Genomic DNA, 57,470 nt, shown 5'->3' on the forward strand with positions numbered 1-57,470 from the left:
CAGATAGTCCGTGATGATGAAGAACACTTCGCCATAGACCACGAAGACTCCGATGATCCCCCACTCCATGCAGCCGTTGGGGGTGCCCAGCAGATCGGTCCCCACGTAGCCAGCCGTAATCAGCTGCTGCAGCGCAGAGCCGCCTTTGGCCTCGGCATATTCGCCCGGGAGCGCGGTCAGAGCGGACGCGGCCAGTCCGGCCGTGAGTAGTTGGCGCCGGGATAGCGCTGCCTGAAGGATGTCGCCTGGGATTTTGTCCATAGCCCCATAGACGTGCGGGATGGCCATCGGGTGCGTGAGTGATCTGGCGGGAGCATGCGGCGTCTATGTAGGGTGAAGGTCCCGTATCCCACGCGACAGAGGTCATCAATGAATGCACCGAACACGGTGAGTGCACAACGGCAAGCCCGGGATCGCCGCACCGCTCTACTGCTGGAGGCCTGGCCGATGTTTCGGCCGCGTAAACCCGTCGGCGAGATGTCCGACGACGAGGTTGCAGCCTATCTGTCGGGCAATTGGCGCTTCCTGGGGTGGGCGCTTCTTGTCGCCGGCCTGCTTATTGTGTGGTCGTTCATCAAACCGGACTCAATGCGGGCTCCAGCGCCGGTCCTGGCGGAGCGCTCGGCTGGCACTGTCGAGTCCGTCGAAGTTCATCACACAGCATTCGATGTCAGCTCGACCGTCAGAACGACTGACGGCACATACCAGGTCTCTGGGGCGGTATCGGCGGCGCCGGGCGACTCCGCAGTCTTTCGGGAGTGGTCGAACCCAGCCGGTAGCGACTACCCTCGCCTGTGCGTCGCGTCGCGGATTAAATCTGTCTGCTACCGGCTCGAGTAGCCGCCCCATGCCGCCCCGCTCCCCTGCTGCGCGCGAGGTTTGCCTCAGTCGCCTGCCGCCTGAGTACAAGCGACACGCCTGGGACTGGATGAAACGGAACAACCCAGACCTCGCGGAACTCCTCGGGCAGGACCCGACGTTCGCTTTCCTGTGCGAGCAGTTCGACCAGCCGACTATCTGGGTGCGCGCGGAGGACAGCGGCTTGAGCACGGAACAGCTCGCAGCGCTGCCTGCTGGACTCACGCGATAGCGATTTCGCCACCTGTGCAGAATGCCCAGCCAATAAAAACAACACCTTGCGGCACCAATAGCCCTCCGGAGAGGCTGGCTCCTCGTCCTCGCATGGGCGCCGCCTATGGTTTGTGGCATTTCCCCCGTTATTACTATGTTCCACGCGGAACATGAAATGTTTCCATGCCCTGAGCGGCTGACTCCATGCGTGAGCTCGGCAGCAAGCGTTTGGCGAGCCCAGCGCCGACATATTCGCGATAGCGCCACCCTATTGGTCGCCCTTTGTGGCTCGCCTCCGCCTATGGCCCACGTGGAACAATGTCCGCCTCCCCCTCACTCTGCGCGGATGTCCGATCACAGTTTCCGGGTACGGACAGCCCATGGCAAAGGAGCCCCGCCCATCGATCACAGTTTCCGGGTCGGAATCCATGCCTAGTCCCCAGCCTCGCTGATCCATGTGTTCGCAACGCCTTGATTTGGAGCTGGCTCACACGGCGAGTCTGGGGCTGACACGGTTCGCGTTTCAGCGGATGCCGTTGGCACAACGGCTTTCGCCGCTGTCCTTCGGTGGGTGTCACCCTCCACGCGCATCAGTTCGGCCCCTCCTGGGCCTACGCCGATTTCTGCGAAACAACGCAGTCCCTCGGCCAGGATGTTGTTCGCGGCGTTGACGTCGCGATCGTGAGTCGTGCTGCAACTGCTGCAGGTCCAGCTGCGATCTTTCAGCTGCAAGGCATCATTCACAGCGCCGCAGGCGCTGCAGGTCTTGCTGCTGGGAAACCACTGGCTGATCCGGCTGACGCTGCGGCCGGACCAATCGGCCTTGTAGATGATCTGCCGGTGCAACTCGGAAACGCCGGCATCGCTGATCGCGCGAGCCAGCCGGTGATTCTTCACCATGCCCTTCACGTTCAGCGTCTCGATGCAGATGATCTGAGCCGCATCAACGATGCGCCGTGAAGCCTGATGCTGCGCATCACGCCGGCAGTCGGCGATCTTCGCCTGCAGCCTCCCGACCCGACGGCGGTGGGCGCGGTAGCGCCCACTGCCTTTGGTCTTGCGGCTCAGGCCGCGTTGCAGTCGTTTCAGATAGCGCGTCTTCCGCCGAAGGTGCGCCGGGTTTTCGATCTTCTCGCCGTTGCTGAGAATTGCGAGGTCCTTGACGCCGACATCGACGCCGACGGCACCGGCTGAGGCCGGTGCTGCAGTCGGGAGTGTTTCGCTGACGGCCATGCTGACGTGAAAGCGTCCGGCGCTGTCGATCGACACCGTAACCAGCTTGGGCATCACGCTCGGGCGTCGGGACCAGACGACCTTGATCGGTCCCAGCAGCGGCAGCACCAGGGTTCCGGCGTCCCACGCTTTGACCTTGCCGGCGTGGCGATGATCGAAGACGAAACGCACGGCGGCGGAGCCGCCGCGCTTCCGTCGCTTCGGGTACTTCGCTCTCCCCGCGAAGAAGTTCCGGAACGCCGCATCCTGATCGCGCAGCACCTGGGTGATGACACCGCTGTCGATTTCGGACAGCCAACTGAACTCCGGGTCGCGCTTCACTTCGGTCAGCCAGCGTGACAACTCGATGCTGCCGATGCTCAGGCCGCGCCCGAACATCTCGGTCAGTTCTGGATCGTGGTAAGCGTCGCTACGGGCACGCAGGCACCTGTTCCAGACGAAGCGGGCCGCACCAAAGTGCCGGGCCAGCAGCTGGCGCTGGCTTCGCTTCGGGTAGCACCGCTGCCGACATGCGCGTTGCACCACGCCCCCTTTCGGTGGCGCGGCATCCGGGCATGGCACAAGGCAGGAACCGTCCGGCATGGATCTCTTGAAAATCTCCGCTGCGTCGCTCTGCTGCCAGCCTACAGATTCACAGGCTCAAAACCTGAGCCCGTGAAGTTCCGGCTACGCATCCGCTCCGGCAGGCCCGAAACGTCCGCGTTCCAGCGAGTTTTCGGCAACGCGAACCGCGTCCCTCCCTTCCTCACCGTGCCGCGAGGATCGGCCAGCAGTTCCCTCCGATTCTGGACGCGCTTTGCGGACTGGGGTCGGGCGCGCCCGCGGGCAGGTGTGAGACGCCGAGCACCCGCCTTCGGTCTCGCAAGGACGTGAGCCCTCTCCGCTCACACAGCAGGACCATGACATTCCCTGCCGGTTCTCTCACGGCGTAGGCACGCCAGACCCCGTGGGCAACTCTTGGGACGGCAGCTATTCGATCACGGTTTCCGGGGCCACGGCGGCGGGCGATCCGCTCGTGTGATCCACGCATTCTGATCCCGCGCGGCGTCGCCGCTGGTTCGTGGTCGCCTCCGGTGCCCGCCCCGCCTCCCCCGTAATGGGCCCGGAATTTGTGATCGTTACAAACGTCCTGCGCAGTCGCGCGGGCAAAGGCGGGGGGGACCGCTCCGGAAAAGAGAAGGGGGTATTTTCGACCCCGAAAATACCCCCTGCCCTGCACCCAACTACTTGTTTTTGCGTGATTCTCTGATTCGAGTCCCCGCGGGGACTACTTGGTTTGCAGCTCCTTTTCCAGCTCCTTCAGCATCGCCTTGAACGCTTCCGTCACGGCCTTTGGATCGTCCCAGTTCACGTCCGCGGGCTCTCGCCCTAACACCTTGGTCATGACATAGCGCGCCACGGATTGGCTGCGAACGCTGCCGAGGGCGATCGACTTCGGCCGCCCCCGCTGTGCCTTCTTGGGCGGTGCCGCCGCCTCCATGATCTTGCGGCGCGCCGTCAGATCTTCTACTGACCCTTCGCTTTGGCGTGCCTGCTCCACGAACGCTGCCCGTTCTTCCGGGTCCGCGATTTTCACCGCCGCCTCGGCGGCTCGCAGGCCAATGTGCCCTGCTTCCAGTGCCGCGGAGACATCGGACGGGCCAGTGAGCACCGACCACCAGCGGAAGGCCGCCGTGCGTGACAAGCCGACCCGCTGGCCAAGGGGGATCGCCCCGGTGATGGGAGCCTCATTGGCGGCGGCTTCCTCGACCACTGCGCGCAGGCCATGGAACAGCTCCGGGGTTGTCAGGTCCTCGCGCTGGACGTTTTCGACGAGCTGCTTCAGTCGCAGTTCTGTGGGCCGGTCCGGCAGGATTTTGGCGGCGATGCGTTCCAGCCCGGCCACCTGGGCGGCCCACCATCGACGCTCCCCGGACAGCAATCGGTACACGCCCCCGTCCCGATACACCTCGATCGGATTGCGCTGGTCCGCCGATTTCATGGTGTCGGCCAGTTGAATGATCGACTCGACTTTTGCTCGCAGCGCCGGATCGGTCACAGATTCCGGGTCGCGCAACATCTCCAGCGTGACTCCGAGTCGGCGGCTCTGATCGTGATCGGGCCGAACCGAGTCCACCGGGATATGGGCGATGTCGGCGAATTCGTTTCGGCGCACCGGCGTTGCGACCTGCTGACCGATCAAGTCCGTGTGTTGCTGGGCCGCTGCAATGCGTGCGGCTTTGCCGCCCAACTTCAGCTTCATGCCGCTCATACCTGCACTCCCGTGTCTACCGCATCCGCCGTCGGCGCTTCCACGCCCACCGACGACTCATCGGCGCTTGCTTCCCGCCCGGCCTTGCGCTCACGGTTTGCCAGCAGGTAGGCGTCATCCGGCTCAAGGGTCTTCAGGCGCTCGGCTTCCTCTGGGAAAAGCACCGAACAAATCTTTGCGCACAGCTCAAGCGACCGCGCTCGAATGTCCATCGATCGCGGCAGATCGAATGTCACGGCGGCCGGCGTGCCCTTGGTGTCCCGGTCAGTAACCGCCGCGCGCCGCGGAAGGATCGTGTCGATCAGCAGTGGCGAAATGCGCTCGTCCGAGTTCAGCTGGGACAAGTAGGCGTTGTGCGTGGAATAACGGGCGTCGAAGTGGTTGATGACCAGGCCCACCATGTCCAGCGGGCGATTCTGGGGGCGCGCAGACAACTCGAGTCGCCACAATCCCAGCATCTCGGACAGACCATCAATGCACTGTGCCTCCATGGTCAGCGGAATCACCATGTGCGTTGCGGCACGAATGGCGGCTCGGACCAGGGGGGAGTCTTTAGGGCCGGTGTCGATGATCACGAGGTCAAAGTTGTCACAGACGTCTTCATCGGACAGGAAGGCGTGGAGGCGGTTGATCACCATCTCACGCAGCTTCGTGCGATCCTGCTCCTCAACGCGCTGCAAGCCCGCTTTGTGCGCAGGCAGAATCTGGAGATTCTCGATCGGGTACGGCAGCTCGACCGGGTAGGGCACCGCGAACCCGTCGAAGAAAATGTCGGCGCTTGAACTGCGCCCATTCCATTCGACGTCCTCTTCGGGATCGTATTCGGGATGGATCGGGGGCTCGGCGCCGTAGTCGTCGACTTTCATGCCGTTGAGCGAGAGCTTTGAAAGGGACGCCTGGTAGTCGAAGTCGATCAGCAGGACGCGCTTTCCGAGGAGATCCTCTCGGGAAGCATAAACAGCGAGAAGACGCGCGAGCGTTGTTTTGCCGACGCCCCCTTTCTGCTGAGCCACGGTAAGGACAACAGGGTAGCGTGCGCTTTGAGGTTCCATGCTTTACTCCTGGGTACGGGCTTGCAGCTTTTTCACTTCAAGATTAAAAGCATTACAAGCTTGGAATTCTTTACGATAACAATTAGTTACGGGGCCGTCGGTCACAACTTCCGGGTTTGCGATCACAGATTCCGGGCTATTTCTCACATTTGCCGGGCTCTGCGGTCACGAATCACGGTTTCCGGGTCTACCCAATCACAACTTCCGGGCGCCCCGCTGCAATCACATAATCCGGGTTGCAAGTTCGCCGGTATTCCATCACTCTACGATCACAATCACAAGACCTGATGTGACTGTGATAGATGGGAACACGTCGCGCAATTAGAGTCAAAACGTCTGGGCTGGCGGAGGATGCTTCACCGCCGGTGATTGAGCGCGCGCCGGAAACAGTCCGGAGACCGCATGGGCTTGTCGAGCGGCTGCCCAGTGATGACGAACTCATCACGGCGCTTGCATCTGGGGTCCCTGACATTGCCGCAACCATTCGCACATCCAACGACCTGGTTCGCGCGCACTACAACCTGTCGATCAACGCGATGCGCGTCATGGCGTTCTACGTTTCACAACTCGACACCAAGACGACTCGGGATAGTGGCCAGTTTCCGCTGATGCGGATCGCGCTGTCGCACATCGCCGAGACATTCCCGGCGCTGGCCTCGTCAAAGAACATCTACAAGGAAATCGAGCTCGCGGCCGACGAGCTCTTCGACGCCCAAGTCGTGTTGCCAATCAACAACGGGCGAGGGGAGCGGTTGCGACTGCGCTGGGCGCCAACCTGCGGCAAGGTCGGCGGTCATCTGTTGATGCGCCTGAATGGCGACCTGATGCCGTACCTGCTTGACCTCAAGGAGCGCTACACCTCCAAACAGCTGATGTACGTTATTGAGCTGCGCTCGCCATATCACTGGCGACTCTATGAGATTTTCCGCAGCTACCTGTTCCGCGGTCGCTGCAGCCTGACGGTCGACGAGATGAAGGCCATGCTCGATATCGATTCGGGCCTCTACAAGAAGGTCGGGCACTTTGTATCCCGTATCCTCACGCCGGCGCTGACCGCCATTGAACAGATCACCGATATACAGGTGACGATTGAACGGCCGCGGCGAGACGGCAAACGCATTTTGGGGTGGGATTTCCTGATCCGGCGTCAAGCGCAGCGCAAACTGATTCTGTCGCCGAAGGCCGCGCCGCTGATCGAGAAGATGATGCGGCTTGGAATCCCCGTGAAGACGGCCACCAGTTTTGCCGAGAACTATGAGCCCGACTATCTGGCACAGCAGCTGGAGTTCATGACGGGCAAGGGATCGTCAGGTTATGTGATTGAAGATCCGCCGGGATTTTTGCGCGCCGCACTGGAAGGGAATTTTGCGGCCGAGCGCGCAGAAGGAGCGTTGCTCGAGGCGGCCAAGCAGTCCGAGGTGGCCCGCGTTGCGCTGCACCACGCCGCCGAAGCCCGACTCCGAGAGGCCAAGTCCACGGCCGAGCAGTTGGCGCCGGCGGACTTCCGGCGTGACAAGGCGATGGCGATGTTTGATGCGTTGCCAGAACGCAAGCGACGTGAGGTGCGACAGGTCTTCGCGGACGGCCTGCCTACGGGAGCGTTCGGCCAACAGGTGGCCACCGCATTCAATGCGGGCGGGTTCGAAAATCCACGCGTCGCGGCGATGTTTCGCAACTTCCTTGTGGACCACTTTGCAATTCCGGCGCCGACGCGTACGGAACTGCAGGAATACATCGCCTCGCACTGGGATGCCTACGCTCCCGCTTCGTAATGGAGCGGGGGAGGCGGGGCGTGGATATGGTGAGTTATCACTTACCGAGATTCCGGATGAAAACTCCAGTGCCCAGCGCTACCGACCAACTGCAGTCCCTCATTGCCGCCAACGGTCCCGTGATCAATGTGTGCGGGCGGTCGCTTACGGTAGATGGGATCTCCGGGACCGGAGACAGGCAGCTTGGGACTTTTCGCTCCGACCGAGCGGCGTATACCGGCGTGCGCTGTGCCCGCGCCAGCGTTCCCTCCCGCCCCGGGGCCGAAGTGTGGGCGGTGGTGTCTGGCGCCAGGACCGTTTGCACATTCGCGGTCCACGCGGGGCGTTTGATAGCCCTGGGTCGATAGCCGGTTCATTTGCCATCCGGGTGGATGCGTTGGCAGCGCGGTGACACATCGACGCGTCTATAGGCTGACACACCACCTACGGGATGCCCGCATGCTGTCGATAGTCGTCGCCGCTCAGCTCATGACTGCAATACCGAATGCCGCATTTACGGCCGAGGTGCTTGAATGCTCGGACCGTGCCCGAGTCCTGATCGCCATTGCGCCGAATTACTTCCTGGCCAAGGACAGCATCTCCGTTCGTCAGGGCGGCGAGGCATTGACGATGCGCATGCCCCGGGCGGAGCACGCCGAATTTGCCGGCACCAGCGAGGATGTCTTTCGCAGACAGCTCTACCTCGAAGCGGGGCCGCTGAAACCCGGACCGATTGAGTTGAGCTACCAGGGGTGTGACGAGGTCGCTTTGACCTGCCTTCCCCCCGTGGCCGTCACCTTGACCTGCTAGCCCCCTCAGAGACCTACCACAGCCATGTATCCCGAAATAGACGATCCTTCGATGGCCGGAGAATACGATGACGGGGCCGGATTCTCTGGGCCCGCCGTGTTCGCCTTTGTGAGCGAGGTGGAGCAGTGTGATGAGCCCTTGCCCGAAGACTGTGTTGCCATCCATCTTCAGAACCGCATCCTTCTGTATCGAACGTCTGCGCCCCTCGATTCGGTGCTCTCGGATCTGCTCGCGGACGTGATCGCCGAGCATGGAACGCTGGGGCAGGAGTACGGCATCCGCCTGATCGCAGAGTCTCAGTACGAGGTTCAGCAGATTCACCGCCCCTACGCCGCGCGCTCCGAATACAACATGCTTGGGGAGATCGGGGATTCGCGGTACTACGGCGGGCCGGCCCCCAAGGAATGGCTTGCGGTGGTCTGATGTCCGGGGCCCCAACAAATCCAACGGTCAACCTCGCCATCCTCCTTGGAACACTCGGCACGATCCCTGAGGAGGTACCGCTTCCCGATGGAACGCTGCTGGTGCGGGCACGCTTGGTCACGACCGAGACCTGGACTGACCGAACCACAAACGCGCCGCGATCCCGTGATAGCTGGCACAGGCTGTCGGCATCCGGAGAGATCGGTACGCAGTTGATGGAGGTCCCCAAGGGGGCCTATGTCTATCTTCAGGGGGTCCAGCGCCCCCAGACCTTCAAGGATCGGGCGGGAACAACCCAGGTTGCTGTCGACGTCGATGTTCGGCTGATCCGCGTGCTGCGAGCGCCGTCTGAATCCCCACCGGAGGAGGACACGGCGCCGAAAGCCGAGCAGGCGCAGCCCGCGTCTGATGCCGAGCTGGCAGAGGCGCCGTCTTCGGTCCCGGACGGTTCCGAATCAAGCGCTGAGCTTGCGTCCCCGAATCCTGAGCCAGAGCCTGAGCAAACACCCGCGCCGGGAAGCCACGCGCCCACCCAGGGCGATGCGGAGGAGAGCTCGATCGCTTACGGGCACAGCTTCTAATTCGCCCAGCTCAGGCGGCGAGCTGCCGACGCAGCAGATCGACTGCGCTATGTGCCTGCTCGATGACCTCACTGACGGGAACCTTCAGCGCTCGCGCGATGGTGCTGGGCGCAATCGGGTCCTGCCCATCCAGCTGGAACGCCGCGCGCAGGATCTGATGCTGAAGGGTCGGCAACTCGCCGAGTTGGCGCCGTAGCGAGACGATGTCGCACTCGGCATCGATCTCTGCCCAGTCGAAGCTGTCGGCCAGGCCGAGCGTCTCCTCAAGCGTTAGATCGTCCGTGCCCTCGATGACGTGGCTGAGGGAGATGAACTGCGGTGCAACGTCATCGGACGATGAGCGGCGGCTGATGCCGCGCTGGCGGGTCAGCTCATCCCGGATTCGGTGCTTTGCATAGGTGACCGCGTAGCTGGTCGAGAACTGCATCGTGTCCTCGCTCAGACGGCGATACGCGTCCTGCATGCCGAGCAGTGCTTCCTGCAACAAGTCCTCGTGGGTGTCGGTCACGCAGGTGCCGGCCGCCTTGCGCACCAGGTGCGCAGCCAGTCGGGCGCTTCCGCTCATGAGGGTATTTTCCATGCGCGCGAGGCGCTGGGTCACCGGGCCTACGCCGTCGGGCGTGCTCAGACCTTGTGCCCCGAGCTTGCGGATCAGCGCGAGCAGGGTTTGATGGCGCGGCACCACCAGGCGCGCCGCGGCCGCCAAGCCACGGGCCGACTTCCCGGTCAACGCCCGATCGATTGCGGACAAGGCCGCGGCCCGGTCATCACCGCCGGGGCGCTCCAGCAACGCCGGCATCTGCGCGGGCTGCGTATCCAGAACCATCGTCCGCAGTTCACGCCAGGTGCTGACCTCCGTGGAAAGGAGCATCCACAGGGAAGTGCGGGCCTGAATGATCTGGCGGATGAGCGATTCACGCTCCTCGTTGCTTTGGGCCGGGGGCAGTGCGGTCCAGAGCGAGCTGGACGTGTCGGTCACGGGCACCTTGCGTGCCGGCGCCGTCCGGCGACCGGGGGTGCCTTTCGGCGGGGATTTTGTCGGTGAGTCGTGGCCCGTCATGTCGAGAATTCCTGATTCGTTTTCCCGACCGTATGAATCGAAGGGTGGCTCCGCAAGGCCCCGTCCGGGCCCTATTTCATTCGCCGTCAGGCTCCGACTTTGGTTCTCCCATGGCGGTTGCGGGGCGCCTTCGGATGGGCAGGGTGGGGAGGTCAATCACACCTGTGGAGCCTGTATGAATATGGAATCAACCCAGTGCCACGTTTTCCCGCTCTCTCCGGATGGCGTCGTCGTGATCCCGCTGGAGGTGCCTCACGAGGCGATCTGCATCGGGGTCAATAACTGTCAGCTGGTTTTCGAGCTGGGCGGGTCCGAACGGACCTACGAGTTGCCCATTGGCGATGGCATGCCGGTGCGGATCGAACAGCATGCGGTGTCAGCGGCCGGGGAGATGTCGCGATTCCAGGTGGCGGTGCCGGACCCTGACGGCGGTCATCAGCTCGAGGTCACCGCGGATATCAGTGGCGCCCGCTGGTTTGTTGCGGGGCGCGTTCGTCCGCGTACGTTTTGAACTGTCACATCTCTATTTCCAACAGGAGCACGAACATGAGCACACTGCAAAATGCAGCAAAGATGGACGCATTGCGCGCCGCGATGAATCAGCTGGAGAAGAAGTACGGCCGCGGCACGATCATGACGCTCGGGTCGGCGGCCAGCATTAACGTTGAAGCGATGTCCAGCGGTTCGCTGGCACTGAACCGTGCGCTTGGCATTAACGGCTTGCCGCGCGGTCGCGTCATTGAAATCTATGGCCCCGAGTCCTCGGGCAAGACTTCGCTGGCGCTGCAGGCGCTGGCCCAGGCGCAGCGCGCCGGCGGGGTCGGTGCGTTCATTGATGCCGAGCACGCACTGGATCCCGGTTGGGCGCGCAAGCTGGGGGTGAACGTCGAAGACCTGGTGCTGTCGCAACCCGACAACGGCGAAGCGGCGTTGGAGATCACGGAAATTCTCGTGCGCTCCGGAGCGGTCGACGTCATCGTCGTCGACTCGGTTGCGGCGCTGGTGCCCAGGGCTGAAATCGAAGGTGAGATGGGCGATAGCCATGTTGGGCTCCATGCTAGATTGCTTTCCCAAGCTTTACGCAAGTTGACTGCCGCGATCGCCAACTCGAAGTGCATGGTGATCTTCATCAATCAGATCCGCATGAAGATCGGTGTGATGTACGGCTCGCCCGAAACCACCACCGGTGGCAACGCCCTGAAGTTCTACGCATCCGTCCGCCTGGACGTGCGCCGGGCGGAGGCGATCAAGGAAGGCGACCAGATGATCGGTCATGTGATGAAGGTCAAGGTGGTGAAGAACAAGGTAGCCGCCCCGTTCAAGCAGGCCATGGTTCCGGTGTTCTATGACCGCGGGTTCTGTCCGGCGACCGAGGCGCTTTCGCTCGGCGTCGAAGCCGGCATTTTCGAGAAGTCCGGTTCCTGGTTTTCGCTGGACGGCCAGAAGATCGGGCAGGGCCAGGCCAAGGCCGTTGAATGGCTGCGTGAGCATCCCGAGGTCGTTGATCGGGTGGTGCAGCAGCTGTCCGCTTCGCCGGCAGAAGCGGTGCCGCTGGAGGAACGCGATGCCGGCGATGCCGGCGATGCCGAGGAGCCGGGGGACCTGTCCGTTCACTAAGGCCTGGACATTCCAGCAGGCCCCCGATGTAATCGGGGCCTGCTAGGGTGCGGGGCAAGTGAACCGTTTTTGGCGAGGGGCTTGGAGATCGCAATGGCCGAAACACGGACGTTTCGCGCCCGCCGGAGCGGATGCGTAGCCGGAACTTCACGGGCTCAGGTTTTGAGACAGTGGATCTGTAGGCTGGCAGCAGAGCGACGCAGCGGAGATTTTCAAGAGATCCATGCCGGGCGGTTCCGCCCAGTTGCAGCACGACTCACGATCGCGACGTCAACGCCGCGAACAACATCCTTGCCGAGGGACTGCGTACACTCGCAGAAATCGGCGTAGGCCCAGGAGGGGCCGAACTTATGCGCGTGGAGGGTGACACCCACCGAAGGACAGCGGCGAAAGCCGCGGTACCAACGGCATCCGTCGAAACGCGAACCGTGTCAGCCACAGCCTCACCGTGTGAGCCGCTCCAGTCATAGGCGTTGCGAACACATGGACCCGTGAGGCTGGGGATTAGGCATGGATTCCGACATAGGCTGGTCACCCATTTGTGGGGCAAAGGCCGAATAGCCCGCTCGGGCGCCCAGTGGTAGCCGAAAACAAAAACGCCCCCGGAGTTCGGGGGCGTTCTGGAGTTGGAGTAGCAACTTAGGGGGTGGGGGTTGTCGCCGCAGCTTCGGCGCGACCGTACTTGGCAACCACCTGCTCGATCGTCGCCACCATGGGTTTGCCGTCGACTTCCATGACGAACGCCGGCGTGCCCTGAAGCCCGGCCAGCTGCATCCAGTTGTACTGCTGCTGAAGCAACACGCCGGTCTCGGCCTTGGCTTTGTCGGATACCGGGTGCGCAGCAATGAACTGATCCAGGGTGCCTGCAGACTTGGCCGTCGCCGCGTCGCGCAGCACGCTCGCAGGGTCCTTTGCAGCCCAGACAGCGGCCATGATGTCGGCGCTGTTCGGATCCAGAAACATCACCGGCACCCAGTGGATATTGATTCCCTTGGCGTGGAAGTCGAGGATCGCCATCGCGCAGTACGGGCAGTGCGGCTCATAGACGCCCCAGACATCCACTACCGGGCTGCCCTTCTCGGTGACGGTCTTGGCGTCGTTCTTCAGCTTCTTGAATCCGGCGGCCAGGTCGAACACATGCTCGCTGGTGTGTGTCGCCGTCAGATTCTGACCCTCGTTCCCGAACAGGGTGCCGATCACCGCGTAGTCGTCTCCGACCTGGTAGATCACCCCGCGGCCGCGCGGTGAGTTCACAGTGAATCCGATGATCTGATCGTTGACCTTGAAGGATTTCTCCGCCGTCGCATGATTCAGCTCGAGGGCCTTGCTGACGGCCGCGTTGGGCGCGATCTCCGGGACGGGCGTGACTTCTGCGGCGGTGCCAGCGACAGCGCAAGCCGACATCAGTGAGCAGGCAAGGAGCACTGCGGTGAAATGAATCGGATGTTTCATGGTGTATTTCCTCGTGGGGCAATGCTCAAAAAGGTTGCGACGGATCCCGACGCTCCAGCGCCGGGTGGAGCCACCGCAATGAAACCTGGTCGGCCGCGTCGCCCCCGGACACGCTGAATCGCCCTCGGCGCCACACGGCAATTGCGTCGTCGTGAAGTGCTCGGGGGGTCAGCAGACGCTCAAGTTGCGTGGGGCCAACCTTCAACGTGGTGAAGGGCGAAAGGACGGTTGATGCGACGAAGCCGGCGGGGGGCGGCGCCGGCTCGGTCCGATGCACCTCAGGCTCAGCCGACAGATAGAGCCACAGCTTGAACAGGTGCCTGCAAAAGCCATCGAAACGTTCCCCGCCCAGGGCGTTAGCCGCAGATTGGTTGGCCTGCAGCGTGCGGGTGATGAGCCGGTTGACCGACTCACCGGGATCCTGCAGCACCAGATCAATCGGGACCAGGTTGCAGGCGGGGGAGTCGGCGACGCGGTCCACGACGTGCAGGCGATGCACTTCGCACAGGGTGGGTTCCAGGTTGAACCGCGCCCTTTCGTCGACGGACATGGCGATCGCGTCGACGGCCTTGCTTGCACAGTAGGTGCCGTCGATGCGCTTCATTTGCCCGGTACGGGACTGCGCGATCGACCATCCGACCACGGCCTGGCTCACGCCGAAGCCGTAATAGGCGTTGGCCGCGTCTAAAGGGAAGATGTGGGCCGCGTGTATGGAGTCATCGAGATCGGATTCCTCCAGCAATAGCTCCAATGCGTCGGTGCTGAGAACGACCGTCGCACCAGAATCGTTGCGGAACCGACGCACTGCCTCATGGGCACCAGGCCACATCGGGTGCGGGATATGTCGATAGGCGTGGGCTTCGGCCGTCATGCCCCTTAGACGTAACGATTGCCCGTTTGCAGGACGGAACGCGATAGAGGTGCACGATGACAAGCGGACAGGCAGCGCCGACCACCTTGCAGGGCGAGGTCACAGAAGTCCTTTTCCGGAAGGAGGATTCCGGCTGGGGCATCCTGAAAGTGCGCGAGGCCCTTTCGGGGGAGGACCGCGTTGTGACCGGGGTGATCGGCAACCTGGCGGCTGGGAACTTCCTGGAAGCGCGCGGGCAGTGGGTTCAGGGTCGGCGCGGCAAGGAGTTCAAGGCGTCATTCATCCGGAATAACCTGCCATCCCACCCCGATGGGATCATCAAGTTCCTGGCCAGCGGCGCGTTCATCGGAATCGGGCGAGGGATCGCGGAACGCCTGGTCGGGGCTTTCGGGTCGGAAACACTCAACATCCTGATGGAGTCCCCGGATCGGGTGGCCAAGGTGCATGGCGTCGGGCTCCGGCGTGCGCGGGCACTGCAGGATGCGCTGCTGCCGATGCGCATGGAGGCTCCCGTGCTGTCGGATCTGAACCAGGTGATGGGGCCCGCGATGGCGCAAAAAGCCGTGCAGGTGTTCGGCGGCCAGGCCGCGTCGATGATCAAGGACAACCCCTACGGCTTTACCGGGTCGATTCCCGGGTTCGGTTTCAAGCGCGCCGACAGCGTTGCGCTGGCCAATGGCATGAAGCCAGACAGCCCGGAGCGCCTGTCCGCCGCAGCGCTGTGGGTACTGAGGGACGCGGAGAGCTCTGGCCACTGTGCCTTGCCGCTGGATCTGCTGGAGTCCAAGGTGTCCGAGCTCACGGGGGTCGATCGGCAAGCGGTCGCGCGCGAACGCCTCAATGCGGTTTTGTCCGGAGAGACGACGAGCGTCGAGGCCGAGGACGGACTCTATGTCATGCGCCGGGCCATGGCCGAGATGGAGGAGGCAGTCGCCACGGCCCTGCTGCGGCGGCTGGCCTCCCCGCTGGATGCGTCCGACCTGGGCGCGATCGATCAGCGCATCTCCCGGTTCGCACGGGCGCGCGGAGTGCCGTTGGACTGGCGCCAGCGGACGGGCGTCTCGCTGGCGCTGACGTCCCGCATCTCCGTCATTACCGGATTCCCCGGAACCGGGAAATCTGCGGCCCTGGCGGTGCTTGTGGACCTGATCGGGCATGACCGCGTCACCTTGGCCGCGCCCACGGGTGCTGCGGCGGAGCGTATGCGGCTGGCCACCGGGCTGACGGCTTCAACGCTGCACAGTCTGCTCGGCTACAAGCCGACCGGCGAATTCACCTATGGCGAGGACAATCGCCTCCCGGTGAAGTTTCTGATCCTGGATGAGGGCTCCATGGTCGACCTGCCGTTGCTGCACGCGGTATTGATGGCGCTGCCCGACGACGCGCAGCTGCTGATCGTTGGCGATGTTGATCAGTTGCCGTCGGTCGGCCCCGGGAACGTCCTGGCGGACCTCATCACCTCGGGCGTTCTGCCCGTGACGCGGTTCGAGACGGTCTACCGGCAGGGGGCGGGGTCGGAGATCATTCACAACGCGCTGCTGATCCGGCGGGGCCAGGCTCCGGACTTTTCGGGAATGTCGCGCGAGTACCGGTTCTACGAGGCCCCGACCGCGGAGGACGCTGCTCGCGTGGCGCTTGAGCAGCTGCGCACGGTATTCCCAAAGTCGGGTTACGACCTCCGAACCGATGTTCAGGCCCTGAGCGTCATGAACAAGGGCCTCATCGGCGTGGATGCCATGAACGATGCCGTGCAGGCGTTCGCGCCGGGCATGGGCAAAGCAAAGCTGCAGACGCCTACGCACCTGCTGCAGGTCGGCAGCAAGGTCATCCAGACCAAGAACGACTACATCCTGAATGTCTTCAACGGCGCCATAGGCCATGTCGTGGAGATCGATGAGCGCAAGTCCATTGTGACGGTGCGTTTCGGCGACCGGAGAATCGAGTACACGGCCGATCGGTTACGCAACCTGCGCTTGGGGTGGGCAATCTCGACCCATCGCAGCCAAGGTAGCGAGTACCCGGGCGAGGTCTTCCCGGTTGCGGCCTACAACCGCCACATGCTGGACCGCCAGATTCTGTTTACAGCCCTGACCCGCGCCAAATCCGAGCTCGCGGTGATTGGCCCGAGCAAACTGATTGCGGAAGCGGCGACTCGGCCGCCGAGGGTGCGTCACACCCTGCTGCGATGGCGGTTGCAAACCGGAGCACGACGGGCGTTGGCGGCCCGCTGAGGCCGAAGTTAGTCAGTTAGCGTTTCGCCTGTCGTATACGGGGCATGGATACACATTTCAATCAAGTGACAGCTGGATTCGGTCATGGCGCCCCGCTGGGGCCCAAGGCGGCCTTGGCGCTGCCGTCCGGTGCCCGCCGCGCCCATCAGAAGTGGGAGTCGTGGTTCGTGCGCGCGCTGCATGCGTTCGCCCTGCCTGAGCGCCAGGCGCTGCTGGTGCGCTTCGGTCGCGACACCCACGCTGCGGTGCGCAAGACCTTCAACGGACTCCGGGACCAGGCGGTCACTGCGGTGGGCGCTGCGGACCGGGAACGGACTGCCTCGGTCGCTGCCTGGCTGGCCCAGCAGAACCCGCTGCTGCCCCCGCCGGCAGAAGTGTCCGCGTTTCGGGGTGTTTTGGGCCTGGTTGGGCCCGTGGTCAACCCCGTCGTCTAAGCCGATCAGATCACGCAGGAGAGGGGCATGCGCGGAAGCAGTCTGATGGGTGACGCGGGACTTGATGTGGGGGTGAAGCGCGATGCGACGCAATATGTGCGCACCCTTAACCTTTCTCAGTTGATTCCCGATCCGCAGCAGCCTCGAAGGCACTTTGATCCACAGGCCATCGAGGATCTCGCCCGTAGCATCGAGACGACAGGGTTCCTGCTTCACCCGATGGTGGTTCGACTCGCGGAGGCAGATGAGGGCTCGTCGCGGAGTGCGCGGGAGCCCGAGAAATACTACATCGTCGCCGGCGAACAGCGGTGGATGGCCCTGCGCCTGCTGAAACGCACCCGTGCCGAGTGCTCGGTGATCTCGACCCAGGATCCGTACGAGATTCGTCTGATCCAAACGGCCGAGAACCGGCAGCGGTATGCCCTGGATGTCGAAGAGGAAGCAGCCAATGCGCTGATGACCTTGGAGTTGGGTCGCGCGCGGGGAAAGAACAATCGCCAGGTCGCTGAGGACATGGGTTACCCCCAGGCGTCCTTTTCGCGCCTGCTCGCGATCAACTCCGCGCCGGAGCCCGTTCGCAAGGTGTTACGCGATGGTCGCACCCGCAACCCGGAGTTGGCGGGACTTCTTGCGGCGATGGCGGAGCTGGAGGACCCGGCACTGTTTGTCCGGGCAACTGAAGGGGATCTCATCTCGCTGCACCTCGCCCGCGAGGTCGGCTGGGCACTGAAGAACGGGTTTGGACCCGGGGACATCCTTGCCCGTCTCGATGTGGTGGGTCTGAGCGCGCAATCCCTCGGATTGCGACCGGATCCCAAAGCCATCGAGCCTGCGGCTCCCGAGCAACCCGCTGTGCCCCCAGAGCAGGATGCGGCTGGCCCTGACCATGGCGCCGAGCCTGCCTCCGGTGGCGACACGACGGTTGAGGTGATTGTTGAGACGTTCGATCCCGGACAGCCGACGCCGCCCCCAGTCGAGGAAGCGCCTCAGCCGGCGTCCGCCGGGGCGAATTCCGATCCCGCCCCCTCAACGTCCACCCGCCGGGCCTCCACGATTCCGGAGTCCATGGTGGCACCCGAACGGGGGGAGGGCGTTGCGTATACGCAATTCCCGGCCGCGGCGCCGGGCGGCTTTTCGACGAGCCAGGGGCCGGTTACCGAGTTGGGCGTTCGGATCGGGGAGGAGGTCGTGACGCTCCTTTTGACCGATCCGCGGTCGGTAGGCACCAACGCCGCAGTGGTCTTTGCGGACGGCCGCATCGAAGTGCTCGATCTGTCTGTGACGGGAGCCGTGTTGCTCTCGCTTTCAAGGAACCCATAAATCATGCGTACATTCACTGGATTGGCCCTGTCAGCGGTTCTGCTACTCGGACTGGCTCCGGCGCACGCGGCCGACGCGACCCGAGACGCAGCGACGATCGAACGTCTGGGCGGCGAAACGGATCAGCTTCGCAAACAGCTGGGCCTGGTGCAGTCCCGATTGGCGACAGCCGAAGAGTCCGTTGTCTCACTGACCAGCCGGCTTGCGAAGGTCGATGACGCCTCGCGGACGGAAATGGGGCAGTTTCGGGAAAGCGTCGACGCGCAGCTGGAGGCCGGGCTCAAGCGGAGCGTGACGACGGCCGATCTTGAAGCGCTTGGACAGAAGATTGCGACACTCGCCGATGCCGTCGCAAAGCTACAAACGGCGACTGAGGACAGCCAGCGTGCGACCCAGGCCAATCGCGAGGGCCTTTCGGATATCAATCAGCAGCTCGCGACGGTGGTGACTTCGGTGACAGAGCTGCGGGCGTCGACATCAGACGTGCCCAGTCAGCTGGCGTCGGTGCGCGAGCTGGCGCAGGGGGCTTCCGAAGCTGCGAAGGCGACCACGACGCGCATGGGCGAGATCGAGAGCACCGTCGCCGAAACCAAAACCAGTGTTGCGGCGCTGCCGTCGCAGATCACATCGGTGCGCGAGCTGGCGCAGGGCGCCTCCGAAGCGGCGAAGGCGACCACCAAGAGCCTGGCCCAGGTCGAAGCGTCGGCTGAAGCGATCAAGGCAGACAATGCGGCGATCGCAAAGCGGATCGACGACAACGTAGAGGCGGCAGTGTCGAAAAAGATCGCGGTCGCTGCGCGGCGTGCAATCAATGACATGGTGGCTGCAGGCGACCTGGATATTGCACCGCCATCGGCACCCGTGAAGACGGGCGCGCGCCCCTCAACCCCGGATGCCAGTGTCCTCTCGCGTCTGACGAAAGACGCACCGGTACCGGACGACGCTGCGGTCAACCGTGCACCCTATGACGTTGTACTGGTGTTTGGGGATGAGGCGACCGCCACCCGCATGTCCAAGTTTCTTACCGCCAACGGGCTGTCCCCAACGCCGCAGGTTCTGGCCGATGGGAGTAATGCACTCATGGTCGGGCGATTCTATGAATACACCGGTGCGGTCACATTCCAGAACGACGTGTCCAAACGCTTCGGGCTGAAGCCGTCGATCATGGATCGGGAAGGCACCTTGTTCTGACACGCGTGAAGGGCCGGGGCCCGTGTTGACGCGCCCCGGCCCCGGTGATAAGTTTTTAGCCAAGATTTTTTCACAGCTTGATTGTTCTCCCTAGCGAGGCATCAGGCACATAGGCCCTCAACAGTCCCTAGTGATGTTGATTGCCGCCCTCAAACTTCCGCTTGGAATTTGAGGTAAAAGTTGGAAATTTAGAGAACAGCAAATCAGTCTGCATCGATTTGCCGCGCTCTATTTGGTGTGTTCGATAATCCCTTCTCCTTGAAGGTAGATATTCGAGTCAGTCACACCATCGCAGCTCGCATAACCGTCCGGTTACTCGCGACTGCTAAAACCTTTTTCACCACGCCATGCAGGAACTCTCTTCCTGCACGGATGAGTGTTTGTCTCGCGCATGGTTTTTTCCTTCATGTCGCCGAGACCGACCCTTACCCGGAGCGTGCTATGACTTCGGTGAGTCTTATCACCCGATTTGCCCAGCACCGCACATTGACCACAACCGGTCGATTGAGTGTTGGTCAAAGAAGTCTTTTCATGGACGCTACAAACAGTCTTGTTTGGGGTGTCGATGAGTACGGATGCGATCAGATTGTTTCGCATACCGATCTTGAGCTCGACTGGATGAATCGCGCCATCGACTGGATCAATGTTTCACACGGTCCAGCGTTGGTGCCTCCGGCTGAGTTTGTATACACCTAAAGTTATTTCACCACCATGCGGGGACATCCACTTCCCGCACGGGATAGGTCTGTCTCCGCTCCTTTTTTTGGAGACAGGCATGAAATCCAAAGTAGTTTCTGAACCGCATCTGGCCGAATGGCTCGGTGCGGCTTTCGGTGTAGGCGGAACTTTGCTGGCAGCAGTGTCAGCGCAGTTCCTTTTCTTCACATTTTCGGCGTATGCGGTGAGCAATGTCTCGCTGATCTACGCCGCCCGTGTTCGTCGCGCTCATGGCCTGCTCGCAATGAATGCGGCGTATTTCTCAATCACGTTGTTCGGGCTATACAACCACTTCCCCGGAGGTGGTTTGTGAGCGCCGCGCCGTTCCTCGGTGCCGTCGCGCAGTTAGCGACGGCCAAGGGTGGTGGGGCCGCGCGTCAGTGCTTGGGCTTCTTGCTCAAAGCGCTGACGCGCGCCGAGAACATCAAGCTTGTCTTCGGTGGCATGGCTGCCACCGACGGCAAGACTGTGTTTCTTCCGCATGTACCCTACAAGGCATCTGCGGAATTGGTGGAATCGGTGCTGGGCAATCTGTTTCATGAGATTGCCCACATCCGCCATACGGACTTCGAGGTCTTTCAGACTCAAGTTCGTGCGGCCGCCAACCCGTCGCTCGTGAAGGGGATCTCCAACGCTTTGGAGGATCCCCGGATCGAAAGCGTCGAGAAGAAAGTTCGGCCACATTACGTGGCCCGGATTTTCAACGCGCGTCGGCACGCGGCGGCTTTGGGATTCGTGCGAAAGCCGGACTCCGAAGCCAACGCGCTGTTGTTGTATGTGCTCCTTCGGGGACACATCAACAACGGCATGAGCTTCGCCCAGGCTGACTTCGAGGAGTCCGAAAGGGTTCTTCGTAGCGCCTTGGGCGACGCGGTGGTCGATGACCTGGAAGCAACGCTCCAGGCCGGCTGCCCGCGGTTGCGTTCGACGGCCGACGTCTTCCTGTTGACGGATCAGATCGTATCGATCCTTCAGCAGGCGGCAGAACCGCCAAAGGAAGACGCTGACGCAGACGCTGATGCTGACGCAGACGCAGACGCTGATGCTGACGCAGACGCTGATGCTGACGCTGACGCAGACGCAGACGCTGACGCAGACGCTGACGCTGATGCTGATGCTGATGCTGATGCTGACGCAGACGCAGACGCAGACGCAGACGCAGACGCAGACGCTGATCCGCACGCGGCCGCAGCCCGCCGACTGCTGGGGGAGGAAGTTCAGAACCCCGGAGCAGCGCACACCGATCTCGGTGCGGCGCTGCAACAGATGGCGGGGGCTGAAGCATCCGCGGGCACCGGTCCGACGACGGGCGATGTCACTGACCTCGTCCCCCAAGCTGCTGCAAAGGTTGGGGGCAACTATTCGCGCTTGCGCGAAGACGCCCTTGCTCAGGCTGAAGCGGTGAAACGCGAGTTCATGGTTCTAATGACTCGTGCACGCAGCCGACAACTGCAACCGCGCAGCAGCGGCCGTGTCCGGCCCGGCAAGTTCGTGTTGTCGACCATGGGGGCGAAAGCCTTCGGTCGGCGTACGGAATCGCTGGTGCGGCAGACGGCGGTCGAGTTGCTGGTCGACGTCTCCGGCTCCATGTCGGGGTCGGCATCCGTGCTCGCTGCTCAGGCAGCGGTCGCGGTGGCGGAGGCCTGCGCTGCGGTACAAATCCCTTTCGCTGTATCGGCCTTCGGGTCAAACAGCTATTGGGCTCTAAAGCGCTTCGACCAGGTACTGGTTGACGCGCATGCCAGCTTGGGCGCGTTGCCCTTGTTGGCAGCTGGTGGCACGCCGCTGGGGGAGGCCATGGAGCTGTCAGCCATGAACCTTCTCGGGCGCCCGGAGGCACGCAAGATTCTATTCTGCGTGACCGACGGAGACCCGAACAATCGTTCGCACGCACGTGCAATGGTTGAAGGGCTGAAGGGTCACCTCGAGGTGGTCGGTGTTGGGATTGGAGGACATTCCTGCGAAGGGCTGTTCGACGATTTCATCACCGTTCCGCGAATCGAGGACCTGGGCGGTGAGCTGATCAATTACCTGCGCACGCGGGTGATTGTGTTGCCCAACGCCGCGTAGCACACCACGCCGAATCGAACGCGGCTCAGACGTTCGAAAACCTACCCCGTGGGGCCAATTCGCCCCACAGGGGGAGTGTTGTGCCTCACGGGTTTCCTTTTTTCTTTTGGAGACTCACATGAAGTACGACATTGACTTGGACGCCCCAGAGGCGTCCCGCAATTTTGGGTTCGGGCTGGCCTGTTTGGCGGCCCTTTTGGTGGTGGCCCCCGTGGTGGGGTGGATTGATTCAGGCGCCATTGTGGCGCTCAACCAATCCATCGCCAGCTTCGGTGGTGCTGCAGTGATCGCCATCGCGGCGATCTTGCAGTACCAGAATGCGCAGGATGCCGAAAGGTTCCTGCGCATTTGGGCGGCACGTCCGTCGGTGGTGGCGCATGCGGCTCTTGTCGCGCGCGTCGCCAAGCTGCGCACCCTCATCGGCTATGCACTGCCGCTGGGGTACGTGGCGGGCCTGATGGCCCTGACTGCGCGTCCAAGCGTCACCGCTGCGCTTTTCGGCGTGGCGGTGTTCGCTGCCGTTGTCGTCGCGAGCTCGGTGTATTCCGAGCTGACGGCGCAGCGGACGCGCCTGGTGCGGCTGGTACGGAGGGAATTGTCATGAACCTCCAAAGCCAATTGACTGCTGCGCTGCGTGATGTCTACGCAGTCGAGCAGTCCCGGCGTCATCAGCTTGCGGTGGAGACCCTGGCGCAAGCCAAGTATCTCCGCGAAAGAGGGGATGTGATCAGCGCCTACGCGGTGCTGCATCACGCCCTCGCGTTCCACGGCCTGAGCGCCCTGCAAAAGCAGGTCGATCAGGCCAAGGTGACCCTTGTCGAGCAGTTCGGCGACAAGGCGTTGAGTGTTGCCAATCGTGCGGCCATTGCGGTCACACGTGCGGCACAAGGAGGCGACTGCGCGCAGCTAGCGCGTGAGGTCGCCAATGTTGCGCTGCCGGCCAAGAAGCTGCCGGTGGTGCCTGATATCCAGGTGAGCGAGACGGTAAGTCTGGCTGCCTGATTGACATCTTTTTTGTACCTACCCCCGCGGGGCATCTATCCCCGCATGGGGATAGGTGTGCCTGCGGATTTCTACCTCTTTTGGAGATTCCCAAAATGGCAAATATCAATCTTGTAACTCGCGCCGACGGCGCCGAACCGTGCACCTATGATCTGAATGAGATCTTGCAGCTGGGTCACGAACGTCCCATCCCGTGTTTAGGCTGGGACAAACCAACTGAATCGTCCCAGCTACTGGTTGAACAGACCGGCGGTGTCAGGCCGGATCGGGCCGCTTGCCAGATGGTCGCGATGTCACTCTTCACCGGGCACCCCGTGTGCCTCGTTGGGCCGCAGGGGTGCGGTAAGTCGGCCTTGTTGAAGGTAGTCCTGGGCATCACCAACTGGGACGTCGTGATAACCCAGGCGAGTGGATCGGCGGAACTGCTGGATCTCATGGGCGTCCGCATGCCGGACGGGTCATGGATCGAGCAGGGCCCCTTGTCCGCCTTTCGGGAGGGCAAGGTTTGGATGGTCGAGGAGAGGGATTGCTTCTCTCCCGGTACCTCGACGGATTTGAACACTCTCCTGGACAGGGCCCCGTTGCGGGTTCCGTACCTCGGTCATGATGCGATTCCGTCGCCAAATTTTCGCGTGGTCGGGACCGCTAACACTATCGGGAACGGAGAGGGTATTGAGAGCTTCCTGTCTTCCCAGATTCAGACCCCGGCAGCGAACCGTCGGTGGATCTTTCATAAGATGGGATACGTTCCTGCTAAAGAGGAGGAGAATCTCCTGTTGCACCGTTGCCCCAGCTTGAGGGAGATGCCGCATGTTGCGCGGGTGCTGCTGGACTTTGCGTCCTTGACGCGGGGACAGCGGGATTTCCCCGCCTTCAGCACCGCCGAACTTTGCACGACAGCGGATCTTTTGCAGATCGGTAGTGTTCGGTTGCTCCCGCAGCTATTGGAGTCCACCTATTTTTCCAAGCTGACCTCGACTCAGGAGGCGGCGGCGAAAGAGATGTGGAGCACGAGTGGGGGGCAGGCCATGGCTTCAATATTGGCCACCCCCTGATGTAACCCCCCCCCGGCATCCGTCCGGGAACCCCTTCGGGATCACTCATCCCGACAGGGGGAGTGATCCCTTTTTTTGTTTTTTAGGAGATCACTAATGAGCAATAGCAATAGCAATTCTCTTCTACGCGGAGATCTGGTGGCAGTGCGGTTTGTGTGCCACCAAGTGTCTTCAACTCGGGTTCTGGACCCGTCGGTGCTGGGAGAAATTCTTGGCACCCTGACGTTGCCGCCGGGGGTGGAAGCACTGCTACGCCAGCATGTGTTCGCGGCGGAATCGCTGCGGCCGTTCGGCCGGATCGAGAAGTCGATCCGGGACTGGCTCTTCGTCCGGTCCACCTCTACCGAGTTGGGCTACATCATCAGCCCGGATCGGGTTGGTGAGGTAGCCAAGCGGCTGGATGAGGCTCGCGCTGAGTACGAGCGCGAGGTCCCGGCGTTGTTGGCCCAGTATGACGCCGCCTGCAGGGCGACGGATGACCGCTTGCGGGCGGACTTCGCCGGCGCGTCGTGGTTGCCGGCATTGTTGGCCGCGGTGGCTGAGGCACGGCCGGCGAAGGAATATGTCGCGAAGGCAGTGGGCATGGAGTTCTTCATGTTCCATATCGGCCAGATCGACGATGGCTTCGACGCCGACGCCGAGGGTGCGGTCCAATCCGGAGTTATTTGCCTCCGTAAGGACTTGCCTGGGTTGGCCGTTGCCGAAGTGGCCCGCTACTACAGCGCCTTGAAAAAGGACCTGGACGAGCGCGCGGCTTCGACGCTGCGGCAATCGACGGTGCGGAGAGCCGCTCGTGGGGCCGAGAAGCTCCATGCGATGTCCTTCCTGGACACTCGCATCGGCGTGCTTGCGAGCAAGATGGAGGTGGCCTTCAAGAGCTTTGCTCGTGAGGGCGCCGACGTGCTCGAGTTCCGGTCGCTGGTCGAGCGGCTCGCCTCGCAGCGTCACCTGGCTGCTTGCATGGAACGCGGCATCGATCCCACGGTCGGCGTCGCGGCTCCGAAGCTGCAAGGCACGCTGTCGTTGCCGTCGGTAAACCTGCAACCGGTTACCGCTCCTGTCATGGGGCCGGTGCCAGTGCAGGTTCTCCCGGCAGCACCGCAACGTGTCGCACCCACGCCCATGCAGGGCGTGCCGCCTGTCCTGACAGGTGGGTTGTTCGGGTAACTGACGCCCGACGGCAGCAACACTCGTGTGGGAGGGGCATACGCCCCTCTCGCACGAGGTTGTTCTGTCGATAGCGCACCGGCTGATGCGCTATCGACAGGGCAACGCCTGAACACTTTTTTGTGCTGTACGTCTTTCTCAAGCCCTTGTGCTTGGTTTGACGCTAATGGAAAGCAACGGTCCCTAGTGACGTTGCCTCCGACAGAATTGAGATCTCTCCGGGTCTTTATTCTGACAAGACGATGTTTAAGTAAACGGAACCATGCGTCTGCATGAATTTCGTTTGCTATATCGAGTGTGTGAATGATCCTGCGTGCCAGTAGATCGTTCGGACAACCACACTCACATTCTGCCAATGAACATTCGTTCCTTGGCTCAACTTTGCGGGGACATTCAATCTCCGCAAGGAGCTTGTCTGTTGTCCCGCTTTTTCAGGAGATGCAGACATGAGCAATCTAGAAGATGTTATTCCAACCGTCGACCTCGAATCGGTGGTGTCGTTTACGTGCCGCGGACACAACTGTGCGGTGCGGTACAACGCAAAAAAGCGTGCCTGGGAGTCGTTCTTCGATTTTGATGACGATGGCCCTGAATGGATTGGTCGCTACGAGGACGCAAAGGCTGCAGAGCATGCAGTTCGCACCGCCTTGTGTTGTCCGACCCTGCCGGAGTTCGCACATCTCAAGGGTCAGTTCTCTCTGTACGACGCGGACCCGATCCTCCCTGCTGCATCTCGGCAGCCGACCGTCGATATGGTCGCGGTTGCCCGGATGGCTTGTTTTGGGAGGACTGGCACGTGATCGGTCAAGTTCTCACCCATAAGGGCGTCACTCTTTCAGCTTTGGCTGCGGGTGATCGTGTCAGCTACACCCTGGCGTCTGGCGGTCGCACCTTGGGACAGTTCGTCCGGTTCATTCCGGAGAACATCCAAGCGTTCGAGCTCCAGAAGCTGTCCTGGCTGTACGGTGACTTTTTTGGCGTGTAGGAGGTGTCACGTGGCTACATTAAAGGCGCTCCCGCGCCAAATATTCCGCCGTAAGGCGGTCGATCTACGTGCCAAAGAGGAGGTGTTCGTCAGGCTCGTTCTGGTCGGACTTCTCGGACTAAAGTGCGTAGAGGATGTCTTGCGTCATCGGTCGGTGATCGAGGGATTGGTGGCATTCGCTCCCGAGATCATTACCAAGATGGCGCAGGTGGGGGCGACCCCGCATGTAATGCGTTGCTCTACTCGTGCAACGCCAACTTCGTATGGCCGCCAATCGGCGGAGGCGTACGAAGCGGATCTCCGCGTCATTCTCGATCGATTGGTTCCGATGTATCAGAGCCGATTCGTGAGCGCCGATGATTCGTATGCGGCGGAGCAAATCACCGCAGCGGTGCTGCGTATATCTCCCTGGCTGATGGAACGGACGGTAAATCCGCTCACATTTGTTCGGGAGTGTCTTACTGGGTGTATGCACCCGGAGGAGCTCAACCTTGTGCCGCAATGGCGCTTGAAAGCTGAGTTCCGTGGCTGTAGTGGCGAGGTTCCGCTCGAGGTCTGGCAGCGCCGCGAGGCTCTGTTCAACTTCGAGCTGAAGGCTTCATCAGTGAGTCACTAGCCGCAATTCTCGCCGACCATCCGGTCGGCATACCCACGCGGGGACATCCATCCCCGCAAGGGACATGGCTGTCTCCGCTTTTTCTTTTTGGAGACATGTCATGAACGTTGAACTGAAGGAGGAGCAACTCGACATCTTCGGTGTCGAGCTGTCAGCGCCTGTGAAGGCGTCGAGCGGTCGCAAGGCCGCTGTAGTGTCGGACCGGGTCATCCCCGGCTCGGCGGTCGGTCGCATCGCCCTGAGCCGGCTCCTGATAGAACTTTGGTTCGTTAGGGAAGTGGTATCCGGGCTGTTTTACCGGATGTTTGATTCGGAGGCTCTTGAGCCTTCGGACTGCATCCCGGTGCAGTCCATGCGGGCGGACCTTGCGGTCAGCAATCTCGAGGACAGCGTCAAGGTCCTCGAAGTTGTGGATCGCTACAGCACTGCTTTTGTTGACCGGCTTCTCGCGGTCGATGAGTCGGCGCGGCTTGCGGTTCTGAAGCACTCGAAGGGATTCGGTAAGTCCTTCGGTGATATGGAGCCGGCCGAGTACATCGAGGCAGTTACATACTGCCGAGATGAACTAGCACCGCGGTACTTCGACTTATTCGAGTCGGGGTCGGCGGACGCTGCTGCAAAGAAGGTCGTTCGCGATGCGCTGCTGGCGATCTCCCCGTGGAGACTGCCGGCGCGGCTGAATCCGGTCGAGGCGTTCATCCGCCTGGTGCCGGAAGTCGTTACGGCCGATCTGTTTGAATCGTTCTTTGACTGGCGCCGCAAAGGGGAAACCCTGCGCAACGTCACCAAGAACGAGACGCGCAGACAAAAGCGGGCTGCTGCTGCGGCGGAGCGGGAGGCGGCGAAAGCCGAAGCCGCTGAGCCGAAGCTCCGGAACCGCCCTCCTACTTGGGAGGAGCTCGGGGTTTCCCGAGGAAAGGGAGACTGGAGCATGACGTGGAAAAAGCGTCAGGCGTTCCGCGATCCGTCGTCGGTTTTCAAGCCTCAGCCGTTGCCGATGGTTCGGCCGCGGGTGTGGGTTGAGCCAACGCCTGTGGCCGAGCGTGTCGTCGAAGTGCCCGGGCAGTGCGATTACTTCGTGCTTCGTGAATACGAAGCCCGTGTGTTCGCACTGGAGTATCGGGTGCGCACCGACGCCGGTACCGACGTCCTAGTCGACTCCATGTCGATTGAGGGCGCCGGCGGTGACTGGAATCGCACGCGCGTGACAAGCGTGTTGCGGTCCCAGCTGCGTGACCCGCTGCTGGGCGTGGATGGCTCTGCCTTTCCGGTTGAACTTCTGAAGTTCGATCGGGTGGGCATTGCCGTGTACATCGACGAGGCCGACATGCGTTCCGAGGTGGAACGAGCGTTGGACTCGGCGGTGAACGCCGACAACGGCACCGGCCTGTCGACCACATGGTCGGCGGCATAACTCCCGGCACACGCCGGGTTCCCCTGTCGGGATTACTACTCCCGACAGGGGTGGTGATCCCTCTTTTTTTTCGGAGATCACCATGGAAACAAATGAAACGCTGGCGCCTGCGCCAGCACAGAAGGTCGGCATCACGCCGCGGCAGGTGGGCTTTACTGCCACCGCCGTTGTGCGGTCCGGCGAGCTGGACGCGGGCAAGGGCATCATCCGCGTCCACAACTCGCGGATCGATCGCAAGGGGGCCGGCAAGGACGGCTTCCGCCGCCGCGAACCCGTGATCCTCATCAACTCCCACGACCCCAGCTGTTGGGTTGTGGGGGTGGTGATGGGTGCCGGGCGGAGCATCGAGGGCTTGTCCCGCGATAGCGTCGCCCTCGACTACGACCAGCGTGACGCCCTCGGGCTGCACCGGTCGGAGTCTGAGGCGATCGAGGTCCGCCCGGCGACGCACACCGAGGTGTTCCGGTATTACTGGAACCACCCGGATCCCGGCATGTCGCTGGCGACCCGACTGGGCGCCCTCGGCGTCGCGCTCGGCGTAGTCGGCGCGGTGCTGGGCCTGGTCGGTCTGGTCATCTCGCTGTGAGCGCCGGCGATCGCATCCTGGACAAGATTCGTCTTGCCCAGGCGCAGTCGCCTACGCCGCAGCGCGGGCCTGGCTACCGCTGGTTCTGGACGGACAGCTTCGAGCTGCCTCAGAACCTGCGGGACGCGTGGTGGCCAGCGGCAACGCCGGCCACCGTCGGAGTCACCCTCCTGGGCCTCGTGCCCGAGTCGGTGGTCTTCCGTGATGCACAGGGCCAACCCGCTCCCCCCGCTCAACCGCTTCGCTTCCGTGTGTTTCGACGGGACGACGCGCTGTGCGTGGTGGGGGCTCAAGTTGGTACCCGCTGGGATCAGTGTGTCGTCATTCCCATCGTGGGATGACCCTCTGACCCCGCAGTAAAGGAATTCTTCGCTCCGGTGCAAGCCGGGGCGGGGGGTTCCCCCAGGGGCACTGCGTTCAGTGCCTCCGGGGGAGCCTCCCGCTCCACATCGTCTTGTTACCGGAGAATTGATATGACGAATTGCAGAACTAGCCCGATCGTTGCGCGTCCTTACGCGTTGCGATTTGATCTGACCACGCCCGGTCACGTAATCGAGGCCGCTATCCGTGAGGCCAATGAGTTGCTCACGGCGCAGCTGCCAGGGTTGCTGTTCTTTCCCTTCGAGTGGAAAGAAGAGACCGCGGTGGGGCAGCGGTTTCAAGCTGTGCATTTGCACGCGGACGACGCCGGTTGGGAACGGTTTCGGGCGCGTGGAATCAGCACGGTTCCGCTGCTGGCACGACGGATGGACATTTCGGTGTCGCGTCGTCGTCGCCCGGATAGCCTGGGGCGCGAGCCCCTCGCGATGGCGAGCTGACGGTTGTCCTCGGCTCATGTGTAGAACAGTGGTACCCAGAAAGGGACGTAGCCTCGGCTGCGTCCCTTTTCTTTTTTTTTGAGGGCTTACCCCTGGGGGTGTTTTTCCCAGCTGGAAAAAGCATTCTCAGGCCATACAATGACCCGTAGAACTAAAACAGAAGTACCCGAATGCGAGAACGTGAGAGACGACGTGCATCACCCAGCGCCGCGTGCGTCGGTGCGACTTTGCTTTGTGGCGTTCCGCCGCCACACGCGGATGTTTCGCCTCAGCACACGGCATGGGCTGGATCCAACCTATGCTCCGGCGTGAGTACATCTCAGGCTGCCTCATCAATACCTCCGCAAGCTGCTGTCAGCCTTGATCTAGTGCAAGGCAACCTGCGCCAAGGTGCGGTAAAGTATTTCAACTCGAATAACCCGAACACAGATTCGGTGAGTGGCGCCATCGGACTGGCCGGCACTGCGCTTTCGCCGACCAAACCTGCGTCTAGTGATGTGCATACACAAGGGAATGGGATCTATATGCAAACTGAAAAAGGTTCGAGTGAGCAGCACTCGGCCGCAACCGCCGTTCGGACGCTGACCCAAGAAGTGCGGTCGACGCTGAAATTCCTCAACGGGAGCCGGACGATCGTGGAGCTCGAGGACGAGCGTGGGCATGCCGTGCGTGTCCATGGCGTGATTCGCTTCTTTGGAGAAGCCGGCGACGGCATCCGCGAAGACGGGACCAACACCTTCTTCTCGTTCAGCGAATACGCAGTCTCTCGCTTCGTATGACACAGCCCCTGAACGCCGCGCCGCAGTAGGCCACGCGTCGGGGCCCGGCCCCGATGCCCCTTCGCTTCACCGTGCTGATCCTCGGGTCGGCACGGCTTTGCCTGCCCGGCGCTCTGTGTGGACTGAAAAGCCGACCGATTGCCCCTTGCGGGGCCGGCCTTCTATGGATATGGCATGAGGTAGGCATCCATTTTTGGCGGCGGTGAATTGTGTATACGCAAGACACAGGGCAGGAGTCCGGGCAAAAGGGCGAGTTCGTCCGGGCACACTTTTTCTTTGGCAAAGATGTCCGCGCGATCGTGGCGGACTATCAGCGCCCGCTGGAGAAAGAGGCCGTCAAGCGCTGCGTGCGCGTCGAGCTTGGCCCGAAGAACCGGACGCCGGAGTCGGCGGCGCCGATTCGAATGGAACTGCGCACTGCCGACGCCGCAGCCATCATGTCGGTGCTGCTGGGATATGAACCTTCGGTGCATCTGCACCTGGTCCGCCCCGGGGTGCATAAGACGCTGACCTTGATGCGGGGCTCCGAGTCGCCCGCGAGCTGTGTGCTCCGGATGAGCGCCAAGAACTCCACTGTGAGCCCCAAGGTCCACACCTTACAGTGTGGCATCGACGCCGACGATGCGCTGATGTCTGCAGGCATCGTTGCGGCGTCGCTCGAGGCGGTCAACCCCGGGCTCGATCCGGGGGTCTGGCACTCACAAGTCTTGCGCATTGGACGCATTGTGGCGCGCGCGAGCGCGCAGCAGGAGGGTCGCCATGCAGCCGCTCAATGAACTCAACCTGAGCTTTTCAGACGTTGGGTGTATTCGTCACTGGGTGAAGACCCGCACGAAACTGCGTGAGTCCGCGCGGCTGGACGCGGCCGTGGCGATCATTCGCGAGTTTGGCATCGTTGGCGGGTTTCACCGCGCGCAGGTGATTGAGGCGCTGTCCGGACGTTTCTACTGGAAGTGCCTCGATCGCGCCGTGGATGCGCTGTTGGCCGCGCGCTGCGTCTATGAAGCCGATGGACTGCCGCTGACCCAGGGAGGCGGGCGGACCTTTGAAATTCGTCTGGACGAAATGGTCGATGAAGATTCGTCCGGGGGCTATTCGGTGAGCGGTGAAGGCGCACAGGACAATGACTACAACCAATTCGGATTCGAAAGCCAGGACTGGGGCTTCGCCTAAAGCGGCCGATGCGACCGCGGGTATCGTGCGGGCGGTGCAATGCGAGCCTGCCCACGAGTTGGAACGGGAGGTTGCTGAGCTGGCGACCTTCTATATGAACTCCGCTATCGGCGGGGCGAGTGGCTGGGCGTGGGAGCGCATCCCGGTGCGTGCGTCGTTCTTTGTTGGCGATGCGCAACTCTTTCGCTACGCTCTGGACGACCCCAGGCTCGGGGAAAACAGGAAGGTGCACGCTCGGGCGAACCTGCACTTCAATATCGGCTACCTGGTGCAAAACCACGTGGCCTACCTTGAGCACATCGTCCCCGAGTGCATTGCAAGGTTGCTCGACGCGATCACACGCTACTCGCAGAAGAACGGCGGCGTCGCCAAGCCCCACCGCGGCGACACGCCTTCGTGGGCGATCTGGCACAAGCAGCTCACCGGCCGCGAACCGCTCACGCCGGAGGCGACGAAACGTCTGTTCTCAAAGGTCCCGGCGCTACTGCTGGCGGGGCATACACTGGGTGAGTGCAAGTGCGACGGCGCGCAGTCCCGCTGGCATGCACTTGATAGCGCCCAGCTGCTGCGGGTGGGGCAGGGCACGCTGCGCTGCGATCACTGCCGGGAGCCCATCGTGCGCGCGAGCGACAGTCGCCGGCCCGCCTGGATCAGTGATGAGGTGCAGTTCCTGGCGTCGCGCAGCGGCTCCGCGCCCGCGCCGACAGCGCCGTAGTCAGGCCTGCGCCGATTCAGAGCGGTCGGACGCGTAGCGCATAGTCCGCATCGCCCCACGCCAGCACCGCATCCGGGTGTTCGGCGAACAGGGCGGCTCTGGACAGCAGGATCACCGGGCCGACCTGGATGCTGCCCGACTGAACCCGAAACAGTGGCGGATCAGGATTCATCTCGCGGTAACTCTCCAGTAGCCAGCCCATGTCGCGAAACGCGGCAAGAATGGGGACCAGCGACGGATGCGTGCCGCGCCCCGGGGGCTGGGTGCGGATGGCCAGTTCGTTCTGAAGGGTTTCGCTGAGCAGTGGCGCAAGCTTGTCGCGCAGGTGCGTTTCCAGCACTGCGACATAGTTCCGGGCCATCGCGGTAAACCCATCGGCGCGGGCGAGGGCGTCGTTCGCCTTGTTGATGTTGAGGGCGAGCACCGCATTGGGCAGGACGCGACGCAGTTCCTCCATGACCTGCTCGTTGTGGACGGCATCCGCGGCCGTAGCCTGATCGGATCGGGTGGCGATGCCGTCGGCAGCGCGGATGTTTCGCGTGAGGTTTCGGATTCGCGCATCGCCCTCCGGGTTATCCGGACGCAGGATCGCCCCGATCGGTAGGTCATCGCGGCCATGGGAGTACGTCAGCACGGCCATGAGAATGCGCTTCTCGGTGTCCTCCATGGCCTGGAACTCCGGGAGCACCCGAACCATGTGCGCGGACAGGAAGTCGTGGGTCTTCGATGACTTTTCCCAAATCGGCTCGCCGGCGGGCGTCTTGCCCCGCCGATAGGCGATGACCTTACCCAGGTCGTGCGCCAGCCCGATGACCGGGGCGAGGGGATCGTCCGGAACCCGCTCGATCATTTCCGCTGCAACCTTGAGGCTGTGATCCCGCAGTCCGACATTCGCGTGATGGCCCTCGGGCCCGCTGGTCCAGTCCTTGTGTGCCTCGAGTGTCTCCAGCAGGGCCAACCGTAGTTGATCGACCGCGCTCGTGATCGCAAACGCCGGCGTCATTGGGATGCGCTGAAGCCAGAGGTGCGCCTCGGGGGCCGGATGTAGTAGCGCGTTCCCGGAATAGTCATAGATCGCCAGGGAGCAGCTCGGCGTTTGGAGCACCTGTGGCTTGGCCTTGAGATCGCTTGTCGCGGGCGCGCGGGTGTGGAGTTTGCTTCCCCACTCGCGCAGTTCGTCAAAGCCGGACCTCGCGACGAAAACGACGATTCCGCTAAGCGCCGTGATCCCTATGGCGTTGATGAGCGCCACCCCCACTGCCACGCCGGTCCGCAGGTGACCGCCGCGCTGCATGAGTTCGCTGGCCAGCGTCGGCACCCAGTAGAAGGAAGGGACCCGCGTGCTACCGAGCACGTACTGCGTGAAGGCCACCCCGAGATCGGTCCAGATCAATAGCGCCGTCAGCAGCGCATAGATCGCGCCGAGCATGGCCACCGTCGAAAGAAACCCACGCGCCGTCCCGATGCGGGCAAGTGATGCGTCTTTATTCGTACTCATGCGCTAGTAGACGACGGCGGGCGCCGCCAAATCGAGGACCGAGGTCAACCCGTGCGTCTATAGGGGAAGCAGCAATGACCAAGCGGTGTTTGGGACCACGTTTAAAGGGGTAGTCCATGCGTAAGGTGGTGTTGGTAGTGGTGGCATTTGCGGGCCTGCTCAGTGGCCCAGCAATGGCGGATGGGTTCTGGACCGGCAATGAGTCGGTGCGCACCTATCCGATCGAGTCGGTGCTCGACCAGGCGGTCCCGAAAGACGATTGCTGGAAGATCCAGCTCAGCGAGAGTCTGCGGGGCAAATCGGTGACGGCGCCCCCGACGGGGATGAGCTGGCGCGACCGCCTGCAGACCATGGCGCACGCCAATCACCTGACGGTTTCCGTTCGCGACTCCGACTGCATTGTCTCGGTGACGCCGTATCGCGATGGCGCCACCGTCGCCTCTGCGCTTCCCGGGCGCTACAACGCGGCGCCCCCGCCGCCCGCGCCCACCGCCGCGCCGGATCCGAATCGCGTGGATCTGTCCCGCGGATTTGCCTTGGCCGCTGGCGGCACCCTCCGCGCTCAGGTCGATCGTTGGGCGAAAGCCAGCGGCTGGCACCTCGAGTGGAAGCTGTCCTACGACTACCCCGTAACCGTCGCGGCGACCTTCGGCACGGAGTTGTATCAGGCCGTAACGAATCTGGTGAGTTCCTACGAACGTGTGGGCCAGATGCGCGATGTCGAATGGGTCTTCAACAAAGGCAACAAAGTCCTGGTTGTGCGGGAAGTGGATCGCTTCACGCAGGCCAAGCGTCAAGCGCCTGCCCCTGCAGCCAACTAAGGAATCGCTCATGTTCAATCTCAAACTTGCTGTAATCGGCATTGCCATGGGCGCGATGCTCGGCGGGTGCTCGGCGACCACGAAGCGGGTCGATACCAGCACCGCGAACATTCTCGCCGACGCCAATAGCACGCTGGCGCAGTCCGACCGGTTCAACGGTTCCGAGCGTATGCGTGTACGCGCGGACGACGACATCTATGTCAGTGGCGACCGGATTCCGATTGAGCCGGGACTTCCGGAGGTCTTTCACCAGGACTACGCGGTTGCGATGTCCAACATCGTGCCTCTCGCATTTGCCGCTGATCGCCTCACGCAGCTGACGGGCTTTCGGGTCAATGTCCACGAAGACGTGTACGCCTACTTCAAGCGCCAGCAAGTCGCATCGACCGGTGGCGCCGATCAGCAAAGCGGGCAGCAGAGTGCATCCCGGTTCACGGGGGGCTCCAACGCGGTGGGTACCGACATCTTCGTCGACCTGTCCTACAAGGGTCCGCTGACGGGCTTGCTGGATCGCATCGCCGCCAGTTTGTCGGCTTCCTGGGAGTTCGACGCCGAAGCGCAGCAGATCGATTTCTTCCGCTATCAGACGGTGTCCTACAAGATCAACGGCACTCACACCAAGGAAGCGATTCAGGGCACCGTAACCAACGCCAGCACGTCAAAGGCCGGCTCTTCGCTGACCACGATCACCGCGGGCGACCTGGACGTTTTCGCATCGGTTGAGCGGCAGATCACCGCAATGCTCACCCCGGACGGCAAGATGTCTGTGCAGTCGGCGCTGCAGACCGTGGTCGTGACCGACACACCCCGGGTGCAGGAGCGCGTGCGCACCTACGTTGAAAGCCTCAATCGCGATCTCACCCGCGAGGTGTTCATCGAGGTCAAGGTGCTCACGGTCAGTCTGAGCAATGGCGACAGTCGCGGTATCAACTTCAACCTGCTGCGCAACACGGCATCTGGCGGGATGCAGTTCGGTACGGTGCGCGACGTGCAGGGCTTTGGGACGCTGATTGGCTCGATCGCCTCGGGTGCCACCGGGGCCCTCGCGCCTTACGCCGGTTCGCAGATCATCATTGATGCGCTGTCGAAGCAGGGCAAGGTCAGCGACGTCAAGACGATCATGCTGCGTGCCCTGTCCGGTAGCGCGGCGCCGTATCAGAACACGCGCCGGATCGGTTACGTCAGCCAGGCCGGTACGGTGTTCAGCAGCGCCACGACTGGCACAGCGCAAACAACGCGCCAGGTTGAGTTTGAGACCGTCGGATTCACCATGCGCGCACTGCCTCACATTCTGGATGACGGCAAGCGGATGCTGCTGCAGCTGTGGGTGTCGATTTCCAATCTGGATCGGCTCGATAGCGTCGGCACCGGGGACAACATCGTGCAGATCCCGCAGGTGTCCTCCAACGACTTCCAGGAACGCTTTGGGATCACGTCGGGTGAGACGCTGGTGCTCGCCGGGTTTGAGGCGAACTCATTCAACGTGGATTCGCGTTCGATGTCGCCCAATGCGCGCTGGTGGCCGTTCGGCGGCGCGTCGAACTCCTCGGTCACTCGTGACGTGCTTGTCTTCGTGATCACGCCGGTCATCGTCGACGGCCCGCAGCCGTCCGTCTGAGGTAGGCCGCTATGGCAAGTATTGCCCGCATTGGAACCCGCGCGCGTTACGTTGCGAACCTGGAATGGCGCGCCGCGGAAAAGGACGCGACCATCTCAAAGCGCGTCGCTGCGATGCTGGCCGACGAGCGCGCGACCTACGGCGTGTACTACGACACCCATTCTACGTCGGGCGTCATGGTCCGCGTTGTTGGCATGGTCCCGGACCGTGACTACGAGCCGAAGCTCAAGGGCCTGCCATCGCTTGCTGCGGCGGTAGCGCAGAAGCTCAAGGACGGATTTGTCGTCACGCCGTTGAACTCCGCGGATGACCCGTCCCGCTGGTGGTTCTGTGGCTTTAGTAATGGGGCGGTGCGTCCCGGCACGGATCTGGTTGCACACCAGGACACAGTGATTGCGCACCTGCGCGAGCACCTCGAGGAGGTGGGCGACGCACCGGTGTACGTGCCGCTCGCGGTTCGCGAGCACCTGTTGAATCTGGATCGCACGCTGCGCGAGTTCGATCTCGATGATCTGCTCGCGGATGCCCCTGACGATTTCAAGATCGGCCGACTCAAGAGCCAAACCTCGGCCGCCGCCATTGCGTTGTTGTTCGCTGCGGCGGCGGTCGGTGGACTGGGCTACTTCGGATACACGTTTCTGTTCCCCGAGGCTCCGGAGGTTGTCGACGCACTGACTGCAGAGGAACTGGCGGCGCAGGTGCGTGAGACGTTCCTCAGCGCACGCGGCCTGCAGGTCGACACCGTGTTGACGACGCAGCACAACGTCTGGGTTCACGACGCAAAGGCCTTTGTTTTCGGACTCCCTCGAGTGGCAAAGGGGTACGAGCTCGACAAGGCGGTCTGCCTGCCCACTGGACGATGCAAGGTCACGTATGTCGCTGCGAAGCGTCCGTCTCTCGAAGCGTTTCGTCGGGACTTCGAGGCGCAGGCCCTTGGCCCGGTGGTTTTCCCCATGGATGGCGGCTCGGCCGAGATGACGATGCAGTTCAGCACGCTCGATGCCACTGCGCGCCACAGGGCGCCTGCGTTCTATGACGCCATTCCGGATCACCGCGCGTTCGTGCAGGAACTGGTCACGCGGCTCCAGCGCTTCAGCAACATCATGCCCACCGGTTGGGGGCGCACGCTGGCCCCTGTCAGGACGCTTTCAATCGGCGCCACGAATCCGTTCGGCAGCGAGTATTTCCTCGGAACCGTCTCGATCACGCTGGAGCAGCTGTGGCTGTTCGAACACCTGATCAATGTTCTGGCTTCCGAGTATCTGAGCATCCAGAAGGTTGAATTCCTCAACCACCCCAGTCCGGCGATCAAGTTCGATGCGAACTACGTCATCGCCAAATATCCCGAAACGCAATGAGGTCGATCATGCGCACTTCAGTTTTTCTCGCCTTCCTTCTGCCTGGCATCGCATTGGCGCAGGACGTGGCACTTCCGGATGCGACGGGCGTAGCGGCCCCGGCGGCCGTCACGAATAGTGCGGATCCCGCGGTTCCGTTCACGATGACCCCGCCGGGAGAGGACGCCAACACACTCCAGGTTGTTCAGGCGCTGCAGGAGCGCAGGGCGCTTCTGGAAGCGCGTGCAGGGGTCGAGGACGCGCGTGCGCGACTCAAGACCAGTACGTGCGAGGCCGATCGCGGGTGTGTGTCGTCCGCCGCCAATCCCGCCACCATTGCGCCACCGCCAGTGGGAGCGCTGCGCCCCGCCGACACCGCACCTCGGGAGTCGGACTTCACCATTGCAGGAATCTACAAGCGGGCGGGCGCCCCTGCGACGGCCGATCTGTTTGTGAACGGGGGTCGTGTCAGTGTGGAGGAGGGCGCACCACTGCCGGGCGGGTACACGGTTGCGTCGATCACGACCACCGGGGTTGCCGTCGTCAGTGCGCGCGGTAAGCGACGCCAGCTGGATTTCGCCCAGCCTGTCGACGTCCGCGGGCGCTAGACGTCATGGCGTTCCTCGGTCTTGGCAGCAAGACAAAGACTGCGAGCGCGGCCGCCGGTGTGGCCCCGCCCTCGGCGCCGCCGACTCAGGGGGTGGTCGCAAACCTCCCGGTCGCCCATGTTCGCCACCGCAGTGTGCAAAAACTCGCGAGCCTGACGGAACAGCTGCCTCATCATTCGGAGGTGCTGACCCGTCCTGGCGGCAAACTGGAAAAGTTGCTCGCGGATTCCGAACGGCACGACGTCGCTCTGTTGGATGTGCCGGGGTCATCTGCTGCGGACATGGAATGTGCCGTCGTTTGCACGGTCAACTTCGCCGAAGGCGCTCACGGCTACGCGGATCTGCGGCGCCGGCTCGAGAAAGCCGGCTGGCGCTGCAAGCCCCCGTACCGCGCGACGCGTGAGCTGATCCAGAAGCTGTATGAAGACGGCGAAGCCAGCTCGGTGGTGTCGACCGACGCATCGGAAATGGAGCGCCTGTTCAACGCGATCGCGGCCTCGGCCATCGAGATGGGTGCTACGGATATTCACTTCGAACTTCGCGCCGGAAGCTGCGCCGTGAAGTATCGCATCAACAAGCGGTTGTCCCGCCAGAAAGACCTGAGTGGAGCGGTCGCGAACACGCTGCTGCGAACGATGTATCAATCCCTCTCAGATCACGATACTCGCGATGCAACGCAATATTCCCTCAAAGAGCTCCAGAGCTGCGCGATTGATCGACACATTGATGGGCAGCACTATCGTTTTCGCTACCAGTGCAACCCGGTGTCGCCATCCGGTGCCGACTGTGTGTTGCGCATTCTGCCGATCGGCAGAGAGGCCGACGAACGGCCGTTCGAGGGTTTTGAAAGCCTTGGGTATAGCGTCGCGCAATCCGACTTGATCCGCGAAATGTTTGCCGACCCGAAGGGGGTCATTTTGATCGCCGGCAAGATGGGCAGTGGCAAGTCCACCACGTTGAAGCACGGCCTGGAATATCTTGGCGCGCTGCGCCCGTACTTCAAGATCCGCACCATTGAAGATCCGCCGGAATACTACATTCGCGGCGCATCGCAGCATCCTGTTATCCGCCGGGTAAACACTGCCGACAAGGAAGGAAAGGGCGAGTCCGACTTTGCTCGGACGTTCCGCACGATTCTTCGCCTGGACGCCGACGCAACGATGCTCGGGGAGATTCGCGACGCCGTCACTGCGGGGCTCACGGTGCAAGCCGGCCAGGCAGGGCAGAAAGTTGCCGCGACCGTTCACGCCAACTCGGCATTCGGGATTATCGGCCGCCTCCGGCGGCTAGCCGTTGATGCGGAAGATATGGCGGATGAGAAGTTTCTGTCTGGCCTGATGTTTCAGGAGTTGCTGCCCGTCGTCTGCCCCCATTGCAGCCTTTCGGCGCTGGACCTTTTTCAGATGGCCAGTTCCGGGACGGTGCGGCTGGGATTGACCAGGGAGCTGGTGGAGCAGAAGACCGACACGCTGAAGCGTGTTCTCTCGTACCTCAAGCCGCATGCCCGGGACATCCGGTTCGAGGGACCTGGGTGCAAGGAATGTAGCCATCGTGGAACGGTCGGGCTGACCGTGTGCGCGGAGGTTGTCGTGCTGGATGACGACATGCGGCAGGCAATCGCTGCCGGCGATGTGCTCGGCGCGCGGCGCCATTGGGAGAGTGAGCCGGGGTTAGTCTCCGGCGCGGACGGTGTGCGCTGTGTCGACCACGGCATGAGCAAGTTGCTTGCCGGGCACGTCAGTGCGGAGGCATTCGAGGAATCCTTCGGATTCATCACGCCACGTCTGATGGCGCGCACCTTCTCGCTGTTGACGACCCACCCGGAGCTGTTTGGACTCCCGCCCCTTCAGGCGGACACTCGCGAGTAGATCTTCGCATGCTCAATGAAATGAACTTCTGGTTGGCGAAGCGCACGTTCGGCTTGCGCCAGCGCCTAGCCTTCTATCGTCTGCTGTTGGCGTTTCTCGAGGATAACAACACGGTCCTTGATGCGGTCAACGAGTCGGCCGAGTTTTACGGCACGCGGGCACTTGGTTTTATGTTCCGGCACTGGCTTCGTCAGCTTCGCAACGGCGCCAAACTCGCCGAGGTTGTCGACGGGTGGATCAAACCCGCAGAAATTGCGTTTATCCAGGCGGGTGAAGAGCGCGCGAACCTCGCCGAGCCGCTGGGTAATCTCGTGTTGCTGCTCGAAAAGCAGGATGAGGCCTCGCGCAAGCTGGTCGAGACCCTCTCGACTCCCATCGGCTATCTGATCATGTTCCTGACTACCGTATTCGGGATCGCGTTGTATGTCGTGCCGGAATTTGCCGCGGCGATGCCAATGGAGAACGCGCAGTGGATCAGCCGTTGGTTCTTCAGCGCGTGTGAGTGGTTGGCGCAATGGGGCGTTTGGATTGTCTTTTGGTTCATCGTTGCCGCGGTCGTCTCCGTTTCGTCGTTGGCCTACCTGACCGGCCCCGTCCGGAAGGCTTTGGATGGCTTGCCGCCCTACAGCATCTTCCGTCGGATCCAGAGCAGCTATTTCCTGATTTCCCTCAGCTCCTTGTTTCGGTCAGGGGTCGGCATTCAAGAGGCGGTCATCGCGACGGCGGAGTTTGCGTCACCGTGGATGAAGTCACATCTGCGTGTCGTCTCCCGCAAGGTCCGCGAGGGCATGAACGAGGGTGATGCGCTCCAGACCGGGATGATGCCCAAGGATATGGCCGGGGAGGTACAACGCTACGCACGTCTATCTGGCTTCGAGCGGGCGTGTTTCCGTATCGGCAACAGCAACATGACGCTTCAGCTTGATCGCCTGGCGAGGTGGGCGACGTTTGCCAAGTATTTCGCGATGTTTGGCATGGCCGCACTGATCGGCACTTTTCTTTTCGCAATCATGGGTGTCGTTGCGCCCCTGTTGCAGAACAAGCCGTACTGAGGGCACACGATGAAGCGCAATCGGCAAGCGGGTTTTGGCCTGGTGGACATGGCGCTGTCCATTGGATTGGTCGCGATCGCCATGATGATGATCTTCGCCCTCTATCGCCTGGGTCGTGCGGACTCCCAGTCATTCGCTGCGGCGGAGGAGGTGATCGATCTGCAGCGCCGGGTGCAGGACTACTACGTCGAGCACAACGGTTACAACGACCCCTCGTTGTCCGACGCGCTCCTGTTGGCTCGCAACCTGGTTCCCGATCAAATGGTGCGAGGGACGCCAGCAGGCGTGCGTACCCGCTGGTTTTCCGCGGTCGCCGCGGCCCCCATCGACGCCACCACCTTCCGGCTGACCACGAGTGTCCCCAAGGATCGGTGCTACGACTTCGTCACGCGCCTATCCCCACACTTTCGGGCGATCCGGCTGGATTCCGGGGCAGGGTGGACGGACGCGGCGCTCGACGGGGCGCCCCTCAACAGCGTCATTGCGGCGCAGTGCTCGTCCCGTGCGTCGGTCGACGTCCAGCTGGATTCCGCCTGACCCAGTGATGCGTATACGCAACGGGGGCCGCAATCGCGGCCCCTTTTTTTGTTCCTCGGCAGTTCTGCCGGAAATGGGCAACGCGTGCGTCTAAGGGGATACGCAGCGCAGGTGCGCGCGCGCGTTCCCTCATTTACCAGGAGTATTCGTATGCAGAGTTCCACCCCCAACGCGATCCGCATCAGCGGCAAGCGACTGAAGCAAGGCGGCTTCGGCGTTGTTGACGCCGCGCTCGCAATCGGCATTTTCGCCATCTTTCTGATCATCATCGTCGGCGTCTACCGGCTGGGTATCCCCGCGATGCGCGTCAACGGCGCGTCCAGTGCCGCTACCACGCTGCAAGGCAAGATCCAGAAGTCGTACGAAATGAGCCGCACCGGCTACACCGGCATCGACGAGCTGGTTGTTCGTCGCGCCAACCTGGTGCCGACCAATTTCGTGATTGGCGATTGCGCGACGGCGGGTCCGTCCTGCCTGCGTTCGAACTTCCGCGCTGGTGTTTCGGTGCGTTCCATTTCGATCGAGGGTGAGGCCGGCGCTGGCTTCTTCATCACGTTCCACCAGGTGCCGAAAGAATCCTGCGTCGATCTGATCACCACCCTGGAGGCCAACTTCCTGGCGGTCAACATCGCAGCGGGTAGCAACACCACGCCGACGATCTCGTCGCTGACCGGTTCGGACGCAGTCACCACGGGTTCGGCTGCGGGCCTGCTCAAGAATGCACTGAGCACCACGGCAGCCGATCAGGTCATCAACGTCAACGACGTGGGTGAGAACTGCGACTCCCGCGCTGCGAGCGACATTTCGTTCCTCAGCCGCTAAATCATCGCCGGAGAAAGTGGCATGGCAGCAGCCCGTATTGGATTGACCTCACGCAAACGGCAGCACGGCTTGTTCTCACTGGTCGGGATCATGTTCGCGTTGGTAATCCTCGGGCTGCTGCTGCCCACGATCAACGGATGGTTGACTGAAAGCCGGCTGCGCACCAAGGCAGATGCCTCTGGTGCGCTGCTGGCCCAGTACACAGGCGCGCTGCGCGCGTTCCTGAGTGATCGCGGTGACACCGCAATCGTCGACGCAGGCTGCACGGTGGGCACGCTGTGCGCGATGACAGGGACCGACTGGCTGAAGAACAGCGCGGACTGCGCCGTCGCCACAGGGACGCTGACTCAGTCCTATCTGCCCTGCAATTTTCCAAACGTCATTTACGGCCGCGCGCTCACGACCCATCTGTTCGTGAACGCCGGAAACAACCACGCCGTCGTTCGCATGGACGGATGGGTGGATCGTCAACAAGCGCCGCGCCCGGACCTGAGCACCCGCGCTGCGGTCAATGCCAACGCCAGCACCGCCGGAATGGGCGTGCAGACGGTTTCGGGCGGTGGCCCCGACTACGCCGCGCTGAATCCATTGGCGGGCGCCTTCTATTCCTACTACGTGTACGAAACGGGGGACGCCTGGAACTACGACGCCGGTACCGAGGCCCCAGCGCCTACCGATAACCAGATTGTTGCCGAATCCAATAGCGCCCCGTCACTTGATGCCTGGCTGCGCACGGACGGCTCAAATCACATGAATGCCGATCTCGACATGGACGGCCATGACATCATCAATGTGAACAACATCGACGCCAACTCGGCGTCGTTCGCTGGCGACGTCACCGCCAACGACTTCATCGTCAACGCCTTGGGTGGGCAGCGGGTCAGCTCGTTCTGGAGCAACTCGATCGTCGTCACCGCGGCAGGCGTTGATGTCGCGCAACCCACGTGCCCCGCAGGCTCTGTTGCGGACGGCGATTTCGCAGTCCGGAAGATCGTGTACTACCCCGCAGGGAGTCCGGGCGTTCCCGGCAGCCAGATCGGTGATATCTCGGCGCAGGCGGAATATCTGATGGTTCCGGGTCCCGGCCTCTGGCGCCCGATGGTTGAAATCACCAGCACCAATGCGCCGGATCCAACGGTTCCCGTTCTCCTGAATCCGACCAACTCGGACGTTGTTGGCGTGATTCTCACTCGCTGTCTGCCGACCTGACGACAGTTTGCTCGGTTTTGGTAGGGGCGTCGGTCTATCAGCTGATGCCCGATAAACGTTGACTGAAAACAGGACGTGCCGTCATGAACAAAAAAGCACTCAAGGATCTGGTGCCCGTTGTGCCGTTGGCCTCGGTCGGACTGCTGCTTGCGGCCCTCTCCGTGCCCGTAGGTGCGCAAACGATGGGCACCAGCCCGCCGGCGAACCCGACTCCGACTCCGTCGTCCAGCGTCATTTTTGACCGCGCGACGTGCGTCACGTCAGGCGGCGGAGCAAGCAATGCCGCCGGGTATCGCGACTGTGCAACGATGCAGATCGGCGCGGGGTCGACGCGTCATTTGCCCGGCACCCCGATGGAGTGCCCACCTGACGAGGTGCTCGTCGGCGTCGCGGTAGAAGATAATGAGACCCGGTTGCTGTGCTCTCCGGTCACTGCGCCAACACCGGCGCCGGGAGGCGATTGCCGGGCGTCGCCAGTGTTCTGGGTCCAAGGCGGTAGCAGCTGCACTGCCAATGCCCCGAATACCGTTGATGGGGGTTCCACCACGGTATCGGATACGTCTGCTCCGACCACGGGCAATGCTGTGTTCGTGTGTTCGGCCGGCGCCTTCCTCTATTCCAGTGGCGACTGCGTTACCGGGGCGCCGCCGCCGCCGCCGTCGTGTGCATCAGAGACTCTGACGTGGACTGTGGGCGGCGACTCTTGCGAGGCTGTCGCTCCGCTGACCGGTAGTGGCTCAGCGGTTACAGTGTCCGATAGCACAGCGCCTGCGACTGGTGCTGCGGACTTCACCTGCAACGCAGGGACCTGGAGCGCCGCGACCAACGCAACGTGTGCAACAGTGGTTCCGCCGCCGCCCGCCTGCGCGTCCGCAACACTTACGTGGACCGTGGGCCCGGAAACTTGCGAGGCGGTTGCGCCCGGCACCAGCAGCGGCTCCGGAGTCACCCTGACGGATAGCACGTCACCGGCGGTGGGTTCGGCCGACTTCTCGTGCGCGTCCGGAACCTGGAGCGCGCCGTCGAACGCCACTTGCGCCACCCCAGTGCCGCCAGGCAACTGCGGCGTGGAGGCGGTCACCTGGGCGACCGGTAGCAGCATCTGCGAGGCGGTGACCACGGTTACCCCGTACTCGGCCACGCTTTCGGTGGCGGACAGCACCTTGCCCGACACCGGCACCGCGGATTTCCGCTGCGACGGTGGCACGTGGAACTTCCGCACAGGTTCGTGCGCCACGCAGACCACATGCCCTGCGGGTAACGTGACGTGGACGGTGGGCGGCAACACCTGCAACGGCGCGATTGGCCTCGCCAGTTCGGGTACTCAGACGGTCGTCAATGACACGGTTGAGCCCACGACGGGAAGTGCAAACTTCCGCTGCGCCAACACGGGCGTGTGGGGGGTCTTTGGGCAAACGCCTGCGACCTGCGATTCGTCAGTGCCGACCCCGACCCCGACCCCGACGCCGCCACCGGGCGCGTCATGTGCCGGCCAGGCGTTTAGCTGGACCGTTGGCGGAGATACCTGCGATGCAACGGCGCCGACACGCGCCGATGGCACTTCTGCCAGCTTGGCGGATCGCACGGCGCCCACGTACGGGAACGCCACCGCAACCTGCAGCAACGGCACCTGGCTGCCACTTACCAACACCAGCTGTGCAACAGCGCCGCCGCCGGCAGCGCCGTGCGCGTCGGCCGCAGGATCGTGGACGGTGTCCGGTAACACCTGTACCGGAACCATCCCGGCAGCAAACGATGGGGATCCGAGCACCGCGACGGATTCCACGCCTCCAACCACTGGCACCGGACTGTTCCGCTGCAACGGCGGTGTTTGGGATGGTCCTTATGCCAGCGGCTCGACTTGCACGGTATCTGGCGGCGGTGGCGGTGGCGGGATTTCGTGCCCGGCCTCGGTGCTCTCGTGGACAGTAGGCGGCAGCAACTGCTCTACCTCGACCTCGTCAGCGACGGATGGAACTGCGCGCAGGGTTACCGACAGCACCGCGCCGGATACTGGCGCCGCGACATTCACTTGCAACAATGGCAGCTGGAGTGCGCCAGCGAACGCAACGTGCGGTGCGTCCTCGTGCCCCGGGACGACGCTCAGTTGGACTGTGGGTGGCAACACTTGCTCGGCGTCGGTGGGCAGCACCTCGTCCGGTGGCTCGCGAACGGTTAGCGACAACACCGCGCCGACCACGGGCAGTGCGACGTTTGACTGCGTCGGGAACACCTGGGGCTCCGCCACGTCCGCATCGTGCAACGTGACGGTCGTGACCTGCCCCGCGACAACGTTGAGCTGGCCCAAGACCAGTGGCACTGGGACCGGGACATGTGCGGCAGCGGTGGGCGAGAGCAATTCTGGCACCCTTGCGCGGTTGACTACGCATGTAAACAACACGACCACTAGCTTTGATGGCACGGCGTCCTTTACCTGCAACTCGTCAGGCGGATGGGTGGGGCCGGCTTCCGGCTATGAATGCCTCATCAATAAGTGCTCTTGCCCGAGACCCGACGGAAGCAGTGCCTGGAGATGCACGGGAAGTGGATGGAGCGACGGCACAACATACGTTAGTTGCCCATAGTCGCACGTAGCACGGGCCCCGGGATTCCCGGGGCCTTTTTTTTTCTGGGCGAAGTTAGTCACTTAATGTAACGTCGGTCAAAGGACAACAGTTCGATAGAGGGATCTAGATGAAAAAGCTAACGGTGGGAGTGGTGGGAGCGGTGTTGGCGCTGGCGAGCCTCACGGCGATCGCCGAGGTGCGAGTTCTCAGCGATGAACAAACTGTTCGCAACGACGGAAAGGTCTCGGTGCAGTTCGATTCCGGCATTGAAAAGTTTCTCGTGACCGCGTCGCGCCATGGGGGGGCCACTCAAATTTACGGTCGCGACGCGAGTGGGCGCTTCGTTGTGTTGACCCACACAGGCACTGGCTGGTTCGGCACGGTGCAGGGCGTGCCAGTCCGAAACGGCATTGGCGCGCTAGCCGATGCCCCAGGCTTCACCGGCGACGTGATGCTTGCGGGGGCCGGTGGGGCTTCCAAAACGAGTGGCGTCCCGGAGGCGAAGGCCGCGGACCAGGTCTTGGACATTCTCTTTCTGTACACGCACCGAGCTGCGGAGACGTATGGGCTGGAGAGCCTCTATGCCTCCGGACCGACCTTTGAGGCGGAGATTCGCGCAGCGTTTCGGAACAGTGGGTTGAGCCCATACGTTCGCGTTGTTGGTTTCGCTGAGGCGGACGTAACCGATCCAGTCAATGTTGGACTACGGGATTGGTACCCAACATTTATGCAGAACAAGGGTAACGCGGACGATTACCGCGCAGCTTTTGGCGCCGACTTGGTCATTGTCCTTCGCGGCCCCGTCGACGCTACAGATAGCGTGGCTGGCGTCGCGAGCGTCTACTCCGGTGGAGCGCTGGAAATTGAACGGGAAAATGCCTACACGGTCATCGACTCGCGAGCAATGCTCAATGACCCGATGGTGGCTGTCCATCAGATTGGGCACCTGCTTGGAGGTGGGCACGAGTCTCCAGAGCGTGGATGGCTGGACTACTCGAGTGCGCACTCGTGTTCGTACGCTGATGCTCTTGATGGCGGCGATTCCCTCAGTGGAGTGCAGTTGGGCACTGCGGTCTCGGCGGGCTCGCGCGCTGTTCCAATCTACAGTACGCCGGGCTTTACGGACATTAGCGGGACTCCGTGTGGCAATGCTGCGACGGGCGATAACACGCGCACGTTCCGCGACTCTCTGGCTGCTGTGACAAATTACAGTCCTCGGATGCCGGTAGGTTCCGTGTTCTATCTCGTTGTGGATCAGCCCGTCGTTGAGGAAGGCGCCGTGGCCTCGCTGCCAATCCGCGTCACGCGAGAGGACGGTTTAGACCAATCCGCTTCGGTTGAAGTCGCAACAGTACCCTTGGGGGGTCACGGCGCAGTGGCTGGCGTTGATTATGGGGCGCTGTTTCAGCGAGTTGAATTTGCGGCTGGTGAGTACACCAAAGCGCTGACTGTGCCGATTTATAACAATGCGTTCTATGACGACGCTGGTTGGGAAAACTCGGACGGATCTGAACAGCCACGGCGCTTTGCGATCGTCTTGAGGTACCCGCTAAAAGGAACAGTCGAGCCGGCGTATGAGGAGAAGACAGTTTTCATCCTTGACGACGAAGACTCCACCGCGCCGACTCCGACGCCGAGCCCCACGCCCACGCCGGTACCGACTCCGACGCCGACGACCACTCCGACGCCGGCGCCAACCAATGGTGGTGGTGGCGGTGATGGAAGCAGCGGAGGCGGTGCACTGGGTCTGCCGCTGCTGCTGCCGCTGCTCGGGCTGGTGGGTCTGCGTCGCCGGATCGGCGGGGTTCGCACTGGCGGTGCGGCGTGAGTCGGGTTTCGGGTTGGGTCAGCGCTGCTGCGGTAGCGCTGACCCTCTTCCTGGCGGGCTGCGATTCGGGCCCCACGAATGAAAAGGTCGTGCTCGATCTTGCGGACAGGTACTGTCGCAGCGCGGATCCGCTCTGCGAGTACCTTCAGCCTGAGTATGAGGTGGTCGGCCGTAAAACTCTCGCCGAAGACCGGAGATCGTTCCAGTTCCGCGCGACGTGGACGCGCACAGCAGTCCCACTGCCCATGATGATGGCGGTGCGGGCACAGGTACACCTTCGCGCCAATGCGAACAACCCCTCAGGCGCTACCGAGACCATGCGGCTCTTGTTGTCCCCGTCCGGGACGCAGATCGCGGAAGAAGGCTCGGCCGAGTTTGTGAAACGCGGCGGTGACTGGATTCTGGCCGAGTAGATGCCGACCACAGCGGCCGGGTGATGCGCAATGGGCGGATGCTGACTCCGCCCTGTTTCTTCCGCACAGGGCAGCAGAGCGGCGTCAATGCGCTGGTGGTGGAAGCCAAGAACGACGAAGCGAAGCGCTTCTACGAGCGTTTCGGCTTTATCGCCATCGGCGGGCGTCCGGCGACGCTCTATCTGCCGCTGGCAACGGGACTCCGTGCACTGCTGTCAGCGCAGGACTGAATAGGCGCCATCACTGGCGGCACGCTGCATATCCGACCTCCGCGGTCACCGCTTGCGTCTATGTGTCGAAGGCCGGCGAGACCGGCAGACACTACGGAGCAGGCGGATGCAGAAAACCATTGTCGGGCTAGCCCTTGTGGCCGCCATGGGGGCGGCGCACGCGGCCCCTTCGGAAGAAGTCACTTTCGCGGGTCGTGTTTCGACCCTCGGAGTCGGTATTGAGTCATCCACCCAGTTCTGGGACCAGGTTCAACTCCGGGTTCAGGCGAACTTTGCCCAGTTCGGGATTGAATGGGGCAGCGACTGGCTTCCTTACCAGCGCGAAGCGCAGATGATTACCGCCGGCGCCTTCGTCGACGTGCTGCCCATCCGCTGGCTGCGTCTCTCCGCAGGCGTCTACCTCAACAAGAGCCGCATCCACCTGGACCAGCAGGGCGCGGATATCTACGAGGTGGGCAACGCCCTTTATGAAGGCGCGCCGGATTTCAAACTCGATGGCGAACTCGGCTTCCGCTCGTTCGCTCCGTATCTCGGGGTCGCATTCGGAAATCCGTTCGCCACCGCATCGCCACTTTCGTTCAGCGTCGATCTGGGCCTGATGGGCGCCGGCAAGCCGAGTGCGCAGTTCGATGCGCGCGGCACGGTGACGCCGGTGGATCAATACGGTAATCCCACCGGCCCGGCTGTGGACGCTGCGACCGATCCTGACTTTCGTTACGACCTGCGCCGCGAAAAGGACAAGGTTGCCAACGACGGTGAGATTTTCCGCGTCTACCCGGTGATCGGCTTCTCGGTCGCCTACCGCTTCTAACTGGAGTTTCCAATGCGCTCAGTATTTTCACGCGCCCTGATTCTCACGGGCGTTCTTGCCAGCACGTCCGCGCTGGCAGAGCAGCCTTTCCGTCCGGAGCTGTCCACGCTTGGGAGCGTGCCGGCGGTGACGCTTCCGTCGCAGACGCTCGCCAAGGACATCAGCGTTGCAGCGGCTGACAAGCGAGGGGCGATGCAATTCGCTGTGCGGGTTGCGAGTCCGCACGCGATGACCGATGGCAGCTGGAGCCACGGCGCCGATGGCATGTCGCACTGGCGACTGCGCGTTGAGTCCGCAGGCGCGGTATCGATGTCGGTCCATCTGACCGATGTCGCGCTGCCCGAAGGCGCGGAAATGTACTTCTACGATCATGCCGGCAAGATCGTGCAGGGCCCGATCCGCAAGGCAAATCGCAAAGGCGAAATCTGGTCCCCGCTTGTTCGTGGCTCCGACGTTGTCATTGACGTTCGTGTGCCCACCGCAAAGGCAGGCGCTGTGAAGCTGAAGCTTGCCGATGGCTTCCACGGCTTTCGTACGTTCGAGCAGGCTTCGATGGAGAAGCGAGGCTCGTGCGAGGTTGATGCGGTATGTCCCGTCGGCGATGAATGGCGCAAACAGATCCGTTCGGCCGCGCTCTATACCATCGACAACACGTCACTCTGCACCGGTCAGCTGGTCAACAATGTCTCTGGCAATTTGCAGGGTCTGATCCTGACCGCCAACCACTGCGGCCTTGAATTTGATCCCGCGGTTGGCCCCACGGGCGATTCGGTCGTGGTGTACTGGAATTACGCGTCGCCGGCATGCGCGTCCGGTGAGCTTGGCGATCTGACGCAGAACCAGGCCGGTGGCTTCCTGATCCAGCGTTATGCGGCGTCGGACACGGCGCTGTTCGGACTCTACGCATCGCCGCCACCGGCCTATAACGTCTACTACGGCGGCCTGGATGCCAATGGCGCGGTGCCGACGGCTGGCGTGGTGATTCACCATCCCAACGGCGAGGAGAAGTCGATCTCGACGATCGCTGATGGGACGGTCGCGCAGACCACCACCATCGACGGCGTGGACATCGAGTCGTGGGCGGTGACGTACTCAGAAGGCAGTACGGAGCAGGGCTCGAGTGGTGCCGCGCTGTGGAATCAGGATGGCCACATCATCGGCGTTCTGTCAGGCGGTACCGCATCGTGCGATAACCCGACGGGCTTTGATGCGTTCGGGCGGATGGATATTGCATGGGATGCCGGCGGTGACGATGCTGCCGCTCTCAAGTCCGTGCTGGATCCGGACAACCTGTGCGCGAAGACTATCCCGGGTCGCAATGCTGCAGCGGGCCTCGCCACGGAGAACTGTCAGGTCGACGACAGCATTCCGGGCACGACGCCGCCCAGCGGGGCCGTAGTGATCACCCCGGCGGTCGCGCCGGCTGGCAGTCAGATGAACTACCAGTTCGATCTGGTGAATGACGATTCGATGACGATGACCGACGTGTCCTTCGACATCGTGCTGCCGGCGGGCCTTGAATGGATCGGCGCTGTTGCGCGGTCGAGTCATTGCCTCGACGGCGTGGTGGAGCAGAGCGGCAACACCATTCACGTTGCCGGGATGTCCGTGTGGGGTCACGACACTTGCTCGATCACCGGTGCGTTCGTCGGTGACGTGCCGGATGTCTACACCTTCGGCATCGCCGCGGATGCGCTGACGAGCAACCTCGGCAGCAATCCCGAGCCGATTGAGGCTGTGCTGCAGGTGGAAGCCATTGACCCGGCGTTGAACAGTTTCATCTTCGCTCCGTCCGAAGGCTCCGTGTTGACCAATGAAGCGGTCGAGCTGACCTGGAGCGCTCCGGGCGCAAACAGCTGCGACGCCTACGGCGAATGGACCGGCTCGCGTCCGATCACCGGTTCCACCTCGGTCTCATTCGTTGGTACTGGTGAATACACCTTCCGCCTGATTTGCCACACGGACGTAGGTGCGGCGGAACGCATCGTCACCATCGCCGTCACGGGCCCAGGCACCACTCCGACGCCGACGCCGACGCCGACGCCAAGTCCGACGCCGACTCCAACCCCGTCTGGCACCCCGACGCCGACGCCATCACCGACCCCGACGCCGACTCCGCCGCTGGATGACCATTACCTGGCAGAGCCTGCAGGTGGCGGTTCGTTCGGGTCGGGTTTGCTCGCAGTGCTCGCGGGTCTCGGCTTCCTCCGTCGGCGCATCGCTCCTACAGGCTAATGCGACGTCTCCTCTCGGCGCTTTGTCTGGCGCTGGCGGTGGTTGTGGATGCGGGTGCGGCTGAAAAGCCGCACCCGTGTCTTTTGGACGCCGCGGACCACTACGGTGTGGACTGGAAGATTGTGCGCGCGATCCGCCAGGTCGAGGGCGGATGGGTCGGCGCAAAGCTGCGCAACAACAACGGCACGTACGATCACGGGCCGATGCAGATCAATTCGATCTGGACTGAAAGTCGCGATCTGAAGTCCGTCGGCATAACGGCGAACGCGATTCGGGATTCTGAATGCACGGCCTACTGGGTCGGCACCTGGATCTATGCCCGGGAGCTGGCCGCAGCGGGCGGCGATCGCTGGAAGGCGGCAGGGAACTATCACTCCAAGACCCCGAAGTACCATCAGCGTTACCTCGCCAAGGTCAAGGCCGCGTATCAGAAACTCTTTGGTGCAGTGCCGGCGGACGCGGTCACCTATGACCCGCCCGTTGATGACAACGTTGCGTACGCAAAGCGTTGTCAGACTCCGACGCCCGATGACGTTGTGGTCTGTCAGGCCTGGGCGCTGAGTCGTTCACTGGGTGAAGAGATTGATCGGATGCAATCGGCTCGAGTCGTGTCCGTTCCCGATTCAGATGACGACCTCGAATCGCTGGTGCTGTCGCGGATCGATGCGCTCCCGCTGGCGGCCGCAACTCCAGTCGCCAATGCCGCGCCTCCCACGGCACTGCCCGAAAAGGCACCAGAACCAGCACCAGCACCAGCGATCCCTGCGGCCGACGCGGCGAATTCGAGCTTCGACACGGTTGCCCCAGCTCCGTTCCTTGCGTTCCTGTCTCAGGTTCTAAACCCCTGAGTCTGCCCTCGCGGGGCGCCTTTCTGATCCGTACGGTCACCTCAGACACTCAAAGGTGATTCGCATGGATATCTGTCAGGCCGTAGATAACGACTACTGCATCATCGCGGCGAGCGATCGCGTTGCGCGTGATTTGCGCGTGCGCTACAGCCAGGCGCAGAAGGCAGCCGGCCGGCAGGGCTGGTTTGCACCGGAGATTCACAGTTTCCGTGCCTGGGTCTCGGACGCGTGGATGTCGCAGTGGCCAACAGAGCAGCTGCTCTACGGCGCGCAGGAGCTGTCGCTCTGGCTGTACGCCGTGGAGTCCACCGAGATTGGTCGTGGCATCGTGAACAAGACGGCCGCTGCGCGATCCGCTCGGCAGGTCGATCGCCTCTTGAAGCGGTACGGGGTGGACGAGGCGGCGTTGGTCAAGCCGCTCCCGGGGGACGACGAGGCTGCGTTCGGCCAGTGGCGCGCCATCGTTGCGGACAAGCTCAAGGCCAAGCAGTGGGTCACTGAGGATGAGCTGCCGGGGCGTTTGCTGTCCGCGTTGGCGAACCAGAGCTGGACGCCGCCGGGAAAGATCCTGTGGGTCGGCTTTCTGAACGAAACGGCGATGCAGTGCCAACTGCGCGAAGCGCTGGTGGCCGCCGGCGTCGACCTCGAGGTGACGCTTGGCCTGGACGCCGTCGAGGCACAGGTCTCGGTACGCCGCCCGCAATCTCGAATCGATCAGTTCCGTCTGATTGCTGCTGAGGTGCGCGATCGCCTGATGCCGTTCACCGGCAAGGCCGATGCCGACACGCCGCGCCTGGCCATTCTGGTGCCTGATCTGCAAGAGGCGCGTTTGAGCCTGGAGCCGGTGCTGCGCGAGTACGTCGCACCTCAGAGCCTGGTCGCTGGGCCTGAGGCCGGGCGGCGCCCGTGGCGTTACGCGCGGGGGCAGGCGCTCTCGGAGCATCCGATGATTGCGACAGCCCTGGACGTCTTCGATATCGAGGGCGGGGTCGACGATCTGGCGACGGTGTCTCGGGTTCTGCTCAGTCCGTGGGTATTCTCCGGGTGCTCGATGGCGTCACGTGCCGACTTTGAATTGCGTATACGCAACGCAGGCGGCACGCGCTTTCGCCGCGGTCGCGTCCATCGGCTTGCGCAGGCCTGGCATGACCGCGCGCCGCAGCATGGGTTCTTCAAGACCGCCGCCGAATGGTTCGAGGTGCTGGGCGATGCGCCGGCGGAGCAACTGCCGTCGGCCTGGGCCGAGCGCTGGGAAATGCTGCTGGGTGCCGCTGGCTGGGGCGTGGCGACCGATGCGTCGCGTGAACTGAGTCAGGTTCAGACTTCGTGGGCCGAGGCGCTGGATGCCTTGCGGGCCATGGACACGCAGGTGCGTGAAGTCTCCCAGCGACGCGCGGTGGTGTGGCTTCGCGAGATCCTTGCCGAGACGCCGTTTCAGCCGGCGGCCGACTACCTGCAGCCGCTGCAGATTCTCGGGTATGACGACGTTGCCGGCATGGCGTTCGACTGGGTGGCGGTGTGCGACTTCACCGCGTCCAATGCGCCGGGCGCCGTGTTTGCCAGCGGTTTCGTGCCGGCCGACGTGCTCAGCGCTGCCGGCATGCTGGAGGCGACCCCGGAGGGGTGCTTGGTCAAGGCGACGCGGTGGGTCGAGCACTTGCGCACCATCGCGCCGCAGATCGAGGTCTATGCCCCACATGTCGATGATCGCGGGGCCGAATTGGTGCCCTCGCGACTGATTGATGGATGGGGCGACGGGGGTGATCGTCCTGCGGCGACGCCCAGTCCGGTGCGGGCGATCACGGCGCTTGGCGTTGCATCCGAGCGACCCGCGTCCGATTCTGTCCCTGCCGTTGCTGATCCGCTCGGCGAGGGTATCCGGGGCGGTGTTTCAGTGCTCAAGGGGATGACCGTCTCGCCGTTCGTGGCGTTTGCGCGCTCTCGCCTCGGCCTGACCGAATTCCCCGAGGCCGTCGACGGACTGGATTCGTCGATTCAGGGCGAGGCGGTCCACCGCGTGCTGGAGCTGGTGTGGGAGAAGATCGAAGGCAGCGAGCAGTTGCACGCGCTGAGTGCCGAGGCGCTTGAGGCGTTGATTGCTGCTGCCGTAGAGCAGGCGTGCGTCACCGAGGATCGAATCTCGGAGGCCCGCTTCGGCCGAGGCCTGGCTGCGGCCGAACACACGCGTATCCGCGCGTTGTGCGCTCAGTGGATGGAATGCGAGAAGCAGCGTGAGCTGTCGTTCTCGGTGGTGCTGCGCGAGGGTGAGATCAAGGTGGCCATCGCGGGGCTGCCGCTGTCGTTGCGCATCGATCGGGTCGATGCTGTGCGTCAGGCGGATGGGTCGCTGCGCTACCTTGTCATCGACTACAAGACCGGCAGTACCAAACTGACGGCGTCGGTGTGGGAAGCGGATCGAATGAGCGAGCCGCAGCTGCCCATCTACGCCACCAGCGATGGGTTGCTTGCCCACGGCGTTCCGCAGATCGACGGCATCGCGTTCGCTCGGGTGGTGGACGATGGCAGTGAATTCGTCGTGCTGTCGAACTTCGCGGATCGCCTGATCGCAAACAAGAAAGGCAGTTGCGGTACCGGCGTCGAGAACTGGGAGCAGCAACGCCAGGCGTGGGCGGGTGCGCTGGATCGGATGGCGCGCGAGTTCATGGGGGGTTCTCTGGAGGTCCACCGGCGGGCGTTTGAGCGATCGCACTTTGATGAGGATCTGGCGCCGCTGGTGCGCAATGCGGCCGTAGTCGCGGGGCAGGCCGCTGTCGGTACGGTGGACCTATGAACACGAACCACGACACTCTGATTTCCGCCGACGCCGCGGCCCGCGCCATTGCGATCGACGTGACCCGCTCGGTGATGGTCAAGGCCCCGGCCGGATCGGGCAAGACCACCTTGCTCGCGCAGCGCATGCTGGCGGCGCTTGCAACGGTCAACGATCCCGAGGAGGTCCTCGCGATCACGTTCACCAACAAGGCGGCGAACGAAATGCGGGCGCGGGTGCTGGACTTCCTGCAGCGCGCCGCCGACGGCGTGGAGCCGACGAATGACAGCGAGCGGGTCACGGCGCAGTTGGCTGGGCCCGTGCTGGCGCGCGATCAGGAGCGTGGCTGGGATGTGCTGCGCAATCCCTCGCGCCTTCGCATCATGACGATCGACAGCCTGAACTCGTTTCTCGCAGGCCTCGCGCCCATCGTTTCCGGGTTGGGCGGCGGCGTGGGCATCGAGGAGCGCCCGGCGCGCCTCTACCGCGATGCCGTGATCGCGCTGGTTGATGAAATGGACGAGCTGGCTGAGGACTCGGACGATCGCCAGGCGCTGACGCGCCTGCTCGCGTACTCGTCCAATCGGGTCGAATCCTTGATCCCGCTGCTGCGGAGCATGCTGGCTCGGCGCGACCAGTGGATGGCGCTGGTCATGGGGCGCGTGTCCGATTCCGATGCCATGGTGGCCGCTTCGCATGCGGCGCTGGCGGAGTTGGCCGTGAGCCGCGTTGAACGCGTTCGTGGCGCCGCGTGGTCGGGCCACCTGGCGGACATTGCGGCTGCCGCACATGACGCCGGCCTGCTGGAAGAGGCGGGCCTGCCTGATGCGTATACGCATGACATTCGCACCTATCGCACACTCGCCGGCCTGTGCCTGACGAAGACGGGCGGGCTGCGCAAGCGACTGACGGCGTCGGAAGGTTTCCCGGCTGGAAAGGTGCCGACGGTTTGTGCCAATGCGGCGCTGGCGGCGCTGCGTGAACGCACGGACGAAGCCGACATCGTGCAGGCTCTGCGTGATGTCGAGATGCTTCCGGACCTTGACGCACTCGACGGTGCCGACGGATTTGCCCTGGACCTGTCGCGGGTGCTGTATCGCCTGTGCGCCCACCTGCAGGTGGTGTTTCAGCGTGCGGGCGCGATCGACTTTGTTGAAATGAGCATGCGCGCACTGTCGACGGTCACCGGCGCGGGCGGGCAGATTCCGTTGGCCGAACGGATGGACTACCTGATCAGCCACATCCTGCTGGATGAGGCCCAGGACACTTCGGCGGCGCAGTACGGACTGCTGCTGGCGCTGACCGGCGCGTGGACGCCGGATGACGCGCGCAGCGTGTTCATCGTTGGCGACCCGCAGCAGTCGATCTACTCGTTCCGAGAGGCCGAAGTGCGCTTGTTTGTCGAGCTGTGGCAGCGCCGCACGCTGGGCGACATCTCCCTGGAAACCGTCGAGCTTGCGGCGAACTTCCGTTCTCGTGCAGGGATCATCGAGTTCTGCAATGAGATGTTCTCGCGCAGCTTCCCTACTGACGATGACCTTTTCGCTGGCTCAGTCTCCTACGCGCCTTCGGTAGCGATGCGCGGCGAGGGTGGCGTGGTGGATCTCGAGCTGATCAATGGTGAGGCGGGCGAAACAGAGGCTCAGCGTGCTGCGCTCATTGCCGCCGACCTGATTGCGCGTTCCCCGGACGAGTCCATTGCGGTGCTGGTGCGTAACCGTGCCGATGTTCGTCGCATTGTCGAGGCGTTCAAGCTCGCCGGGGTGCCTTACTCCTGTCAGGACATTGACCCTCTGGCCAAATCGGATGCCGTTCGCGATGTCGTCGGGATGATCCGCGCGTTGTGGCACTACGGCGATCGGGTGGCGTGGGGCACGCTGCTGCGCGCTCCGTGGGTCGGTCTGTCCTGGTCGGATTTTCTGGTGCTGACCAAAGGCCGCACGCACGGCTCGC

56 protein-coding genes (2 of these 56 cut by a window edge) are annotated in these 57,470 nt (G+C 62.8%); 45 read left to right on the plus strand and 11 right to left on the minus strand.

What is annotated here, in order from left to right:
• Positions 1-288, minus strand: partial view of a hypothetical protein gene (locus E4T66_RS17775; protein ID WP_136850770.1) — the 5' end (the start) only. 849 nt of this gene lie to the left of the window's left edge; only the first 288 of its 1,137 coding nucleotides appear in the window; its start codon is at positions 286-288; its stop codon lies beyond the left edge, outside the window.
• An 81-nt stretch (positions 289-369) separates the two neighbouring features.
• On the opposite strand from E4T66_RS17775, the gene E4T66_RS17780 reads away from it, so the two are divergent.
• Complete coding sequence (locus E4T66_RS17780; protein ID WP_136850772.1) at positions 370-840, plus strand: hypothetical protein; 471 nt, start codon at positions 370-372, stop codon at positions 838-840.
• A gap of 663 nt (positions 841-1,503) precedes the next feature.
• Here E4T66_RS17780 and E4T66_RS17785 read toward each other — a convergent pair.
• The 3 genes from E4T66_RS17785 to E4T66_RS17795 all read right to left on the minus strand — a co-directional run bounded on the left by E4T66_RS17785 (position 1,504) and on the right by E4T66_RS17795 (position 5,607).
• A complete protein-coding gene (locus E4T66_RS17785; RefSeq protein WP_211243012.1) occupies positions 1,504-2,826 on the minus strand; it encodes an RNA-guided endonuclease InsQ/TnpB family protein in 1,323 nt (440 codons plus the stop codon).
• A gap of 745 nt (positions 2,827-3,571) precedes the next feature.
• Positions 3,572-4,555 (minus strand): ParB/RepB/Spo0J family partition protein, encoded by a 984-nt coding sequence (locus E4T66_RS17790; RefSeq protein WP_136850776.1) that lies wholly within the window; start codon positions 4,553-4,555, stop codon positions 3,572-3,574.
• Positions 4,552-5,607, minus strand: coding sequence for a ParA family protein (locus E4T66_RS17795; RefSeq protein ID WP_136850778.1), 1,056 nt, complete (start codon positions 5,605-5,607; stop codon positions 4,552-4,554). Before E4T66_RS17795 ends, E4T66_RS17790 begins: the two co-directional genes overlap by 4 nt.
• Positions 5,608-5,972: 365 nt before the next feature.
• On the opposite strand from E4T66_RS17795, the gene E4T66_RS17800 reads away from it, so the two are divergent.
• The 4 genes from E4T66_RS17800 (at position 5,973) to E4T66_RS17815 (ending at position 9,172) form a co-directional block, all read left to right on the plus strand.
• Positions 5,973-7,379: a replication initiation protein gene (locus tag E4T66_RS17800; protein WP_169577698.1), complete on the plus strand. Its 1,407-nt coding sequence runs from the start codon at positions 5,973-5,975 to the stop codon at positions 7,377-7,379.
• 438 nt (positions 7,380-7,817) lie between these two features.
• The gene (locus E4T66_RS17805) at positions 7,818-8,168 is read left to right on the plus strand and encodes a protein-disulfide reductase DsbD domain-containing protein (RefSeq protein WP_136850782.1); all 351 of its coding nucleotides are present in this window, start codon (positions 7,818-7,820) and stop codon (positions 8,166-8,168) included.
• A 24-nt stretch (positions 8,169-8,192) separates the two neighbouring features.
• Positions 8,193-8,591 carry a hypothetical protein gene (locus tag E4T66_RS17810; protein WP_211243013.1) on the plus strand — a complete coding sequence of 133 codons (399 nt, stop codon included), beginning with the start codon at positions 8,193-8,195 and terminating at the stop codon, positions 8,589-8,591.
• Entirely contained in the window at positions 8,591-9,172 is a 582-nt protein-coding gene (locus E4T66_RS17815; RefSeq protein ID WP_169577699.1) for a single-stranded DNA-binding protein, read from the plus strand. Before E4T66_RS17810 ends, E4T66_RS17815 begins: the two co-directional genes overlap by 1 nt.
• Positions 9,173-9,182: 10 nt before the next feature.
• On the opposite strand, the gene E4T66_RS17820 is transcribed toward E4T66_RS17815, so the two are convergent.
• Positions 9,183-10,232: a sigma-70 family RNA polymerase sigma factor gene (locus tag E4T66_RS17820; protein ID WP_136850788.1), complete on the minus strand. Its 1,050-nt coding sequence runs from the start codon at positions 10,230-10,232 to the stop codon at positions 9,183-9,185.
• A gap of 175 nt (positions 10,233-10,407) precedes the next feature.
• Between E4T66_RS17820 and E4T66_RS17825 the strand changes: the two genes are divergently transcribed.
• Positions 10,408-10,743 (plus strand): hypothetical protein, encoded by a 336-nt coding sequence (locus E4T66_RS17825; RefSeq protein ID WP_136850790.1) that lies wholly within the window; start codon positions 10,408-10,410, stop codon positions 10,741-10,743.
• Between the two features lie 8 nt (positions 10,744-10,751).
• Positions 10,752-11,849 carry a recombinase RecA gene (gene recA, locus E4T66_RS17830; protein WP_441347705.1) on the plus strand — a complete coding sequence of 366 codons (1,098 nt, stop codon included), beginning with the start codon at positions 10,752-10,754 and terminating at the stop codon, positions 11,847-11,849.
• A gap of 639 nt (positions 11,850-12,488) precedes the next feature.
• Here the strand turns inward: recA and E4T66_RS17840 are convergent.
• The gene (locus E4T66_RS17840; protein WP_136850794.1) at positions 12,489-13,301 is read right to left on the minus strand and encodes a thioredoxin fold domain-containing protein; all 813 of its coding nucleotides are present in this window, start codon (positions 13,299-13,301) and stop codon (positions 12,489-12,491) included.
• 25 nt (positions 13,302-13,326) lie between these two features.
• Positions 13,327-14,172: a hypothetical protein gene (locus tag E4T66_RS17845; protein WP_136850796.1), complete on the minus strand. Its 846-nt coding sequence runs from the start codon at positions 14,170-14,172 to the stop codon at positions 13,327-13,329.
• Between the two features lie 56 nt (positions 14,173-14,228).
• On the opposite strand from E4T66_RS17845, the gene recD2 reads away from it, so the two are divergent.
• The 21 genes from recD2 (at position 14,229) to E4T66_RS17955 (ending at position 32,445) form a co-directional block, all read left to right on the plus strand.
• Positions 14,229-16,403 (plus strand): SF1B family DNA helicase RecD2, encoded by a 2,175-nt coding sequence (gene recD2, locus E4T66_RS17850; RefSeq protein ID WP_136850798.1) that lies wholly within the window; start codon positions 14,229-14,231, stop codon positions 16,401-16,403.
• Positions 16,404-16,468: 65 nt separating this feature from the next.
• Positions 16,469-16,837, plus strand: coding sequence for a hypothetical protein (locus E4T66_RS17855; RefSeq protein ID WP_211243014.1), 369 nt, complete (start codon positions 16,469-16,471; stop codon positions 16,835-16,837).
• A 27-nt stretch (positions 16,838-16,864) separates the two neighbouring features.
• Positions 16,865-18,157: a ParB/RepB/Spo0J family partition protein gene (locus E4T66_RS17860; RefSeq protein WP_136850802.1), complete on the plus strand. Its 1,293-nt coding sequence runs from the start codon at positions 16,865-16,867 to the stop codon at positions 18,155-18,157.
• A 3-nt stretch (positions 18,158-18,160) separates the two neighbouring features.
• A complete protein-coding gene (locus E4T66_RS21450) occupies positions 18,161-19,348 on the plus strand; it encodes a hypothetical protein (RefSeq protein WP_169577700.1) in 1,188 nt (395 codons plus the stop codon).
• 441 nt (positions 19,349-19,789) lie between these two features.
• Positions 19,790-20,044: a hypothetical protein gene (locus E4T66_RS17870; protein WP_136850804.1), complete on the plus strand. Its 255-nt coding sequence runs from the start codon at positions 19,790-19,792 to the stop codon at positions 20,042-20,044.
• Between the two features lie 79 nt (positions 20,045-20,123).
• Positions 20,124-20,378, plus strand: a complete 255-nt coding sequence (locus E4T66_RS17875; protein ID WP_136850806.1) for a hypothetical protein — start codon at positions 20,124-20,126, stop codon at positions 20,376-20,378.
• On the plus strand, positions 20,375-22,135 hold the full coding sequence (locus E4T66_RS21630; RefSeq protein WP_211243015.1) for a cobaltochelatase CobT-related protein: 1,761 nt from the start codon (positions 20,375-20,377) through the stop codon (positions 22,133-22,135). Before E4T66_RS17875 ends, E4T66_RS21630 begins: the two co-directional genes overlap by 4 nt.
• Before the next feature lie 118 nt (positions 22,136-22,253).
• A complete protein-coding gene (locus E4T66_RS17890; protein ID WP_136850810.1) occupies positions 22,254-22,739 on the plus strand; it encodes a hypothetical protein in 486 nt (161 codons plus the stop codon).
• Entirely contained in the window at positions 22,736-23,137 is a 402-nt protein-coding gene (locus tag E4T66_RS17895) for a hypothetical protein (protein WP_136850812.1), read from the plus strand. The genes E4T66_RS17890 and E4T66_RS17895 overlap by 4 nt, the downstream gene beginning before the upstream one ends.
• Positions 23,138-23,232: 95 nt before the next feature.
• Complete coding sequence (locus E4T66_RS17900) at positions 23,233-24,192, plus strand: AAA family ATPase (protein WP_136850814.1); 960 nt, start codon at positions 23,233-23,235, stop codon at positions 24,190-24,192.
• A 96-nt stretch (positions 24,193-24,288) separates the two neighbouring features.
• Positions 24,289-25,359 carry a DUF3150 domain-containing protein gene (locus E4T66_RS17905; protein ID WP_136850816.1) on the plus strand — a complete coding sequence of 357 codons (1,071 nt, stop codon included), beginning with the start codon at positions 24,289-24,291 and terminating at the stop codon, positions 25,357-25,359.
• Positions 25,360-25,805: 446 nt separating this feature from the next.
• Entirely contained in the window at positions 25,806-26,159 is a 354-nt protein-coding gene (locus tag E4T66_RS17910) for a hypothetical protein (protein ID WP_136850818.1), read from the plus strand.
• Positions 26,156-26,344, plus strand: a complete 189-nt coding sequence (locus E4T66_RS17915; RefSeq protein ID WP_136850820.1) for a hypothetical protein — start codon at positions 26,156-26,158, stop codon at positions 26,342-26,344. Before E4T66_RS17910 ends, E4T66_RS17915 begins: the two co-directional genes overlap by 4 nt.
• Positions 26,345-26,354: 10 nt before the next feature.
• Complete coding sequence (locus E4T66_RS17920; protein WP_136850822.1) at positions 26,355-26,960, plus strand: hypothetical protein; 606 nt, start codon at positions 26,355-26,357, stop codon at positions 26,958-26,960.
• A gap of 100 nt (positions 26,961-27,060) precedes the next feature.
• Positions 27,061-28,374: a hypothetical protein gene (locus E4T66_RS17925; RefSeq protein WP_136850824.1), complete on the plus strand. Its 1,314-nt coding sequence runs from the start codon at positions 27,061-27,063 to the stop codon at positions 28,372-28,374.
• Positions 28,375-28,456: 82 nt separating this feature from the next.
• Positions 28,457-28,960 carry a hypothetical protein gene (locus E4T66_RS17930; protein ID WP_136850826.1) on the plus strand — a complete coding sequence of 168 codons (504 nt, stop codon included), beginning with the start codon at positions 28,457-28,459 and terminating at the stop codon, positions 28,958-28,960.
• 473 nt (positions 28,961-29,433) lie between these two features.
• The gene (locus tag E4T66_RS17935; RefSeq protein WP_136850828.1) at positions 29,434-29,778 is read left to right on the plus strand and encodes an NUDIX hydrolase; all 345 of its coding nucleotides are present in this window, start codon (positions 29,434-29,436) and stop codon (positions 29,776-29,778) included.
• A gap of 368 nt (positions 29,779-30,146) precedes the next feature.
• The gene (locus tag E4T66_RS17940) at positions 30,147-30,557 is read left to right on the plus strand and encodes a hypothetical protein (RefSeq protein WP_136850830.1); all 411 of its coding nucleotides are present in this window, start codon (positions 30,147-30,149) and stop codon (positions 30,555-30,557) included.
• Between the two features lie 299 nt (positions 30,558-30,856).
• Positions 30,857-31,333: a hypothetical protein gene (locus E4T66_RS17945; RefSeq protein ID WP_136850832.1), complete on the plus strand. Its 477-nt coding sequence runs from the start codon at positions 30,857-30,859 to the stop codon at positions 31,331-31,333.
• Complete coding sequence (locus E4T66_RS17950) at positions 31,317-31,730, plus strand: hypothetical protein (protein ID WP_136850834.1); 414 nt, start codon at positions 31,317-31,319, stop codon at positions 31,728-31,730. Before E4T66_RS17945 ends, E4T66_RS17950 begins: the two co-directional genes overlap by 17 nt.
• Positions 31,681-32,445: a hypothetical protein gene (locus tag E4T66_RS17955; RefSeq protein ID WP_136850836.1), complete on the plus strand. Its 765-nt coding sequence runs from the start codon at positions 31,681-31,683 to the stop codon at positions 32,443-32,445. The genes E4T66_RS17950 and E4T66_RS17955 overlap by 50 nt, the downstream gene beginning before the upstream one ends.
• Before the next feature lie 16 nt (positions 32,446-32,461).
• On the opposite strand, the gene E4T66_RS17960 is transcribed toward E4T66_RS17955, so the two are convergent.
• Positions 32,462-33,943, minus strand: a complete 1,482-nt coding sequence (locus E4T66_RS17960) for an HD domain-containing protein (protein WP_136850838.1) — start codon at positions 33,941-33,943, stop codon at positions 32,462-32,464.
• A gap of 116 nt (positions 33,944-34,059) precedes the next feature.
• Between E4T66_RS17960 and E4T66_RS17965 the strand changes: the two genes are divergently transcribed.
• From E4T66_RS17965 to E4T66_RS18005, 9 genes are all read left to right on the plus strand, one after another.
• Positions 34,060-34,764 (plus strand): TcpQ domain-containing protein, encoded by a 705-nt coding sequence (locus tag E4T66_RS17965; RefSeq protein ID WP_136850840.1) that lies wholly within the window; start codon positions 34,060-34,062, stop codon positions 34,762-34,764.
• Between the two features lie 10 nt (positions 34,765-34,774).
• Entirely contained in the window at positions 34,775-36,382 is a 1,608-nt protein-coding gene (locus E4T66_RS17970) for a hypothetical protein (protein WP_169577701.1), read from the plus strand.
• 11 nt (positions 36,383-36,393) lie between these two features.
• On the plus strand, positions 36,394-37,740 hold the full coding sequence (locus tag E4T66_RS17975) for a type 4b pilus protein PilO2 (protein ID WP_136850844.1): 1,347 nt from the start codon (positions 36,394-36,396) through the stop codon (positions 37,738-37,740).
• Positions 37,741-37,748: 8 nt separating this feature from the next.
• Positions 37,749-38,327, plus strand: coding sequence for a type IV pilus biogenesis protein PilP (pilP, locus tag E4T66_RS17980; protein ID WP_169577702.1), 579 nt, complete (start codon positions 37,749-37,751; stop codon positions 38,325-38,327).
• A 5-nt stretch (positions 38,328-38,332) separates the two neighbouring features.
• Positions 38,333-40,195 carry a GspE/PulE family protein gene (locus E4T66_RS17985; protein WP_136850848.1) on the plus strand — a complete coding sequence of 621 codons (1,863 nt, stop codon included), beginning with the start codon at positions 38,333-38,335 and terminating at the stop codon, positions 40,193-40,195.
• Positions 40,196-40,203: 8 nt separating this feature from the next.
• Positions 40,204-41,247 carry a type II secretion system F family protein gene (locus E4T66_RS17990; protein WP_136850850.1) on the plus strand — a complete coding sequence of 348 codons (1,044 nt, stop codon included), beginning with the start codon at positions 40,204-40,206 and terminating at the stop codon, positions 41,245-41,247.
• 9 nt (positions 41,248-41,256) lie between these two features.
• Positions 41,257-41,784, plus strand: a complete 528-nt coding sequence (locus E4T66_RS17995) for a hypothetical protein (RefSeq protein ID WP_136850852.1) — start codon at positions 41,257-41,259, stop codon at positions 41,782-41,784.
• 150 nt (positions 41,785-41,934) lie between these two features.
• Positions 41,935-42,606 (plus strand): type 4 pilus major pilin, encoded by a 672-nt coding sequence (locus E4T66_RS18000; RefSeq protein ID WP_136850854.1) that lies wholly within the window; start codon positions 41,935-41,937, stop codon positions 42,604-42,606.
• Positions 42,607-42,627: 21 nt separating this feature from the next.
• Positions 42,628-43,815, plus strand: a complete 1,188-nt coding sequence (locus E4T66_RS18005; protein WP_136850856.1) for a type II secretion system protein — start codon at positions 42,628-42,630, stop codon at positions 43,813-43,815.
• Positions 43,816-44,428: 613 nt separating this feature from the next.
• Here the strand turns inward: E4T66_RS18005 and E4T66_RS18010 are convergent.
• The 3 genes from E4T66_RS18010 to E4T66_RS18020 form a co-directional block, all read right to left on the minus strand.
• Positions 44,429-45,022, minus strand: a complete 594-nt coding sequence (locus E4T66_RS18010; protein ID WP_136850858.1) for a hypothetical protein — start codon at positions 45,020-45,022, stop codon at positions 44,429-44,431.
• Between the two features lie 117 nt (positions 45,023-45,139).
• Positions 45,140-45,586 (minus strand): hypothetical protein, encoded by a 447-nt coding sequence (locus E4T66_RS18015; RefSeq protein WP_136850861.1) that lies wholly within the window; start codon positions 45,584-45,586, stop codon positions 45,140-45,142.
• Between the two features lie 72 nt (positions 45,587-45,658).
• Entirely contained in the window at positions 45,659-46,135 is a 477-nt protein-coding gene (locus tag E4T66_RS18020) for a hypothetical protein (protein ID WP_136850863.1), read from the minus strand.
• 374 nt (positions 46,136-46,509) lie between these two features.
• Here E4T66_RS18020 and E4T66_RS18025 point away from each other — a divergent pair, with 374 nt between their 5' ends.
• The 8 genes from E4T66_RS18025 to E4T66_RS18060 form a co-directional block, all read left to right on the plus strand.
• Positions 46,510-48,210 (plus strand): Calx-beta domain-containing protein, encoded by a 1,701-nt coding sequence (locus E4T66_RS18025; RefSeq protein WP_136850865.1) that lies wholly within the window; start codon positions 46,510-46,512, stop codon positions 48,208-48,210.
• Positions 48,207-48,623 (plus strand): hypothetical protein, encoded by a 417-nt coding sequence (locus E4T66_RS18030; RefSeq protein ID WP_136850867.1) that lies wholly within the window; start codon positions 48,207-48,209, stop codon positions 48,621-48,623. Before E4T66_RS18025 ends, E4T66_RS18030 begins: the two co-directional genes overlap by 4 nt.
• A 38-nt stretch (positions 48,624-48,661) precedes the next feature.
• Positions 48,662-48,853, plus strand: a complete 192-nt coding sequence (locus E4T66_RS18035) for an N-acetyltransferase (RefSeq protein ID WP_136850869.1) — start codon at positions 48,662-48,664, stop codon at positions 48,851-48,853.
• A 106-nt stretch (positions 48,854-48,959) separates the two neighbouring features.
• Positions 48,960-49,664 carry a hypothetical protein gene (locus E4T66_RS18040; protein ID WP_136850871.1) on the plus strand — a complete coding sequence of 235 codons (705 nt, stop codon included), beginning with the start codon at positions 48,960-48,962 and terminating at the stop codon, positions 49,662-49,664.
• A 12-nt stretch (positions 49,665-49,676) separates the two neighbouring features.
• Positions 49,677-51,899 carry a trypsin-like serine peptidase gene (locus E4T66_RS18045; protein WP_136850873.1) on the plus strand — a complete coding sequence of 741 codons (2,223 nt, stop codon included), beginning with the start codon at positions 49,677-49,679 and terminating at the stop codon, positions 51,897-51,899.
• A complete protein-coding gene (locus E4T66_RS18050; RefSeq protein WP_169577703.1) occupies positions 51,899-52,747 on the plus strand; it encodes a lytic transglycosylase domain-containing protein in 849 nt (282 codons plus the stop codon). The genes E4T66_RS18045 and E4T66_RS18050 overlap by 1 nt, the downstream gene beginning before the upstream one ends.
• A 64-nt stretch (positions 52,748-52,811) precedes the next feature.
• Positions 52,812-55,538 (plus strand): PD-(D/E)XK nuclease family protein, encoded by a 2,727-nt coding sequence (locus E4T66_RS18055; RefSeq protein ID WP_136850877.1) that lies wholly within the window; start codon positions 52,812-52,814, stop codon positions 55,536-55,538.
• Positions 55,535-57,470: the 5' portion of a UvrD-helicase domain-containing protein gene (locus tag E4T66_RS18060; RefSeq protein ID WP_136850879.1), read on the plus strand. It continues 1,400 nt past the right edge of the window; only the first 1,936 of its 3,336 coding nucleotides appear in the window; its start codon is at positions 55,535-55,537; the stop codon falls past the right edge of the window. Before E4T66_RS18055 ends, E4T66_RS18060 begins: the two co-directional genes overlap by 4 nt.

Origin of the sequence: Sinimarinibacterium arenosum, from assembly GCF_005047655.1 — a bacterium.
In the GTDB taxonomy this organism is placed as follows: domain Bacteria; phylum Pseudomonadota; class Gammaproteobacteria; order Nevskiales; family Nevskiaceae; genus Solimonas.

Coding starts and splice junctions, on each gene's coding strand:
- E4T66_RS17840 (WP_136850794.1), bottom strand. CDS start 13,301: ATGAAACATCCGATTCATTTCACCGCAGTGCTCCTTGCCTGCTCACTG.
- E4T66_RS17780 (WP_136850772.1), top strand. CDS start 370: ATGAATGCACCGAACACGGTGAGTGCACAACGGCAAGCCCGGGATCGC.
- E4T66_RS18045 (WP_136850873.1), top strand. CDS start 49,677: ATGCGCTCAGTATTTTCACGCGCCCTGATTCTCACGGGCGTTCTTGCC.
- E4T66_RS17875 (WP_136850806.1), top strand. CDS start 20,124: ATGAAATCCAAAGTAGTTTCTGAACCGCATCTGGCCGAATGGCTCGGT.
- E4T66_RS17950 (WP_136850834.1), top strand. CDS start 31,317: ATGCAGCCGCTCAATGAACTCAACCTGAGCTTTTCAGACGTTGGGTGT.
- E4T66_RS17925 (WP_136850824.1), top strand. CDS start 27,061: ATGAACGTTGAACTGAAGGAGGAGCAACTCGACATCTTCGGTGTCGAG.
- E4T66_RS17990 (WP_136850850.1), top strand. CDS start 40,204: ATGCTCAATGAAATGAACTTCTGGTTGGCGAAGCGCACGTTCGGCTTG.
- E4T66_RS17870 (WP_136850804.1), top strand. CDS start 19,790: ATGACTTCGGTGAGTCTTATCACCCGATTTGCCCAGCACCGCACATTG.
- E4T66_RS18035 (WP_136850869.1), top strand. CDS start 48,662: ATGCTGACTCCGCCCTGTTTCTTCCGCACAGGGCAGCAGAGCGGCGTC.
- E4T66_RS18040 (WP_136850871.1), top strand. CDS start 48,960: ATGCAGAAAACCATTGTCGGGCTAGCCCTTGTGGCCGCCATGGGGGCG.
- E4T66_RS17930 (WP_136850826.1), top strand. CDS start 28,457: ATGGAAACAAATGAAACGCTGGCGCCTGCGCCAGCACAGAAGGTCGGC.
- E4T66_RS17985 (WP_136850848.1), top strand. CDS start 38,333: ATGGCGTTCCTCGGTCTTGGCAGCAAGACAAAGACTGCGAGCGCGGCC.
- E4T66_RS17910 (WP_136850818.1), top strand. CDS start 25,806: ATGAGCAATCTAGAAGATGTTATTCCAACCGTCGACCTCGAATCGGTG.
- E4T66_RS17895 (WP_136850812.1), top strand. CDS start 22,736: ATGAACCTCCAAAGCCAATTGACTGCTGCGCTGCGTGATGTCTACGCA.
- E4T66_RS17815 (WP_169577699.1), top strand. CDS start 8,591: ATGTCCGGGGCCCCAACAAATCCAACGGTCAACCTCGCCATCCTCCTT.
- E4T66_RS18055 (WP_136850877.1), top strand. CDS start 52,812: ATGGATATCTGTCAGGCCGTAGATAACGACTACTGCATCATCGCGGCG.
- E4T66_RS17820 (WP_136850788.1), bottom strand. CDS start 10,232: ATGACGGGCCACGACTCACCGACAAAATCCCCGCCGAAAGGCACCCCC.
- E4T66_RS18005 (WP_136850856.1), top strand. CDS start 42,628: ATGGCAGCAGCCCGTATTGGATTGACCTCACGCAAACGGCAGCACGGC.
- E4T66_RS17935 (WP_136850828.1), top strand. CDS start 29,434: ATGACGAATTGCAGAACTAGCCCGATCGTTGCGCGTCCTTACGCGTTG.
- E4T66_RS17810 (WP_211243013.1), top strand. CDS start 8,193: ATGTATCCCGAAATAGACGATCCTTCGATGGCCGGAGAATACGATGAC.
- recD2 (WP_136850798.1), top strand. CDS start 14,229: ATGACAAGCGGACAGGCAGCGCCGACCACCTTGCAGGGCGAGGTCACA.
- E4T66_RS17975 (WP_136850844.1), top strand. CDS start 36,394: ATGGCAAGTATTGCCCGCATTGGAACCCGCGCGCGTTACGTTGCGAAC.
- E4T66_RS17970 (WP_169577701.1), top strand. CDS start 34,775: ATGTTCAATCTCAAACTTGCTGTAATCGGCATTGCCATGGGCGCGATG.
- E4T66_RS18000 (WP_136850854.1), top strand. CDS start 41,935: ATGCAGAGTTCCACCCCCAACGCGATCCGCATCAGCGGCAAGCGACTG.
- E4T66_RS17890 (WP_136850810.1), top strand. CDS start 22,254: ATGAAGTACGACATTGACTTGGACGCCCCAGAGGCGTCCCGCAATTTT.
- E4T66_RS17825 (WP_136850790.1), top strand. CDS start 10,408: ATGAATATGGAATCAACCCAGTGCCACGTTTTCCCGCTCTCTCCGGAT.
- E4T66_RS17995 (WP_136850852.1), top strand. CDS start 41,257: ATGAAGCGCAATCGGCAAGCGGGTTTTGGCCTGGTGGACATGGCGCTG.
- E4T66_RS17960 (WP_136850838.1), bottom strand. CDS start 33,943: ATGAGTACGAATAAAGACGCATCACTTGCCCGCATCGGGACGGCGCGT.
- E4T66_RS17900 (WP_136850814.1), top strand. CDS start 23,233: ATGGCAAATATCAATCTTGTAACTCGCGCCGACGGCGCCGAACCGTGC.
- E4T66_RS17905 (WP_136850816.1), top strand. CDS start 24,289: ATGAGCAATAGCAATAGCAATTCTCTTCTACGCGGAGATCTGGTGGCA.
- E4T66_RS17955 (WP_136850836.1), top strand. CDS start 31,681: ATGACTACAACCAATTCGGATTCGAAAGCCAGGACTGGGGCTTCGCCT.
- E4T66_RS17965 (WP_136850840.1), top strand. CDS start 34,060: ATGCGTAAGGTGGTGTTGGTAGTGGTGGCATTTGCGGGCCTGCTCAGT.
- E4T66_RS17860 (WP_136850802.1), top strand. CDS start 16,865: ATGCGCGGAAGCAGTCTGATGGGTGACGCGGGACTTGATGTGGGGGTG.
- E4T66_RS17805 (WP_136850782.1), top strand. CDS start 7,818: ATGCTGTCGATAGTCGTCGCCGCTCAGCTCATGACTGCAATACCGAAT.
- E4T66_RS18025 (WP_136850865.1), top strand. CDS start 46,510: ATGAAAAAGCTAACGGTGGGAGTGGTGGGAGCGGTGTTGGCGCTGGCG.
- E4T66_RS17790 (WP_136850776.1), bottom strand. CDS start 4,555: ATGAGCGGCATGAAGCTGAAGTTGGGCGGCAAAGCCGCACGCATTGCA.
- E4T66_RS17795 (WP_136850778.1), bottom strand. CDS start 5,607: ATGGAACCTCAAAGCGCACGCTACCCTGTTGTCCTTACCGTGGCTCAG.
- pilP (WP_169577702.1), top strand. CDS start 37,749: ATGCGCACTTCAGTTTTTCTCGCCTTCCTTCTGCCTGGCATCGCATTG.
- E4T66_RS21450 (WP_169577700.1), top strand. CDS start 18,161: ATGCGTACATTCACTGGATTGGCCCTGTCAGCGGTTCTGCTACTCGGA.
- E4T66_RS18050 (WP_169577703.1), top strand. CDS start 51,899: ATGCGACGTCTCCTCTCGGCGCTTTGTCTGGCGCTGGCGGTGGTTGTG.
- E4T66_RS17845 (WP_136850796.1), bottom strand. CDS start 14,172: ATGACGGCCGAAGCCCACGCCTATCGACATATCCCGCACCCGATGTGG.